We start from the raw sequence: 55,818 nt of genomic DNA, 5'->3' as shown, positions 1-55,818 counted from the left end.
ATTACGATTTCGCTTTTACAGCGACTCACTTTTGAAGAGCGCAAAAGTAAGCAAAACGCTTCTGCCCCTCCACTCGGTGCCTCGCCTAGGCTCGGCATGCCCTCACTCCGGCATTGATCCGTGGGCCGCCGCCACCGGCCATCCATGGCCGGGTGGCGGCTAACCCGGCATCCCTGCCGGGTTACCCACGGCTCAATGCCTGCGTTCGGCCATCGTGTCTAAGGGGGCAGAAAAATCAAAAGCCACAGCCAAAGCATGACAGCGGCCTATCGGTCTACCTGTCTTCTTACCGTTCGAATACTCATAGGAGCGGGAGACTCCGAAAGTAACGGATTTTGATCATTGTGTACGGAAGTGGACTCCTTTTATTGCTGACGATTGATTCGCTTCCGACTAAAATTCCAGCGCCCCACAAGTGCAACTCAGACAAACTCAGAGGGAAGAAATAATCGGTCTGGAGGCTTTAAGGAGAGAACCGTAGGGGATACAGCTAAGCCGTGGGGAACAGACTCTGAATGGATCACTTGTCGAAGACGTTGCGTGTTTTATGTAGAAGTAATCATCACTGCAACATTACAGGGCCATACGTTGAGAGACTTGAGAAGCGCTACAGATTCGACTACACATTTAGGCTGGTATTTGAAGGGGTCGGTATGCCTCACTGTGGACTTGCGGATCTCAAAGGCTCACATTGGTGATTGATGTAGGTGGTCCTCAGATGAGGAGAAACCTACCGCCGCTGGACTGGCTAGATTCACGACCTTATGCTAGCACGACAACTGAGATTTTCGTGGAAAGTAAGTTACTGGACTGCTTCAATATATGAAATAAGGATATGTATGGCTATTGACGGTTACGACAAACGATCTTTTGGTAAGAAATTGAATGAAGTAGTTTCACCATCAAGACCAATTCTCTCAATACAGCATCTCGTCGGGCGAGAAAGAGAGTTGGATAGGATCGAAAAAGCGTTGATGGCCCATGGCCGCAACGTATTTATATTTGGTGAGCGTGGAGTAGGAAAATCCTCTCTTGCAGCGACTGCCGCCAATCAATGGCAAAGCTCAGATTCCGGATATATAGATGTTTCTTGCGCTCCCGACTCGACTGTAAAGTCAATAGTTTCAAGTATAGCGGCGCAAGCCATTAAAAGAGCGTGGACCACCAATGTAAAACTTAGCGAAGAAGTTTCTGTAAAATACAAATGGCTATCTTACTCATTGAAAAGTGAAAGTTCTCCAGTGGACTTCTCCACAAAAATAACCTGCCTGAGCGACGCCGTTGAAGTCTTGAAAGAGGTTTCACAACTTCACTCCGACGCACCAGTTGTTGTGGTGGATGAGGTAGATCGTATAACAAGTGATGCAGAGATAGACATGCTTGCAGACCTATTAAAGCAAATGGGAGACAAGCAGATATCTTTGAAATTTATTTTCACCGGCGTAGGGAGCACTCTAAATGAGATATTAGGATTTCATCGGTCAGCCATTCGTCAGTTGGAGACGATAGAGCTCCCAAAACTGAGCTGGGATGCTCGCTGGGATATAGCTATTGCGGCGCTGGGTGAATTTGGTGTTGAAATCAATCGTGATATTTGTGTTCGAATAGCCGCAGTAAGTGACGGGTATCCTTATTACGTCCATCTCATGGTGGAAAAGTTACTGTGGATTTTGTTTGAAAAGGATGATGTTGTAGTTTCTGTAGCATGGGAGGATTATTTTGCAGCCTTAGATGAAGCTATTCTAAGCATCTCAGCTGAGCTGGCTAGACCTTACGAGCTTGCAATAAATCAAAGAACACAAGACTACGAGGAGGTCTTATGGTCAACCTCTGCAGATGAGTGGCAAGGGGCTTATCTTTCTTCGATGCACACTAGATATCAAAATATCATGGAGCAGATTGATGGCAAGGAACCATTAAAATACGAAACTTATACTTCGCGCATAAGAAACCTACTCAAACCAGAGTACGGCAGCATTCTTGTTAAAGGAACGAAGCAAGGTTATTATCACTTCAAAGAGAAGATGCTTAGAGGATATATAAGAATGCAGGCGGAGGCCAATCGAGTAGAAATTATAAGTGAAGAGTCTCGCGCCACCATCAAAAACTATATTCGAGTCCCTGCAAAAAATGTTGGTTACTTTAAATCTGAAGCCCCAAAGGGTTTACGATAACACCCATAAACGAACGTGGGCGACGGCACGAAAGTTGCCCACACTTATGTCAATAATGCCTTCATCTCAACTTAATAAAACATCCGTCTTTGTGAATTTTTTGACAATCAGTTATGGACGTAACGCATGCGTGCCAGCCGAACATTCCCTTACAGCAATATAACTGCAGCCTAAGTTATTAAAAACCTTGGACCACATCCGCACCGAGTACATTTCTGCATTCCCTTGAATGTGCGCCCCACTCTTAGATTAATACTTATTAGCATGTTTATGCTGACTCTTCCCGAGGGATTCTCAAGCCTTTCCGAAGAATTTTACAGCCCCTAAAATAGCTACGCGTAATTTATGATCAGCTTCAAGAAGCTGCTAGATAACCTCAGTCAAAATCAGTAACTCCCAGACATTTTAGCTCTAAAGTTCAAAGTAGCCTTGGCGTTACGCCACTGAAGCCAACATCTAACACACTAAATCAAACTCTTGCGCAATATCTGAGGACACAGTCCAACTTCAGCACTTCCGCCTGAGATTAATCTTTAAAGCCCCCAAAGGACCTTTGACAAGAGAATTTGAAGAGAGATTGGGTTAGCCCTAAACTCAAGTTCCTTGAGTACTTCTCCTGATCCGAGCAAGTTTGTGTTCAACCCATTTCTGGAAGCCCGGGCTCGCTCAATGGCACGTTTAAAAGGATTGAAGGAGCCAGCAAGCAGCGGAGTGCGCGATGCATAACTAGCGGGCATCTTCGTCGGCAACCCAGCTGCGGGATGCCTTGGCTTTTGATCTGCTTTTGATCTTGATCTTCCTGCCCCCTCCAGAAGGCCGAACGCAGGCGTTGCGCAGGGGCAGCTCGGCAAGGATGCCGAGCTAGCCGCCATCAGGCCATGGATGGCCTGTGGCGGCGTGCCCCCGGAGCGGCGCCGGAGTGAGGGAACCCCGAGCCCCAGCGAGGGGCCGGATGCGGGGGCAGGAGCCCTTTGGTTACTTTGGGGCTTTTCCAAAGTGACTCGCCGTAAGGGCGAAACCCTAAGTGGCCGTGACCGCAACAATGGATATGTACCTCATCAAAACCAGCCACCAACAGTCGACACAACCACTCAAACATCACCTTCAATGCCCGGTTGCACCGCTCTGGCATCCCCCCTATAGTTCGCCCTCGCGGCAAAATCCGCGAGCGACCTTGGCCGGTCGGATATAGGAACGCATCAGCGTCCAAAACATCATTGCAGGCGCTTTTTTTGTGCCTGTGATTTTGTCTCATGGCGGCTGTGCGTGGGACACCTTCGGGTGTGCCGGTTTCCTATAGCCGGTCGGCCAACCCGCGTACAGCTGCCACCCTAATTCGCTTGGCCGCGGAAGGTGGCAGCTCAATTTATAGGAGCTGCACCGATGACTGACCATCACCTCCCCCGCTTCACCCCCATCGACACCCACGACACCGAACACCCGGTGTTCTACCTCGACACCCAAGCGCCCTTGAGCGACCTGGCCAGCAGCGCCGCCCACCGTTTCACCGTGGTCCGCGACCTGATGGACAGCCTGTCCACCCTGGGGCTGAAAGACATCAGCGATTGCGACCTGACCCGCATCACCCGTGGCGTGCACCTGCTCACCCGAGAAGGCTGCGCGGTGCTGGAAGTGATTCAGTGGCGGGTTGCGTAGGAGCCGGCTTGCCGGCGAAGGCGGTCTTACGGGCCTCTTCGCTGGCAAGCCAGCTCCTACAAAAGCCTGCGTACCTGCAAACGATCAGATATGGCAACTGCTCAGGCCGTTCTTCTCCAGGTAACGCTGGTGCGCTTCATCCGCCAGGTCGAAGCGACCCAGGGGCACGATGACCGTGGCCACGGGTTTGTTGAGGCGTCCGGAGTCCTGCAGGGCGGTCTTGGCCGCCCTCGCCTGTTCGGCTTGCGCGGCGTTGGTGTGGAAGATCGCCGAGCGATATTTCACCCCGCCATGCTCGCCCTGGCGATCCACCGAGGTGGGATCGTGCAAGCCCCAGAAGTGTTCGATCAGGGTCGAATACGCCAGCACCTGAGGGTCGAAATCCACCTGCACCACTTCAATCTGCAAGGCTTCATCCGCCGCTTCCACGGCGTAGCCGACGCGGCTGTCCACGACCCCAGGCAGCGCCCGGAACGCGGCTTCCGCACCCCAGAAACACCCGGCGCCGAAGGTCGCCTGTTCGAGGCTGTTCACCGGCGCCCCACTCATTGCGCCACTCCCACTTTCTCGCCGCTGGCACCCAGCCAGCCATCAACGATCTGCGGGTGCGCCGCGACCCATTCCTTGGCCGCCTGCGCCGCCGGTTGCTGTTCCTTTTCGATCTTGAGAATCAGGTCGTTCAGGGCCTGAGGTTCGATGCTGAAGTTCTCCAGGAACGCGGCAATTCGCGGTGCGCGTTTTTGCAGGGCGCTGGACGCCAGGACATAGACCCGGGCATCCGGGTAGGCGCAGGTGATCTTGCTCTTGCTCAGCCAGTCGGCATCCACCGTGGGGCTGATGAATTTCCAGCAGCCGTCGGCCTTGTACAGCGGGTCGCCCTTCTTGTTGTCCTGGGCGTAGCCGTCGAACGCCGGTTCATCCAGGCGGCGCAGGTCGAAGGCGGAGAAGATCCAGTCCGGGGTGTAGGCGTAGAACACCACGCCGCGCTGGGCCTTGTAGGCGGCGGCGAGCTTGGCGTAGGTCACCGAGGCTTCGGTGGACACCGATTCGAATTTGTCGGCAAAGCCGAAATCCTTGGCCTTGATCTCGCCGATGTAGGTCGATTCCCAGCCCGCCGGGCCCACCAGCAGTTGCGCCTTGCCGCCGCCCAGGGGTTCGAAGAGTTTCGCCACTTCGGGCTTTTGCAGGTCGTAGACCGACTTCACGCCGTATTTGTCTTGCAGGTAGCCGGGGATGTAGAAGCCCTGAACCCCCAGGTACGGCTGCTTGTTGGGCACCAGGGAGCGGGTGCCGCCGGTGACGTATTTGGCCCAGGCGGCGGACTGGTTGGGCAGCCAGATATCGGTGAGCACGTCCACCGAGCCGTCGCCCTTGGCGGCGGCGGCGAACAGCACCGGCACGTCACCGGCGAGGTAGGAAACCTCGCCGTCGAGGCGGCTCTTGATCACTTCGCCAAGGATGTTCTGGATGGCGATGGCGCCGGTCCAGTTCTGCTCGCCAATGACGATCTTGTCCTTGGCCAGCACCGGCAGGGACAAACCCAACAACAGCGCGGCGGCGCCAAGGGTACGGGTAAACGACTTGTTCAAGGGACACCTCATGATTGATGCAATGTGCGATCCCGCTGGCGCAGGGTCGCTTGAATGATGCGGTCGGGAATCAGCGCGCAGAACACGATCGCGGCGCCGGCCAACATGCCCTCGCCGCCCTTGATGTTGCGCAGCGCGGTCATCACGTCATAGCCCAGGCCGCCGGCGCCGATCAGCGCCGCCACCACCACCATCGACAGGCTCATCACCAGGGTCTGGTTGATCCCCAGCAGCAAGGAGCCCGCAGCCAGGGGCAGTTCGACCTTGGTCAGGACCTGCCACGGCGTGGCGCCGTGGGCCAGGGCCGCCTCGACGGCGGTCTTGGGCACTTCCTGAATCCCCAGGGCAGTGAGGCGGATCATCGGCGCCAGGGCGAAGATCACCGTGGCGATAACCGCCGGGGTCTTGCCCACCGAGAAGAACGCCACCGCCGGGATCAGGTACACGAAGGTCGGCAAGGTCTGCATCACGTCCAGGAGCGGAGTGATCAGGCGCCGGGCCAGGGCGCGCTTGGCCAGGAGGATGCCGGCGGGTACGCCGATCAACAGCGAGATCAGCACCGAGGAGCCCACCAGGGCCAGGGTGGCGATGGTCCGTTCCCAGAAACCGAACAGGCCGATGTAGAGCAAGGCCGCGGCACTGGTCAGGGCCAGGGCGGCGCCGGCGCTGCGCCAGGCCAGCAGCACCAGGGCCAGGGCCGGCACCGGCCAGGGCAACCAGCCCAGCAGGCTTTCGATGCTTTCGATCACCGTGCGCACGGCGACTATCACGCCGACGAAGGTGCTTTCGAACGTCACCTGGGACCAGGCAATCAGTTGATCGATGGCCGCGGCGGTGCCCAGCAGCACTTGCCGGTCGGCGGGAAATTGCAGCCAGGGGCCACTGGCGTCGACGGCCAACACCCGCCACAGCACCAGGGCCTGGGACAGCAGCAACACCAGCCACGGCAGACGCCAGTCCGAACGCCCCAGGCGGCTGGGGCGGCGGGCCAGGGCCAGGCTCAACAGGCGGCTGAGCAGCAAGCCGATGAGCGCCAGGGCGGCCCAGGCGAAACTGGCCGTGGCTAGCCCCTGCCCCAAGGCTGCGGCCGCCCCCAGTTCCAGGGCGAAGCCCAGCCAGTACAGGCCCCCGCGACCGCTGGCGGCCAGGGCGGCGGGCCCCAGCAGCAGGGCCTGGGCAAAGGACAGTCCGGGGCTGACCGGCGCCGGGGTCGTCGCGCTCTTGCGCGGGGCAATCGTCGCCACCGGCGTGGCGCTGCGGGCGCCGTGCTCCTGGAAGAAGTCCGCCACTTCGGCATCCGCCGGCTGCTTCAGCAATTCCTCGGGCGTGCCGACCTGAATCAGCTGGCCGTGGCGCAGCACGGCGATGCGGTCCGACAGGCGCAGGGCTTCCGCCGGGTCGTGAGTCACCAGCAAGGTGGTGATGCCGCGCTCGCGCACCACCTGCAGAAAGTGGCTTTGCAGGTCGCGGCGAATGGTCGGGTCCAGGGCGCTGAAGGGTTCGTCCATCAGCAGGATGTCCGGCTCGCTGACCAGGGCCCGGGCCAGGCCGACCCGCTGCTGCATGCCGCCGGACAGCTCATGGGGATAGTGCTCGCCCCAGCCTTCCAGGCCCATGGCCTGCAGTTGCACGTCGGCTGCGGCATGGCGCAGGGCCTCAGGCTCGCCGCGCAGTTCCAGGGGCAAGGCGACGTTGTCGCGCACGCTGCGATGGGGCAGCAGGCCGAAGTGCTGGAAGACCATGCCGATGCGCCGCGAACGCAGGGTGCGCAGTTCCCTGGCCGAAAGCTGGCTGATGGCCGAACCGTCGATCAGCACCTCGCCGCTGCTGGGCTCGATCAACCGGTTGATATGGCGCAGCAAGGTGGACTTGCCGCTGCCGGAGGTGCCCATCAGGCACAGCACTTCGCCACGGCGCACCTTGAGGCTGACCTGCTCAACCGCAGGCGGAGCGGACTGGCCACGGCGGCGGGCGTAGTGCTTGGTCAGGTGGCGCAATTCCAGCACCACGTCGGCGTTAACCGCGGGCGGGCTGATTGAGGCAGGGACGGCAAAGGCCTCTTGGGGGTGAACGGCAGACACGGGAACTCCTGACGCCGGGCGCGGAATGGCGTAGCCGGCGGTGAACAAGAAAAAGGGGGGACCTGTTCGCCGGCAAGCCGGCTCCTACAAGCGAAAGCGACCTAACGACCCACTACAAGGATTTGGGGCTCCACAACTGTACCGCCCGGGCATCCACCGGCTTGGGCAACAGCTTTTCCTGGTAGAAGGCATCGGCGATTTTCTGCTGCTCGCCCAGGGCGTCGGGCTTGACCGCTTCCACCTTGTAGGTGCGGCGGCTGTTGGCCAGTTCCACCGTCGGCACATCCAGGTTGCCCCACAGCGGGCCCAGCAGTTTTGCCGCCTCGGCCGGGTGCGCCTTGACCCAGGTGCCGGTCTTCTGCAGCTCGGCGAACACTTGCTGCAGCACCTCGGGATGGGCCTTGGCGTAGTCATTGGAAGCCAGGTAGTAACGGCGATAGCTGGCCAGCCCCTGGCCGTCGTGCAGCACCCGCGCGCCCTGCTGGCGCTGGGCGCTGGCGACAAAGGGTTCCCAGGTGACCCAGGCATCGACCTTGGCGGTTTCCAGCGCCGCGCGGCCATCGGCCGGGGTCAGGTACACCGGCTGGATATCGGCGAAGCTCAAGCCCGCTTCGCGCAAGGCGGCGATCAGCAGGTAGTGGCTGCCGGCGGCCTTGGTCACGGCGATGCGCTTGCCCTTGAGGTCGGCCAGGGACTTGAGCGGCGAATCCTTGGGAATGACGATGGACTGGGCCGCCGGGGAGGGAGTCTCGCTGGCGAAATAGGTCAGCTGGGCCCCGGCGGCCTGGGCGAAGACCGGCACCGTGTCGGCGACATCGGCGCTGATGTCGACATTGCCCACATTCAGCGATTCCGCCAACGGCAGGCCACTGGTGAACTCGTGCCAGGTGATGTTGACGCCCTGCCCCGCCAGCTGTTTTTCCAGGGTGCCCTGGGCCTTGAGCAAGGCCAGCAGGGTCGAGGATTTCTGGTAGCCGATGCGCAGGTCGGTATCGGCCTGGGCATTGAGGGCCATGCCCAGCGCCAGGCCAGCCAGGGCGGTGATCGACAAGCTACGACGCAAAGCAAAGGGCAGGCGCATGGGGGCGAACCTTCTGGGAGACAGGAAAGTCGCTAAAAGCTAATCGATCTAACAAATCTAAAATAAATACTTTTTAGGAATTAGCTTAGGTTCGGCTGGCAGCTCTATCTCGGCCCTGCCCCCTACGCCCGTGCCGGGCGTGCGCAGCCTGCGGCAGCGGCTACAAAAACCCAGCTCACCACAGACCCTGTAGCCGCTGCCGAGCCAGCGAGGCTGCGAACGGTCGGGCCGCGTTCGGTACGCAGGGCCTTGCTTTTGGCTACCGACCGCACGGTGTCGAACCGCCGAACTTTGTAGCCCGCAGGCAGAAGAAACTGTCCTTTTTCAGGGTCATCGGCGCCACTGCGCAGGGCAGCAAGGCCTGGTTGACCTCGATCGACAGCTGTTCGCCCTGCAACTCGCGCGGGCCCAGGTCGATGATGCACAGGCCTTCGCCGCTACGCCGCGAGAAGCCAACTGCCTGAATGGGCCGGTTGTCCAGCTTCAGCAGCAGAGGGTTTTGCGCAGGCGAAGCACATGCCATCAGGCTGGGGTGACTGGCCCTGATCCATACATGGCCGTCATCGTCCGACGCGGAAAACAACGGGATGAAGAACAGCGATAAAAGTTGATGGGAGGCGTGGGTCTCCACGTTCACATAGAGTGGGCTGCCCCCGCAGGCCAGCTGGAACGCCGTGCCTTTGTCGAAACCGACAACGCTTGCGTCTTGCCAGCCGCCCGGACTGTCGGCCTTCCAGTCGTGGCCCCATTTGTAATCGATACAACCGCCGAGGCTCAGAGCCAAGGCCAGACAGAGCACCATCCTGTGCATATTCGGCATCCCATGGGAAAAGTTCGCCAGTGTACGCCAGGCAAAGCCCACCACGATGCCCCTTGCAGGAACTGGCTTGCCAGCGAAGGCGCCGAAACGGGCGATACATGTCTTGCGGGCCCCTTCGCCGGCAAGCCGGCTCCTACGGGAATGGCGGTGTGGGAGGACTTGTGGAAACACCACAAGCCCCCTGTAGGAGCTGGCTTGCCAGCGAAGGCGCCGGCACGGGCGATACATGTCTTGCGGGCCCCTTCGCCGGCAAGCCGGCTCCTACGGGGATGGTGGTGTGGGCGGATTCGTGGAAACACCACAAGCCCCCTGTAGGAGCTGGCTTGCCAGCGAAGGCGTCGGCACCGGCGATGCACATCTTGCGGGCCTCTTCGCCGGCAAGCCGGCTCCTACGCTTGGCGCTGGGCGATGGCCTGGGAGGCGGCGAGCATGGCGCGCAGCAGCACCGCGCAGCCGGCGGCGAGGTCGTCGGGGTCGGCGTTCTCGATTTCGTTGTGGCTGATGCCACCTTCGCAAGGCACGAAGATCATCCCCGCCGGGCCCAGCTCGGCGACGAAGATCGCGTCATGCCCGGCACCGCTGACGATGTCCATGTGGGACAACCCCAAACCCTGCGCGGCGCCGCGCACCGCATCGACGCACACCGGGTCGAAGTACAGCGGCGGAAAGTCCGCGGTGGGGGTCAGTTCGAAGCTCAGGCCGTGTTCTTGGCAGGTGTTGTCGATCACCTGGCGCACCTCGGCAATCATCGAGTCCAGGCGCGCCGGCTCCAGGTGGCGGAAGTCCAGGGTCATGCGCACCTCGCCCGGAATCACATTGCGCGAACCCGGGTAGGCTTGCAGGCAGCCGACGGTGCCGCAGGCGTGAGGCTGGTGGCCGAGGGCGGCGCGGTTGACCGCCGCCACCACGGCGGCGGCGCCCACCAGGGCGTCCTTGCGCAGGTGCATGGGGGTCGGGCCGGCATGGGCTTCGACGCCCCGCAGCTTGAGGTCGAACCACTTCTGCCCCAGGGCGCCGAGCACCACGCCTATGGTCTTGCGCTCATCTTCCAGGATCGGGCCTTGCTCGATGTGCGCCTCGAAATAGGCGCCCACCGGATGCCCGCTGACCGGGCGCGTGCCGGCGTAGCCGATGGCGTTCAGGGCCTCGCCGACGCTGATGCCATCGACGTCGGTCTTGGCCAGGGTGTCTTGCAGGGTGAATTTTTCGGCGAACACCCCGGAGCCCATCATGCACGGCGGAAAGCGCGAGCCTTCTTCGTTGGTCCACAACACCACTTCCAGGGGCGCCTCGGTTTCCAGCTTGAGGTCGTTGAGGGTGCGCAGCACTTCCACCCCGGCCAGCACACCAAAGCAGCCATCGAACTTGCCGCCGGTGGGCTGGGTGTCGATATGGCTGCCGGTCATCACCGGCGGCAGGTGCGGATTGCGCCCGGGGCGGCGGGCGAAGATGTTGCCGATGCCATCCACCGTGACCGCGCAACCGGCCTCCTCGCACCACTTCACGAACAGATCCCGGGCCTGGCGGTCGAGGTCGGTCAGGGCCAAACGGCAGACGCCGCCCTTGACCGTGGCGCCGAGCCTGGCCAGTTCCATGAGCGACTGCCACAGGCGGTCGCGGTTGATGTGCTGATGGCTGGATTGCAGAACCTCGACGGCAGCGTTCATGGTGATTTCCTCAGGCGTTTCTTCTGGTTTTGTCGGGGGATGCGTGGCGCAACGCCCGGGATAACGGCCTAGCAACAATCGGTAGGAGCCGGCCGGGCGGCGTTGCGCTTGCCGGCGAAGGGGCCCGCAAGATGTGCGTCGCCCGTGCCGACGCCTTCGCTGGCAAGCCAGCTCCTACGGGACGGGGGTGGTGCCCGCGAGCACGCTGGCTGGGTGTTCATGTTGGGGTCTTGGCGGTCGCCACCTGGGGGCTGCGCAAGCTGCACAGGCCGTAGTAGATCAACCCGCCCAGGGCCGAGCCGGTGAACCAGCCGTAGCTGTAGAACCAGTTGAAGGCGCTGCTGCCCAGGGACATCAGGGTCAGGGCCACCGGTACGCCGAAGGCGATGAAACCGTGCCAGTTCCACGCCGGGTAGACGTCGTCGCGGTACAGACCGGCCAGGTCCAGGCGCTGTTTCTTGATGATGAAATAGTCCACCACCATGATCCCGGCAATCGGCCCCAGCAGGCTGGAGTAACCCAGCAACCAGTTGGAATACACGGTCTCCAGGCTGACGTCGGAAATCAGCAGGCCGAGTTTTTTCAGCAACTCGTGGCCCATCAGCGCCAGCCCCACCAGGCCGGTGAGGATCACCGCGGTGGTGCGACCGATCAGCTTGGGCGCGAGGTTCTGGAAGTCGTTGGTGGGCGAGACGATGTTGGCCGCGGTGTTGGTGGACAAGGTGGCGATGATGATCAACGCCATGGCCAGGGCCACCCAGCCCGGGCTCTGGATGTGGCCGATCAGGCTCACCGGGTCGGACACCGTGACCCCCACCAGTTTCACCGAGGCGGCGGTCATCACCACCCCCAGGGCGGCGAACAGGAACATGGTCAGCGGCAGGCCGAAGATCTGCCCGAGGATCTGGTCCTTCTGGCTTTTCGCGTAGCGGCTGAAGTCGGGAATGTTCAGCGACAAGGTGGCCCAGAAACCCACCATTGCCGTGAGCCCGGCCATGAAGTAGCCGGTGACGCTGGCGCCTTCGGGGCGCTTGGGCGGGATCGCCAACAGCTCAGTCAGCGACACGCTGGGCAAGGCCCACACCAGCAGGCCGATGCCCACCGCCACCAGCAGCGGCGCGGACAGGGTTTCCAGCCACTTGATCGACTCGGCGCCGCGCAGCACCACCCACAGGTTGAGGGTCCAGAAGATCATGAAGCCGATCACCTCGCCGGTGCCGCCCAGGGCCTTCCAGCCCTCGAAGATCGAGCCCAGGAACAGGTGGATCGCCAGCCCGCCGAACATCGTCTGGATGCCGAACCAGCCGCAGGCCACCAGGGCGCGGATCAGGCACGGCACGTTGGAGCCGATGATGCCGAACGAGGAGCGCAGCAGCACCGGGAACGGAATGCCGTACTTGGTGCCGGCAAAGGCGTTGAGGGTCAGGGGAATCAGCACCACGATATTGGCCAGCAGGATCGCCAGCAGCGCCTCGCCGACACTGAGGCCGAAGTAGGCGGTGAGCACCCCGCCCAGGGTGTAGGTGGGCACGCAGATCGACATGCCGATCCACAGTGCGGTGATGTGCCATTTGTTCCAGGTGCGTTCCTGGACCTTGGTCGGTGCGATGTCGTGGTTGTAACGGGGGCTGTCGAGTACGTCGCTGCCGGCGTCCAGCTCGTACAAGCCGGCGCGCTCGGTCACCTGGGATCTGATCTGTTGCATGGCCGCTCCACTGTTGTTCTGATTATTTTGCTCATCAGGCCGGCACACCAAGGGACAGCGCGCCGGACGATGGCCGGAGAACTTACGACTTCCACCCTCCTGGCCAGCGATCTGCGGCGGCACTCAATAAAGGTGCCAACTACTGCCGGATACGCGACTGCACAGTGTGCGGAATCCATGTAAACAACTGATGTCATTCAGTTTTATTCAATTAACTTTGAAGTCCTCGGTTAGTTGCCAACTCACTCAGGCCGGGTGTTTGGCAAGTTGTCCATTCGATCAGGACCCAAAGCAGTGCACGGTTATTTTCCTAGTTATTTCCCGGCCTTCCCAGCGCCTCCTCAAGCAGCTGATTTGACATAGGAAATCTCGACTATTTTTTGATCCTGTCAAGTGCGTCAAAATGGTGAGGCGCTGCACCATTTTGCAGATCTGAACTTTTAATTGTTATATTTCAACAAGTTATATTGAATATAAGCTTATAAAAAATATTCTTGATGTTTCTTTGAAGTGCGACTAGCTTCTAATCCTGTCACAGATGACAGGATTGTTTAAGTTATCAGTGCGTTCAATAAAAAAGTTAGAACCGACAGCAGTCGGTCATGCCTGCGAGGAACTCGGAATGTCTCTGTTGATCCGTGGCGCCACCGTTATTACCCATGATGAAAGTTATAAGGCCGATGTGCTCTGCGCAGACGGTCTAATTCGCGCCATCGGCAACAATCTGGATATTCCCGTCGGTTGCGAAGTGCTCGATGGCAGCGGCCAATACTTGATGCCCGGCGGCATCGACCCCCACACCCACATGCAACTGCCCTTCATGGGCACCGTGGCCAGCGAAGACTTCTTCAGCGGCACGGCGGCGGGCCTGGCGGGGGGCACCACCTCGATCATCGACTTCGTGATTCCCAACCCGCAGCAGTCGTTGCTGGAAGCCTTCCAGCAGTGGCGCGGCTGGGCGGAAAAATCCGCCAGCGACTACGGCTTCCACGTGGCCATTACCTGGTGGAGCGAGCAGGTGCGCGAGGAAATGGCCGAGCTGGTGCAGCACCACGGCATCAACAGTTTCAAGCACTTCATGGCCTACAAGAACGCCATCATGGCCGCCGACGACACCCTGGTGGCGAGCTTCGAGCGCTGCCTGGAACTGGGCGCGGTGCCCACGGTGCACGCAGAAAACGGCGAGCTGGTGTACCACCTGCAGCGCAAGTTGCTGGCCCAGGGCATCACCGGGCCGGAAGCCCACCCGTTGTCGCGGCCTTCGCAAGTCGAAGGCGAAGCCGCCAGCCGGGCCATTCGCATCGCCGAGACCCTGGGCACGCCGCTGTACCTGGTGCACGTCTCGACCCAGGAAGCCCTGGACGAAATCAGCTATGCCCGGGGCAAGGGCCAGCCGGTCTACGGTGAAGTGCTGGCCGGGCACCTGCTGCTGGACGACAGCGTGTACCGCGATCCGGATTGGCAAACCGCCGCCGGCTACGTGATGAGCCCGCCCTTCCGCCCCCGTGGCCATCAGGAGGCCCTGTGGCGCGGCCTGCAATCGGGCAACCTGCACACCACCGCCACCGACCACTGCTGCTTCTGCGCCGAACAGAAAGCCGCCGGCCGCGACGACTTCAGCAAGATCCCCAACGGCACCGCCGGCATCGAGGACCGCATGGCCGTGCTCTGGGATGAAGGGGTGAACAGCGGGCGCCTGTCGATGCAGGAATTCGTCGCCCTGACCTCCACCAACACCGCGAAGATCTTCAACCTCTACCCGCGCAAGGGCGCGATCCGCGTCGGCGCCGACGCCGACCTGGTGCTCTGGGACCCGCAAGGCACGCGGACCATCTCCGCCAAGACCCACCACCAGCAGGTGGACTTCAACATCTTCGAAGGCAAGACCGTGCGCGGCGTGCCCAGCCACACCATCAGCCAGGGCAAGCTGGTGTGGGCCGACGGCGACCTGCGGGCCGAACGCGGCGCCGGGCGCTACATCGAGCGCCCGGCCTACCCGGCGGTGTTCGACCTCTTGAGCAAGCGCGCCGAGCGGCACAAGCCGACGGCGGTTAAACGCTGAGACCGGGGGGGGCGTTGCCCCCCTATCGCGAGCAAGCTCGCTCCTACAGAAACCCATGCCCCCTGTAGGAGCTGGCTTGCCAGCGAAGGCGCCCGCAGATCCCTTGTAAGAGTCAAAGGCCTATTCGCCGGCAAGCCGGCTCCTACGGATATGGGTGATCCCAGCTATAGAGAATGCCCGTCAGAGGCAACCAAGAAACGAACCGTGAGGCCAAAACCGTGATCAAGACCTTGAACCACTTGCCCCACCCGACCCTGGACAACGCCACCCTGGCCGGCCACTTCAGCGACCTGGCGCCACCGCTCAACGCCCGCCAGGCCCATCTGGAAGCGTCGCGCTGCCTGTACTGCTACGACGCGCCCTGCGTCAACGCCTGCCCCAGCGAGATCGACATTCCTTCGTTCATCCGCAATATCCACACCGACAACGTCCAGGGTGCGGCGCAGAAGATTCTCTCGGCCAACATCCTCGGCGGCAGCTGCGCCCGGGTCTGCCCCACGGAAATCCTCTGCCAGCAGGCCTGCGTGCGCAACAACGCCCAGGAGTGCGCGCCGGTGCTGATCGGCCTGTTGCAGCGCTATGCCCTGGACAACGCGCACTTCACCCAGCACCCGTTCCAGCGCGCCGCGCCCACCGGCAAGCGCATTGCCGTGGTCGGCGCCGGCCCGGCGGGTTTGTCCTGCGCCCACCGCTGCGCCCTGCACGGCCATGAGGTGGTGATTTTCGAAGCCCGGGACAAGGCTGGCGGCCTCAACGAATACGGGATCGCCAAGTACAAGCTGGTGGATGACTTCGCTCAGCGGGAGCTGGAGTTTCTACTGGGCGTTGGCGGCATCGAGATCCGCCACGGGCACAAACTCGGCGCCAACCTGAGCCTGACCGAGCTGCACCAGCAGTTCGACGCGGTGTTCCTCGGCCTCGGGCTGGCCGCCAGCAAGCAACTGGGGCTGGAGCATGAAGACGCCCCCGGGCTGCTGGCCGCCACCGACTACATTCGCGAATTGCGCCAGGCCGACGATCTCAGCCAACTGCCCCTGGCCGAGCGCTGCATCGTGCTCGGCGCCGGCAACACCGCCATCGACATGGCGGTGCAGATGGCGCGCCTGGGTGCCAGTGACGTCAACCTGGTGTACCGCCGGGGAGTCGAGGACATGGGCGCCACCGAGCATGAACAGGACATCGCCAAGGCCAATCAGGTGCGCCTGCTGACCTGGGCCGCGCCGCAACAGGTGCTGCTGGATGACCAGGGCCGGGTGCGCGGCATGCGCTTCGCCCGTACCCGCATGGTGGAAGGCCGCCTGCAAACCACCGGCGACACCTTCGAACTGGCCGCCGATGCGATCTTCAAGGCCATCGGCCAGAGCTTCGACGCTACAGCCCTGAGCGACCCGCTGGCCCGGGAGCTGCAACGCAGCGGCGAACGTATCCAGGTGGACGAACACCTGCGCACCAGCATTCCCGGAGTCTACGCCGGCGGCGACTGCGTCAGCCTCGGCCAGGACCTCACCGTGCAGGCGGTACAACACGGCAAGCTGGCCGCAGAAGCCATGCATGCCCGACTGATGCTCAACCAGGAGGCTGCATAAATGGCCGATCTGTCGATTGTCTTCGCTGGTATCAAGGCGCCCAACCCGTTCTGGCTGGCCTCCGCGCCGCCCACCGATAAGGCCTACAACGTGGTCCGCGCGTTCGAGGCCGGCTGGGGCGGCGTGGTCTGGAAAACCCTGGGTGAAGACCCGGCGGCGGTCAACGTGTCGTCGCGCTACTCCGCGCACTTCGGGCCCAACCGCGAGGTCATGGGGATCAACAACATCGAGCTGATCACCGACCGCTCCCTGGAGATCAACCTCAAGGAAATCACCCAGGTGAAGAAGGACTGGCCGGACCGCGCCTTGATCGTGTCGCTGATGGTGCCCTGTGTCGAAGAGTCGTGGAAAGCCATCCTGCCCCTGGTGGAAGCCACCGGTTGCGACGGCATCGAACTGAACTTCGGTTGCCCCCATGGCATGCCGGAACGGGGCATGGGCGCGGCGGTGGGCCAGGTGCCGGAGTATGTCGAGCAGGTGACCCGCTGGTGCAAGACCTACTGCTCGCTGCCGGTGATCGTCAAGCTGACGCCGAACATCACCGACATTCGCATGGCCGCCCGCGCCGCCCATCGTGGCGGGGCCGACGCGGTGTCGCTGATCAACACCATCAACTCCATCACCAGCGTCGACCTGGAGCGCATGGTGGCCCACCCCATGGTGGGCCACCAGAGCACCCACGGCGGCTACTGCGGTTCGGCGGTCAAACCGATTGCCCTGAACATGGTGGCCGAGATTGCCCGCGACCCGCAGACCCGCGGCCTGCCGATCTGCGGCATTGGCGGCATCGGCAGCTGGCGCGATGCGGCGGAGTTCGTCGCCCTGGGCTGCGGCGCGGTGCAGGTGTGCACGGCGGCAATGCTGCATGGCTTTCGCATCGTCGAGGAAATGAAGGATGGGCTGTCGCGGTGGATGGACAGCCAGGGCTATCGCAGCCTGCAGGACTTCTCCGGGCGCGCGGTGGGCAACACCACCGACTGGAAGTACCTGGACATCAACTATCAGGTGATCGCCAGGATCGACCAGCAGGCCTGCATTGGCTGCGGCCGCTGCCATATCGCCTGCGAAGACACCTCGCACCAGGCGATTGCCAGCCTCCGGCAAGCCGACGGCACCCATGTATATGAAGTGATCGACGACGAATGCGTGGGTTGCAACCTGTGCCAGATCACCTGCCCGGTGCAGGACTGCATCGAGATGGTGCCCCAGGACACGGGCAAACCGTTCCTCGACTGGCTGCACGACCCGCGCAACCCCTACCGCGAAGCTGTTTGAGAGAGAGGCCTGCTCTTGCCGGCGAAGGTGGTCTTGCGGGCCTCTTCGTTGGCAAGCCAGCTCCTACGGCTGGCAGGAATATCGCGGGAGGTTCTGTAGGAGCCGGCTTGCCGGCGAAGGCGGTCTTGCGGGCCCCTTCGCTGGCAAGCCAGCTCCTACGGGAAGCGGCGATGCAGGTTCAGGGTTCCAGGCCGATGCCGCGCAGGATGACGCTGGTGACGGTCTGGACTGCGCGTTCAAATTGCAAATCCGATAAAGGTTGATGGTCGTTGAGGATCATCACTTGATGATCGAAGTCGGCATAGTGCTGGGTCGAGGCCCAGATCATGTACAGCAGGCTCGACGGCTCCACCGGCAGGATCCGCCCGTCCTCCACCCACTGGCGGATCTTCGCTTCCTTCATCTTCGCCCAGTCGTACAGGCTGGCATCCAGGGTCTCGCCCAGGGTCGGGGCGCCGTGCATGATTTCGTTGGCCCAGACCTTGGAGCCATAGGGCCGGCTGCGTGAATGCTGCATCTTGGCGCGGATGTAGCTGCTGAGCACCACCCGCGGGTCATCGAACATCTCGAAGCACAATGCGTCCTGTTTCCACACATCCAGCAGGTCCAGGAGCACAGCGCTGTACAGCTCGTTCTTGGTGCTGAAGTAGTAATGCAGGTTGGAGCGCGGCAGTTGCACTTCTTCGGCGATGTCGGCCATGGCGGTGCCGGCATAGCCCTTTTCAGCGAAGATTTTCTCGGCACCCAGGAGGATCTTTCCCACGTTGCTGCGACGAATCTCGATCTTGTGATTGCCCATGAGGGCTCCTACGAAAACAGTCTGGGGCAAGACTAGCATTCGCCCGCCCGCTGCGGGGAGCTGTCAAGCCTGCGACATCGCCGGCCTGCGTCGGTCTTTCACCACCCGGCCATATTGGGTAGGATCGGCCTCCCGCTCATTTGCAGCAGCCACTGCGGTGCTCCGTCCAGGCGTTAATTCGCGACACGGGCATACAGGTCTCTGCCCGAATGCCGGCCCTGCACCATCGCCGGCCATCTGTCCTGTTACCGATGGAACATGCTCATGAAGATTCGCCCTCGCGTCGCCGCGGACGACGCCCTGCTGACCGCGCTCTGGGAGCGTTCGGTCCGCGCCACCCATGACTTTATCGCTGAAGACGATATCCAGCGCCTGTACCCGCTGGTACGCGACAGCTACCTGCCGGCCCTTGAGGCCTGGGTCTGGGAGAACCCCGACGCCAGCCCCGGCGGTTTTATCGCCACCAGCGACGACACGGTACAAATGCTGTTCATCGAACCGGCCCAACGGGGCCAGGGCATCGGTCGAAAGCTCCTGGATCACGTACGCCGTCCCGGCCTCAAGGTCGACGTCAACGAACAGAACCCCCAGGCCCATGGTTTCTACCGTCGCTACGGCTTCGTCGACTGCGGTCGTTCGGAAACCGACGGTGAAGGCCGGCCGTTTCCGATCATTCACATGCAGTTGCAAGACCAATGAGCCCCATTCTCTTTAAAGGTAAACCTGCCATGTCCCTGAAAAACCTCTTCACCACCACCGCCCTGCTGACCTCCCTGCTGGCCGCCAGTTCAGTGTTCGCCCACGCCCACCTGAAAAGCTCGACCCCGGCGGCCCAAGGCAGTGTCAGCGCGCCCAGCGAGCTGCGTCTTGTATTCACCGAAGGCGTGGAAGCGGCCTTCACCCAGGTCAAGCTGAGCAAGGACGGCGCCCCGGTGGAGGTCAAAAGCGTCGCCACCGAAGGCGCGGACAAGAAGACCCTGGTGGTCACCCCGGCCGCCACGCCGCTGCGCGCCGGCGAGTACAAGGTGGAATGGCACGCCGTGTCGGTGGATACCCACAAGAGCGAAGGCAGCTACAGCTTCAAGGTGAGCCAGTAATCCATGGCGTCATGGCTGGTGCTGTGCCGCTTCGTGCACTTTGCGGTGGTGTTGACCCTGGTGGGCGCCTGGGTGTTTCGCCCGCTGTTGCTGGGCCGAGATTCCGCGCAGAGCGGCCATGGCGCCGTGTATCGACAGCTCGATCGACTCAGCCGCTGGTTGACGCTGATCGGCCTGGGCAGCGGCCTGTGCTGGCTGCTGCTGATCACCGCCAGCATGGCCGGCTCCTGGTCGGCAGCGCTGGACCCGGCGACCGTGCAGTTGGTGCTGGGCAAGACCTTCTTCGGCCAGGTCTGGACCTGGCACCTGCTGCTCAACCTGCTGTTGCTGGGGCTGCTGCTGACCCCGCTGGGCCGGCGCCTGCCACTGCAACTGGGCCTGGGCGCCCTGCTCCTGGCAACCCTGGCTCCGGTGGGCCACGGTGCCATGCTCGATGGGTTGGCGGGGCAGATGCTGATCCTCAATCAGATCGTGCATTTAAGCTGCGTCGCCATCTGGTTGGGGGGCTTGCTGGTGTTGTTGCTGGTGTTGCGGCAACCCGCTGGGCTGTCTGTCGAGCCCTTGTTAAAGCGCTTCAGCGGCGTGGGTTATGGGCTGGTAACCGGCTTGCTGCTAACCGGCCTGATCAACGTGCGGGTGCTCACCGGGCAATGGTGGCCGACTCCATTGTTCAATGGTTTTGCCCTGATACTGCTGATCAAGGTGCTGCTGGTGGCGGGGATGCTGGGGCTGGCGCTGTTCAACCGCCTGCGAATCCGCGGTTGCGACCAGCGCCTGTCGAGCCTGAGCAACAGCGTGCAGGTGGAATGGCTGCTGGGTGTGGCCGCAGTGGCGGCGGTCTCGTTGCTGGGCACCTTGCCGCCGATGCAGGCGGTCTAAACCTCAGCCTGTAGGAGCTGGCTTGCCAGCGAAAGCGTCGGCAGCATCGCTGCAAATCTTACGGACCGCTTCGCCGGCAAGCCGGCTCCTACGTGAGGTGCTGTGTCGGCTATTGGCTGGTATCAATGCTGACCACCACCGACAATCCCGGGCGCAGGCGTTCAAGCTCTGGCTGGTCCGGGTCGACGGTGATCCGCACCGGCACCCGCTGGGCAATCTTGACGAAGTTGCCGGTGGCATTGTCGGCCTGCAGCAAGGCGAACTCGGAACCGGTGGCCGGGGAGATCCGTTGCACCTTGCCGCTGAATTTGCGGTGGTTCAGGGCGTCCACGGTAAAGTTCACCGGCTGCCCGACCCGGACGTTGTCCATCTGGGTTTCCTTCATGTTGGCAATCACCCACAGCTGGTTCGGCACCAGGGCCATGAGCTGGGCGCCGGAGTTGACGTAGGCCCCCAGGCGCACGCCGATCTGCCCCAGCTGGCCGTCCCGCGGGGCGAGGATGCGGGTGTTGGACAGGTCGATCCGCGCCAGTTCCACCGCGGCTTCGGCGCTGGCCACCGCCGCTTCCAGGGAGCCGCGGTTGACGATCACGGTCTGCAGGTCCTGGCGGGATATTTCCAGTTGCGCCTGGGCCTGGGCCACGGCGGCCACGGTCTGGGCATTGGCCGCGCGGGTCACGTCCAGTTCACGCCGGGACACCGAGCCGTCGGCAATCAGTGCTTCGTTGCGTTGCAGGTCGGCTGCGCTCTTGCGCGCCTGGGCCTGGCTGTCGGCCAGGGCCGCCTGGCGCAGCTTGATGGTGGCTTCGGCGCTGTTGCGCTGTTGCAGGGCATTGGCCAGGGCCGCCTTCTGCACCGCCAGTTGCGCCAGGGACTGGTCCAGGCGCTGCTGGTAGATACGGTCGTCAAGGCGCACCAGCAGGTCGCCGGCCTTGACCTGCTGGAAGTCCTGCACCGGCACTTCGAACACGTAGCCACTGAGCTGCGGGCCGATGATGGTCACCTGCCCCCGCACCAGGGCGTTCTCGGTGCTTTCGATGGCGCTGGAGAAGGGTGGCAGTTGCCACGCGTAGAGCACGATCAGCACACCAACGATGGCGATGGCGGCAAAGCCCAGGGACGAGATGATGCGCACCGCCAGCGGCCGTGGCTCGGTGGCCGGCATGGTCGGCGGGCCGCTGGGCTCGGGAGTCGAGGCAATGGCGTTGGTGGTGGGGTTGACGGTTTCGCTCATGAAGAAGAGGCACCACTTTGTTGAACGGGAGCCGGGGCGGCAGGCGCGACCGCTTGGGTCGTGCTCATCAGCCACAGGCTGCGAATGAATATCCAGATCATGGTCAGTACCGCAATCACCGCGATCAGCATGAATACATCGTTATAGGCCAGTACGTTGGCTTCGCGCGTGGCCGCGGTGGCCAGGCTGCGTATGCCTTGCAGGGTGCGCAGGTCCGGGTCGGCGATGACCTTGCCGTAGGCCGCCCCGCCGCTCTGTACCCGGGCCAGGACCTGGGGATCGAGCAGGGTCAACTGCTCGACGATATGGCTGGAATGGTACTTCTCGCGCACGATCTGGAAGGTCCCGAGCAAGGCCGAGCCGATCAGCCCGCCGAGGTTCTGGCAGATGCCGAACAGCACCGAGAAGCTCACCAGGTTGCGCGGGTTGGTCAGCACGTTGCGGGTGCCCAGGACCATGGTCGGGCCAAGAAAGAACGTACCGCCGAAGGCCAGCAGGAACTGGCTGAAGTACATGTTGGCCGGGCGCGTGAGGTTGCTCGAAAAGCTGTCCATTACCGACCCCACGGCCATCAGCGCCAGGGAAATGACCAGTGGCATCAGCAGGTGCGCCGGGTTGATGGTCAGGGCGCTGGTGGCCAGCCCGGCAATGCTGCCCAGCAGCATCACCCCGTAGAGCATGCGCATCTGCTGGCTGCTCATGTTCAGCGCCTGGAGAAAGCCTACGGCGCCGGTGGACTGTTCCGACAGCACCATGCGAATCAGTATCACTGCCAGGGCCAGGCGGATTATCGCCCCGCTGCCCAGCCAGCGGGTCATCAGCATCGGGTTGCTGCGGTTATGTTCGATGCACAGCCCCGCCATGATCAGCAGGATCGAGGCGGCGCTGGCGTAGCCGATCCACGGCGCCTCCAGCCACCAGTCGATGCGCCCCAGGGACAGCACCGCGCACAGCAGGGCCACGCCAGTGGCCAATAGGGCAAAGGTCAGGAAATCGAGTTTCTCGAAGGTACGGAAGCGGTCCCCCGGCGGCAGCTTGAGCATGAACACGCAGCCCAGGGAGGTCAGCGCCAGGCCCAGTTCGAACAGGTACAGGCCGCGCCATTCGGCGATCTGCAGCAGGTCCTCGGAAAACAGCCGGGCCAGGGGCAAGGCCAGTTGCGAGGCGCCCAGCCCCAGCACCAGGGCCTTGAGCCGCCACTTCGCCGGGAAGGCCTGGACCATGTAGTACAGGCCCAGGGAGCTCAGCGCCGCGCCGACCATGCCGTGGGCCGCGCGCACGGCGATGGCCGAGCTCAGGTCGTTGACGAACAGGTGGCCGAAGGTCACCAGGGCGTAGAGCACCAGGAACACTTCGGTGAAGGCGCGCAGGCCGAACTGCTGGCGAAACTTCACCAGCAACAGGTTCATCGACACGTTGGTCATCACGTAGGCGGCCGGCAGCCAGGCCATTTCCGCGGTGGTCGCCCCCAGCGCCCCCTGCAGGTACGGCAGGTTGGCGATCACCAACGAGTTGCCCAGGCCACCGGTGATGGCCACCAGCAAACCCACCAGCGCATAGGCCAGGCGCTTGTGGGTGGGGTGCAACGGTGTCGAGGGGGAGCCGGGCAAGCTGGGCTTTTCGTGGGGCTGCCAGTTGCGCGGGGCGTAGTGATCCATGCCATGACCTTGTGCTGTGCCGGCCGCTGTTGCGGCGGTCGGCGATATTCCCGGTGGTCCGGCAGTGTGCCGGAAAATCCCGCCGCCCAGGCAATGCCCGGGCTTGCAGGATGAATTTTATTTTAAGGCGCTGGCGTCGGTGGCTTTTTTTCGGAATCCTGCATGCGCTGCCCCCCGCCCTTCCCTGCCCTCGCCTGTTGGAGCCCGAATGCCCCTGAACTTTGTGAAGATGCACGCCAATGGTGACGACTTCGTGCTGATCGATGCCCGTGGCCGCACCAACCCGATCACCCGCGAGCTGGCCAGGGCCCTGGGGGACCGCCGGCGTGGCATCGGTTTCAATCAGTTGGTGGTGCTCGGCGATTGCAGCGACAGCGCGGCGCAACTGACCTTCTTCAACGCCGATGGTTCCAGCCTGGACACCTGCGGCAGTGCCACCCGGGGCGCCGCCGACCTGCTGATGCAGGAAAGCGGCGTCACCTCGGTGCAGGTGAAAACCGCCCGCGGCCTGCAGCAATGCCTGCTCCTTGAGGATAGGTCGGTGTCGGTGGAAATGGGCCTGCCTTCGTTCGACTGGCAGGCCATCCCCCTGGCCCGAGAGCTGGACAGCCTGCACCTGCCACTGCCTGGAACACCGGCGGCGTGCAGCATGGGCAACCCCCATTGCAGTTTTTTCGTCGACGATCTGGCACCGCTGGACATTGCCACGCTGGGCCCACAGATCGAGAGCGACCCGCTGTTTCCACACAAGACCAATGTGCACTTCATCCAGGTGATCGACCGCCAGACCATCCGCCTGCGCATCTGGGAGCGCAATGGCGCCATCCCCCTGGGTTCCGGCTCCTGCTCCTGCGCAGCGGCAGTCAACGGCATCCGCCGCGGCCTGCTGGACAGCCCGGTGCAGGTGCTGTGCGACGGCGGGCCGGTGACGGTGAGCTGGGACGGCCAGGGCAAGGTGCGCCTGGCCGGCAGCGTGACCCGGGTGTTCAGCGGGTCACTGTGAAGGGATTTACTTTTCCTACATCCAGCCCAGCCATTTCCACCAGGTCATGGCGAACACCAGCATCAGCAGGTAGCCGATCAGCGTCACCAGCAGCCCGACCTTGGCGAACTGCCGGGCATTGAAGGTCTCGGTGCCCAGGCAGACCATGTTCTGCGGTGCGTTGATCGGCAGGATGAAGCCGTAGCTGACCACAAAGCCCAGGAGCATGGTCATGCCCAGGCGGCTGAACTCACCCGGCAGGGTCTGCAGCACGGCGATCAGGATCGGCAGCAAGGCCGAAGTCAGCGCCGTGGCGCTGGCGAACCCCAGGTGGATGAGGATCAGGAACGCCGCGAGAATCGCGAACACCGCCAAAGGCCCCACCTGGTCCAGGCCGGTATGGGCCACTACCTGGCTCCCCAGCCATTGCCCGGCCTGGGTGCTGAGCAGCGCCGACCCCAGGCTGATGCCGACCCCGAAGACGATCACCGTGCCCCAGGGAATGCGCGACTGCACATCCTTCCAGCTCATGATGCCGATCCGCGGCAGCAGCAGTATCACCAGCCCGGCGTAGGTGGTGGTCGTGGTGTCGAAGGGGTGCAGCTTGCCTTCGGTGGACCAGGCCAACAACAGCAGCACCGACACCGCCAGCAGGCGCTTCTGCGGCCCGGTCATGGGGCCGATGTCCGCCAGGGACTGGGCCACCGCTTCCTTACCGCCGGGAATGCTGTCGGTTTCCGGCGGCAGCAGTTTCAGCACCAGCCACAGCAGCACCAGGGACATGATCACCGCCCAGGGCGCGCCGGCGATGAGCCAGTCGAGCCAGGCCACGCGCTGGCCGAGCATCTTGTCCATGAAGCCCACGGTCAGCAGGTTCTGCGCCGCGGCGGTCTGGATCCCGACGTTCCAGATGCTGGTGCCCTGGGCCACGACGATCATCAGCCCGGCGGCGATGTTCGAGCGCTTGTCGACGCCGAACGCGGCAATCACCCCCATCATGATCGGCACCACGCAGGCACTGCGGGCGGTGGCGCTGGGCACCAGCAGGCTGAGGAGGATGGTCACGGCAATGGCGCCGATAAGGATGCGCCGGGTGCTGGTGCCGACCCGGGTCAGGGTCACCAGGGCGATCCGCCGGTCGAGGCCGGTGTGGGTCATGGCGGCGGCGATGAACAAGGCACCGGCCACCAGAGCCAGGGCCGAGTTGGAGAACCCGGTGAGGGCCAGGCCGATGGCCGCCGAGCTGCCATAGAGCTGGCTCGGGTCCTGCAGGGTGGGCGCGGTGCCGATGAGGAAGGCCATCAAGGCCGTGATCATGATCGCGCTGGCCTCGTAGGACACCGCCTCGCTGATCCACACCACCACGGCAAAGGCCAGGATCGCCAGCATCCGGTGCCCCGCCACCGGCAGGTCGGCGGGCAGTGGCAACAGCAGCACGGCAACCATCGCCAGCACGGCGATCAGCAATCCAATCGGTAATACGGCCTTGGCCGCGGGCGCCGTTGTCAGAGGCGTATTCATGGGCCTTTTCCTTTTCCATTGGAGAGGCGCCAAGGGTGCCGCAAAACCGCGAAAAGCGCCTTGATGAAGGTCAAGCGCGGTGGGGCGCGCGGCCTGGAGCTGTCCCTTTGCAGGACAAAAAACCATTCGCAGAAATATTTTTTTACATCTCTACAGATTTTTCATCTATTTGGAGTCAGAGTGCTATCAAGGCGACAAGGAGTCGAAACGTACTTGGCTATATCACTCCAACCTGCAAGGTGCCTTTATGGTGACAAGAAACATGAAACTGACTTCCAGGGCGCTACTGAGTTTCGGCGCTATCTGTGTACTGCTGATTGGTCTGGGAGGGCTGGCACTGTGGAAAATGGGACAGATTCACGACGCGGCACTGGATCTGCAAACCAACTGGCTGCCCAGCGTCAGGCAAGCCACGAAAATCGAATCCGGCACCTTGCGCGTGCGCCTGGAAGCACTGCACTACGCCACTGAGAACGATGCCCAGAAAGCCGCTTCCCTGGACAAGCTGGGCACCCTGAAGGCCAGCCTGGCCCAGGCCATCAAGGATTACGAACCGCTGGTTTCCAGCGCCGAGGAAAAAACCACCTTTGATCAGGTCAAGCGCGGCGCCCAGGACTACCTGGACAAGCTGGCGGTGCTGATCGAGAGCAGCAAGACCAACACTGCGCAACAGACCAGCGACTACATCAACCAGGTCACCGTGCCCCTGGCCAATACACTGCAGTCCGCCATCGAGGCACTGATCGCCATCAACGAAAACGGCGCCGAGCACTCCGCCAACCAGGCAGGCCAACAGTTCGACACCGGCCTGACCCTGACCTCGGTGATCATCGTCCTGGCGATTGTCCTGACGATCCTCATCGCCACCCTGTTCACCCGCAGCATCATCCGCCCGGTGCTGTCGCTGCTGGCCACCACCCAGAAGATCGCCGAGGGCGACTTGCGGGCCCAGGTGGACGTCAGCGGCCAGGACGAGCTGACCGACCTGCAGAAATCCACCCAGGCCATGCTCGACAGCCTGAAATCCACCATCCGCCACATCGCCGATTCGTCCACCCAACTGGCTTCCGCGGCCGAGGAAATGAGCGCCATCACCCGCGAGTCCAACGCCGGCATCCAGCAACAGAGCATGGAGACCGACCAGGCCGCCACCGCGGTCAATGAAATGACCGCTGCGGTGGAGGAAGTGGCACGCAACGCGGTGTCCGCCTCGCAATCCACCCAGGCCTCCGAGCGCTCGGCCGGGCTGGGCAAGGAGCGGGTCGAGCAGACCATCCACTCCATCGAGAAACTCACCGGCACCGTGGAACACACCCGGCTGGAAATGGCCGGCCTGGCCCAGCAGGCCCAGGACATCACCAAGGTCCTGGATGTAATCCGCGCCATTGCCGAGCAGACCAACCTGCTGGCCCTGAACGCCGCGATCGAGGCCGCCCGGGCCGGGGAACAGGGCCGCGGCTTCGCCGTGGTGGCCGATGAAGTGCGGGCCCTGGCCCACCGTACCCAGCTCTCGACCCAGGAGATCGAGCAGATGATCCAGGGCATCCAGAGCGGTTCGAGCAAGGCTATGCTGTCTATGCAGCAAAGCAGCGAGGACGCCAGCCAGACCCTGGCCATCGCCCACGAGGCCGGCGCCGCCATCGGTCATATCACCCAGGCCATCAGCGAAATCAACGAACGCAACCTGATGATCGCCACCGCCTCGGAGGAACAGGCCCAGGTGGCACGCTCGGTGGACCAGAACCTGATGAGCATCCGCGACCTGTCGCTGCAAAGCTCGTCCGCCGCCAGCCAGACTTCCATCGCCAGCAGTGAACTGTCGTCACTGGCGGTCAGTCTGAACAAACTGGTGGCACGCTTCTCCCTCTGACCGGGCGCGACCGGTCAAGCGGTTCAGGATAAGTAACGGCAAGGAGCGTTATCGATCAGCCAGCCCGGGCCGCCTCTTGGCGCCCGGGCCGGTCTGAATCAGGTGGGGGGCTCGACCGTGCTCAAACTCATTTCCGTGCAGCAGTTGCAGATGGGCATGTATATCCACCAGTTCTGCGGTTCGTGGCTGGACCATTCGTTCTGGAAAGCCGGCTTCGTGCTCAATAGCCACGCCGACCTGCAGCGCCTGCGCCAGTCCAATGTCAGCAGCCTGTGGATCGACTCGGACAAGGGCCTGGACCTGCCGGCGAACCCGCAGCCCAGCGCGCCGGCCGCCCAGCCGCCGCTCAAGGGCGAAGCCCCGCTGCGGGTCGAGCGGGCCGAGGAAATCCAGCGTGCGCTGAAGATCTGCGCCCACTCCAAGAAGGCGGTGATGCAGATGTTCCAGGAGGTGCGCATGGGCCAGGCCATCGAGCTGGTCCAGGTGGACGAGCTGGTGCACAACATCTCCAGCTCGCTGCTGCGCCACCCCGACGTGCTGATCAGCCTGGCCCGGCTCAAGACCGCCGACGACTACACCTACATGCACTCGGTGGCGGTCTGCGCGCTGATGGTGGCGGTGGCCCGGCAACTGGAGCTGCCGGTGGAGCAGGTGCACCAGGCCGGAGTCGCCGGGCTGCTGCACGACATCGGCAAGCTGACCATCCCCGACAGCATCCTCAACAAACCGGAAAAACTCTCCGCCGACGAGTTCGAGCGGATCAAGCTGCACCCTGCCGCCGGTGGTGCCATCCTGCGCCAGAACCCGCAGTTGGACGCGCTGGTGCTGGATGTGTGCCTGCACCATCACGAAAAGATCGACGGCAGCGGCTACCCGCACCACCTGGCGGGGGAGCAGATCAGTCTGTTCGCACAGATGGGTGCGGTCTGCGACGTGTATGACGCCGTGACCTCGACCCGCCCCTACAACCGGGGCTGGGACCCGGCCGAAGCCTTGCAGCGCATGTCCGGCTGGACCGGGCATTTCGGCCCGCGGGTGTTGCAGGCCCTGGTCAAGTGCGTGGGCATCTACCCGGTGGGTTCCCTGGTGCGCCTGAACAGCGGCAAGCTGGCGGTGGTCCTGGAGCAGAACAGCGAGTCGCTGCTGCTGCCCAAGGTCAAGGTGTTCTTTTCCACACGCTCGAAGATGCCCCTGCCGCAACGGGTCCTGGACCTTTCACGGCTGCAGGGCGAGGAACACATCGTCGCCCGGGAAGCGCAAGAGGCCTGGGACTTCAAGCAACTGCAACAGCTGTGGAGCGAAGTCCCGGCCTGAACCTCAGGTGCCCAGTGTCAGGCCGTTGGCCGGCAAAGGCAGCGCGGTCTTGTAGCGCACCTGCTTGAGGGCAAAGCTGGAACGGATATTGGCCACCCCGGGGACCTTGGTCAGGAAGTCCATCATGAAGCGTTCCAGGGACTGGATGCTGGGCACCAGCACCCGGATCAGATAGTCCGGATCACCGGCCATCAGGTAGCACTCCATCACCTCCGGGCGGTCGGCGATGGCCTCCTCGAAGTGCTGCAGGGCCTCTTCCACCTGCTTCTCCAGGCTGACGTGGATGAACACATTGACGTGCAGCCCCAACAGGTCGGCATCCAGCAGGGTCACCTGCTCGCGGATCAGCCCCAGCTCCTCCATGGCCTTGACCCGGTTGAAACACGGGGTGGGAGAAAGATTCACCGAGCGGGCGAGGTCAGCGTTGGTGATGCGGGCATTCTCCTGAAGACTGTTGAGAATGCCGATATCGGTACGGTCCAGTTTGCGCATGAGACAAAACAACCTGTTTTTTATGTTTATGCAGATTTTTTATCTGCAAATACCGTCCAGCGCAATGAAACAGAGATAAATATTCTTCTACGCCCGGCCTATGATGTTTGTAGGACAAGATTTCTCTTACCCAGGGAATGACTGTCAGCTAGCGCGCCCAATTACAAGAAATCCACAAGATCGAGCGTAGAAAGCCATGACCCCAGCGTATGCACCGCTACGCCTGCACGTTCCCGAGCCCTCGGGGCGTCCCGGCTGCAAGACCGACTTCACCTACCTGCGTCTGAACGATGCCGGCCTGGCCCGCAAACCTCCTATCGATATCGAACCTGCCGACTGCGCCGACCTGGCCCGTGGCCTGATCCGCGTGCTCGACGATCAGGGCAACGCCCTGGGCGACTGGGCCGCGGACGTGCCTGTGGAGATCCTCCGCCAGGGCATGCGCGCCATGCTCAAGACGCGGATCTTCGACAACCGCATGGTGGTCGCCCAACGGCAGAAGAAGATGTCCTTCTATATGCAGAGCCTGGGCGAGGAAGCCATCGGCAGTGCCCAGGCCCTGGCGTTGAACATCGACGACATGTGCTTCCCCACCTACCGCCAGCAAAGCATCCTGATGGCCCGGGAAGTGCCGCTGGTGGAGATGATCTGCCAACTGCTGTCCAACGAGCGCGATCCGCTCAAGGGGCGCCAGCTGCCGATCATGTACTCGGTGAAGGAATCCGGGTTCTTTACTATCTCCGGCAACCTGGCGACCCAGTTCGTGCAGGGCGTGGGCTGGGGCATGGCCTCGGCGATCAAGGGCGATACCAAGATCGCCTCGGCCTGGATCGGCGACGGCGCCACCGCCGAGTCGGACTTCCACACCGCCCTGACCTTCGCCCACGTGTATCGCGCACCGGTGATCCTCAACGTGGTCAACAACCAGTGGGCGATCTCCACCTTCCAGGCCATCGCCGGCGGTGAAGCCACCACCTTCGCCGGACGCGGCGTGGGCTGCGGCATCGCTTCCCTGCGGGTCGACGGCAACGATTTCATCGCCGTCTACACCGCCTCGCGCTGGGCCGCCGAACGTGCCCGCCGCAACCTTGGCCCGACCCTGATCGAGTGGGTCACCTACCGCGCCGGCCCGCACTCCACCTCCGACGACCCGTCCAAGTACCGCCCGGCCGACGACTGGAGCCACTTCCCCCTGGGCGATCCGATTGCCCGCCTCAAGCAGCACCTGATCAAGATCGGCCAGTGGTCCGAAGAGGAACACGCCGCGGTCAGTGCCGAGCTGGAAGCCCAGGTCATCGCCGCCCAGAAGGAAGCCGAGCAGTACGGCACCCTCGCCGGCGGCCAGATCCCCAGCGCCGCGACCATGTTCGAGGATGTCTACAAGGACATGCCCGAGCACCTGAAACGCCAACGCCAGGAACTGGGGATCTGAAATGAACGATCACAACAACAATATCCAGCTGGACACCGCCATGACCACCACCACCATGACCATGATCCAGGCCCTGCGCTCGGCCATGGATGTGATGCTCGAGCGTGACGACAACGTCGTGGTGTTCGGCCAGGACGTGGGCTACTTCGGCGGCGTGTTCCGCTGCACCGAAGGCCTGCAGGCCAAGTACGGCACCTCGCGGGTGTTCGACGCGCCGATCTCGGAAAGCGGCATCGTCGGCGCGGCCATCGGCATGGGCGCCTACGGCCTGCGCCCGGTGGCGGAAATCCAGTTCGCCGACTACGTCTACCCGGCCTCGGACCAGATCATTTCCGAGGCCGCGCGCCTGCGCTATCGCTCCGCCGGCCAGTTCACCGCGCCCATGACCCTGCGCATGCCTTGCGGCGGCGGGATCTACGGCGGGCAGACCCATAGCCAGAGCATCGAGGCGATGTTTACCCAGGTCTGCGGCCTGCGCACCGTGATGCCGTCCAACCCCTACGACGCCAAGGGCCTGTTGATCGCCTCCATCGAGAACGATGACCCGGTGATCTTCCTCGAACCCAAGCGCCTGTATAACGGCCCCTTCGACGGCCACCACGATCGCCCGGTAACCCCCTGGTCGAAACACCCGGCGGCCCAGGTGCCGGACGGCTACTACAAGGTGCCGCTGGACGTGGCGGCCATCGCCCGCCCGGGCAAGGACGTGACCATCCTCACCTACGGCACCACCGTCTACGTGTCGCAAGTGGCGGCCGAGGAAACCGGCATCGACGCCGAGGTCATCGACCTGCGCAGCCTGTGGCCCCTGGACCTGGACACCATCGTCAAGTCGGTGAAAAAGACCGGCCGTTGCGTGGTGGTGCATGAAGCTACCCGTACCTGCGGTTTCGGCGCCGAACTGGTGTCGCTGGTGCAGGAACACTGCTTCCACCACCTGGAAGCCCCGATCGAGCGCGTCACCGGTTGGGATACGCCGTATCCCCACGCGCAGGAGTGGGCATATTTCCCAGGGCCGTCCCGAGTGGGCGCGGCGCTGCAACGGGTCATGGAGGTCTGAATGGGCACGCACGTAATCAAGATGCCGGACATCGGCGAAGGCATCGCGGAAGTTGAACTGGCGCAGTGGCACGTCAAGGTCGGCGATCAGGTAGTGGAAGATCAGGTTCTGGCAGACGTGATGACCGACAAGGCGATGGTCGACATCCCCTCCCCGGTGCACGGCAAGGTCATCTCCCTGGGCGGCGAGCCCGGTGAAGTGATGGCGGTGGGCAGCATCCTCATCAGCATCGAGGTCGAAGGCGCGGGCAACCTCAAGGAATCCGCCCAGGCAGCCGCACCGGCGGCAAAAGAGCCGGCAGCTATTAATAAGCCCGTGGCCGCCGCGCCAGTGGCCCAAGCCCCCAAAGCGGAAAAACCCGTCGCCAGTCCAGCAGCAGCCTGCCGCCCAGCGCCCCAGGCACCGGTGGCCCGGGAAGCCGACGAGCGTCCGCTGGCCTCGCCGGCGGTGCGCAAGCATGCCCTGGACCTGGGCATCCAGCTGCGCCTGGTGCAAGGCAGCGGCCCGGCCGGGCGCATCCTGCACGAAGACCTGGACGCCTACCTGGCCCAGGACAGCCAGCCGCTCAAGGGTTACTCGGCGCCAGGGGCCGGCTATGCCGAGCGCCATGATGAAGAGCAGATCCAGGTCATTGGCATGCGCCGCAAGATCGCCCAGCGCATGCAGGAGTCCAAGCATCGCGCCGCGCACTTCAGCTATGTCGAGGAAGTGGACGTCACCGCCCTGGAAGAGCTGCGCATCCACCTCAATGAAAAGCACGGCGCCACCCGCGGCAAGCTGACCCTGCTGCCGTTCCTGGTGCGGGCCATGGTAGTGGCCCTGCGCGACTTCCCGCAGATCAACGCCCGCTATGACGACGAAGCCCAGGTCATCACCCGCCACGGCGCGGTGCATGTCGGGGTCGCCACCCAGAGCGACGTCGGCCTGATGGTACCGGTGGTGCGCCACGCCGAAGCCCGCAGCCTGTGGGGCAACGCCGAGGAAATCGCGCGCCTGGCCCAGGCCGCTCGCAGCGGCAAGGCCGCCCGGGATGAACTCTCCGGTTCCACCATCACCCTCACCAGCCTCGGCGCGCTGGGCGGGATCGTCAGCACGCCGGTGCTGAACCTGCCGGAAGTGGCGATTGTCGGGGTCAACCGCATCGTCGAGCGGCCCATGGTGATCAAGGGCCAGATCGTGATCCGCAAGATGATGAACCTCTCCAGCTCCTTCGATCATCGGGTGGTCGACGGCATGGACGCTGCGCAATTCATCCAGGCCATTCGCGGCCTGCTCGAACAACCCGCCACGCTGTTTGTGGAGTAAGACATGCAACAGACTCTCAATACCCAACTGTTGATCATCGGCGGCGGCCCTGGCGGTTATGTGGCGGCCATCCGCGCCGGCCAGCTGGGCATCTCCACCATTCTGGTGGAGGGCCAGTCCCTGGGCGGCACCTGCCTGAACATCGGTTGCATCCCGTCCAAGGCGCTGATCCATGTCGCCGAGCAGTTTCACCAGACCCGCCACCACAGCCAGGGCTCGGCCCTGGGCATCGAAGTGGCGGCGCCAACCCTGAACATCGGCAAGAGCGTGGAATGGAAGGACGGCATCGTCGACCGCCTGACCACCGGGGTCGCCGCGCTGCTGAAGAAAAACAAGGTCCAGGTGATCCAGGGCTGGGCCAGGGTCATCGACGGCAAGACCGTGGAGATCGAAGGCGCCGATACCCGCATCCAGTGCGAGCACCTGCTGCTGGCCACCGGTTCGAAAAGCGTCAACCTGCCGATGCTGCCCACCGGCGGGCCGATCATTTCCTCCACCGAGGCCCTGGCGCCCAAGACCCTGCCCAAGCGCCTGACCGTGGTCGGCGGCGGCTACATCGGCCTGGAACTGGGCATCGCCTACCGCAAGCTCGGGGTCGAGGTCAGCGTGGTGGAGGCCCAGGAACGCATCCTGCCCGCCTACGACGGCGAACTGACCCAGCCGGTGCTGGACTCGGTGAAGCAGTTGGGGATCAAGCTCTACCTCAAGCACAGCGTGCTGGGCTTCGATGCCGCCAGCAGCAGCCTGCAGGTACGCGAACCCAATGGCGACACCCTGAACCTGGCCACCGACCAGGTACTGGTGGCGGTGGGCCGCAAGCCCAACACCCAGGGCTGGAACCTGGAAAGCCTGAACCTGGACATGAACGGCGCGGCCATCAAGATCGACCACCGGTGCCAGACCAGCATGCGCAACGTCTGGGCCATCGGCGACCTGAGCGGTGAGCCGATGCTCGCGCACCGGGCCATGGCCCAGGGCGAGATGGTCGCCGAGCTGATCGCCGGCAAGCACCGGGAATTCAACCCGGCAGCGATCCCCGCGGTGTGCTTCACCGACCCGGAACTGGTGGTGGTGGGCAAGACCCCGGACGAGGCCCGCGCTGCCGGCCTGGATTGCATCGTCAGCAGCTTCCCGTTCGCGGCCAATGGCCGGGCCATGACCCTGGAATCGAAAAGCGGTTTCGTGCGGGTGGTGGCCCGAAGTGACAATTACCTGATTGTCGGCTGGCAGGCAGTGGGAGTCGGAGTCTCCGAGTTGTCCACGGCGTTCGGCCAATCCCTGGAAATGGGCGCGCGCCTGGAAGACATCGGCGGCACCATCCACGCCCACCCGACCCTGGGTGAAGCGGTCCAGGAAGCAGCGCTGCGGGCACTGGGCCACGCCCTGCATCTGTAACCATTCAAGGGGCACACAGGACAGTGCCCAGGTAGGAGCGAGCTTGCTCGCGAAAGGGCTGACGGGGATAGCCAAGCGTTCGCGCCGGGGCCTTCGCGAGCAAGCTCGCTCCTACAGGGGTATGGGGCTGTTAGGGGGGAAGCTTCATAAGCAGGCTAAGTTTTTTTGCGCCCCCTCCCATCGTCCGGGATGCGGCACGCCCCCGGAATGCAGTATTGTTGTGCCCATCCAAAAAAACGTCAGAAGCCTTGAGCCGTTCCGACGGTTGTTAAGCGATAGAGGGTGTCATGGGTAACGAAAGCATCAATTGGGACAAGCTGGGTTTTGACTACATCAAGACAGACAAGCGCTATCTGTCGCACTGGCGTAACGGCGAGTGGGACGCAGGCACCCTGACTGAAGACAATGTGCTGCACATCAGCGAGGGCTCCACCGCCCTGCACTATGGCCAGCAATGTTTCGAAGGCCTCAAGGCCTACCGCTGCAAGGACGGTTCGATCAACCTGTTCCGTCCGGACCAGAACGCCGCACGCATGCAGCGCAGCTGCGCCCGCCTGCTGATGCCGCAGGTCTCCACCGAACAGTTCATCGAAGCCTGCAAGGCCGTGGTCAAGGCTAACGAACGCTTCATCCCGCCCTACGGCACCGGCGGCGCGTTGTACCTGCGCCCGTTCGTGATCGGCGTCGGCGACAACATCGGCGTGCGCACCGCGCCGGAGTTCATCTTCTCGATCTTCGCCATCCCGGTCGGCGCCTACTTCAAGGGCGGCCTGACCCCGCACAACTTCCTGATCTCCAGCTACGACCGCGCGGCGCCTCAGGGCACCGGCGCGGCCAAGGTCGGTGGCAACTACGCCGCCAGCCTGATGCCCGGCGCCCAGGCCAAGAAGGCCAGCTTCGCCGACTGCATCTACCTCGACCCGCTGACCCACAGCAAGATCGAGGAAGTGGGTTCGGCCAACTTCTTCGGCATCACCCATGACGACAAATTCGTCACCCCCAACTCGCCATCGGTTCTGCCGGGCATCACCCGCCTGTCGCTGATCGAGCTGGCCAAGACCCGCCTGGGCCTGGAAGTGGTCGAAGGCGACGTGTTCATCGACAAGCTGGCGGACTTCAAGGAAGCCGGTGCCTGCGGTACTGCCGCGGTGATCACGCCGATCGGCGGCATCGAGTACCAGAACAAGCTGCACGTGTTCTACAGCGAAAAAGAAGTCGGCCCGATCACCCAGAAGCTCTATAAAGAGCTGACCGGTGTGCAGACCGGCGACGTCGAAGCGCCAGCGGGCTGGATCGTCAAGGTCTGATTCCCCCCCCTGCTTCAGCCGAGCCCGCCCCTGCTTGCCAGGGGCGGGCTTTTTCATGCCTGGAGCCTGCAGAATGCCAGCCGAAGGCGGGGCTCCCCCTCAGAGGCTGATACCGAACAACATCAGCACCTGTTGCGTTCCATCCACCACCAGCAGCGCGGCCTGGGATGCCATCAAGGTGTAGAAAAAGCTCGCGATCAACACGCAGAGCTCGAACCAGACGAACATCGGCCAGTTGCTGGCGCGCAGCGGCCGCTCCTGCATGAGTTGCCTCACGCCGTTGCGTGGCAGGTGATAGACGATCTCGAACACCTTGGTCTCGCGAAAATTCTTGAACACTGCATACATCACGGCAAAGCCGGTGACAGCCGCCATCCACCAGAAACCGACCAGTTCCACCCCGCTCTGCCCCTGGGACTGGAGGCTGGCGCTCTGTTGAAAAAAATGCATGCCCACCGCTGAAACCAAAGGCATCACGACCCCGAAGTAGACCACCAGCCCCAGGCTGGCCATGGCCACACCGCTGGCAAAGACACTGATGCGGATCACCCAGGCGAGAAACCCGGGGGAAAACTTCGAATAGGCCCTCTGGGTCTCGATCACCAGCAAGGGGATCAGCATGGTCAGCACTCCAACCGCGATGTCCACGACCTTGAACCCGGTCTTGGGCAGCAGCAGCGCCGCCAGGAAGGTCACGCCGCGGCTGCCCACCCGCCACATCATCTTCGCGTCGTCAGTCACTCCCTTCGACCAGAATTCCTCGGTAATGCCCTTGCCGTCATCCACGCCGTCATCCATTGGCTGCCTGCCTCATTGTTCAAAGCCGCCCATTGTCAGGGAAGGCCCTGGGGCCTGCCCAGCGCTATCGCCGCGCGGCTGGCCGATCCGCTTGCCTGGCCGTGCTGCCACCTGGCTGGCCTGCCCGTCGCGCTGCTTGCCGTGGCGAGCCTGGTTGATCAGTGCCGGAATCAGCGGCCCCTCCGGCAGGTGCTTCCAGAAGCGCGCCGGCAAATGCCCCTGCATCACCCGGGGGTTGAGCCGCGCCGGATTGAAGATATGGCTGTAGTAGGCCAGCCACAGCTCGCCCCCGGGGTCTTCACCGGCCTGGGCCAGTTGCCGCCAGGCGCTGGGGCAGCGCCTGTGGTGGTGCAGTTGCGTACCGTCGAAATACACCCCGTTCCGGGGCGTGGCGATCATCCAGCGGTGGCGCCCCATGCGCCCGATGAAATGCCGGCTGGCCTGGGCCAGGATGTCGTGGGCCGGCTCGTGCCAGGCCACGTATTCAGGCTGCTCGGCCAGCTGTGAGCGGCCCGCGGGCAAGCTGACGAAGCGCACGAAGGCATGCAGGTGATGGGCCTCGCGGTCGACTTGCTTGATTCGCCGCTGCAACTCGCTGCCCAGTTGATCGCCGCTGAGCATGGCCGTGCGGTCGCCATGGCTGACCCGCCACAGCACCTCGTACAACAGGCTCCAGCGCTGCTCGCCGCGATAGCAGGCGGCCCGTTCCAGCAGCTCCAGCAGGGCCAGGGGAATCCGCGCACGAAACGGACCGGGCTGCTCAGGGCAAGCCTCATCGCTGGCGAACAGATCGGCCTCCTGCGTCCCGGACCAACTGACCCGGCTCGGGTCGATGGAATGGCTGAGCAGCCAGCGCGCCTGCTGGCGCCAGGTGTCGAACAGGTCGTCACAGTCCAGGCTGATCATCCCCAAAGCCCCATCTGCTGCGGTTGCGGGCGTTCCCGCAGTTGCTGGTAGAGCAGCGCGCTGCTGGTCTCCGCCTGCTGCGGGTGATAGTCGCTGGTGATAAAGAACGGCCTGGCCTTGCTCAGCACACAGCGCATGCGCGCCAGGTCCTCGTAGCGGATACGCCGCTCGCGGCGCAGTTCCACCAGGCGCTGGGTAGTGCGCAGGCCGATCCCCGGAATGCGCGAGATCAGCGCCGGTTCGGCACGGTTCAGGTCCAGGGGAAACACGCTGCGGTTGTCCAGGGCCCAGGCCAGCTTGGGGTCCATGTCCAGGGCCAGGTGCCCCGGCCCCTGGAACAGTTCGTTGGCGCTGAAGCCATAGCCGCGCATCAGGAAGTCGGCCTGGTACAGGCGGTGCTCGCGCATCAGCGGTGGCGCGGCCAGGGGTACGCTTTTCGGGCTGTTGGGAATCGGGCTGAAGGCCGAGTAATAGACCCGACGCAGGCGGAAGTTGCCGTACAGCGCCTCGGCGCTGTGGAGGATGGTGCTGTCGTCGGTGTCATCGGCGCCGACGATCATCTGGGTGCTCTGCCCGGCCGGGGCGAAGCGCGGCGCCCGGGGCTCGTTGAGCACCGTCTGCTCGCCGGTATAGATGGTGCCCATGGCCTGCTTGATCGAACCCAGGTGCTTTTCCGGGGCCAGGGCCTTGAGGCCCTGGTCGGTGGGCAGCTCGACGTTGACGCTGAGGCGGTCGGCGTAGCGCCCGGCCTGCTCGATCAGCAACGGGTCGGCGTCGGGGATGGTCTTGAGGTGGATGTAGCCACGGAACTCGTGCTCTTCGCGCAGCAGCCTGGCCACCTGCACCAGTTGCTCCATGGTGTAGTCCGCCGAGCGGATGATCCCCGAGCTGAGGAACAGCCCGCTGACGCAATTGCGCCGGTAGAAATCCAGGGTCAGGCGCACGACTTCCTCGGGGCTGAAGCGTGCCCGGGGTACGTCGCTGGAACGGCGATTGACGCAGTACTGGCAGTCGTAGAGGCAGAAATTGGTCAGCAGCACCTTGAGCAGCGAGACGCAGCGCCCGTCCGGCGTATAGCTGTGGCAGATGCCCATGCCATTGCTCGAACCCAGCCCGCTCTTGCCTTCGGAACTGCGCTTGGGCGCGCCGCTGCTGGCGCAGGAAGCGTCGTACTTGGCGGCGTCGGCGAGGATGCTCAGCTTGTCGATCAGTTGCATGGTCGGGCCCGGATACTGTTTTTATATACAGTACAGAGTAAAACCCCGGGACCACAAGAGAGCTGCCGGGGGCAAATTGAAAAAAAACGTCTCGCCACCCCGTCGGCGGCCTGGAGCTATTGGCGAAAATCCTTAAGATACCCCCCCGCGCCCACGCCCCCTGGAAAGGACTCTGCCCCATGCATCGCCTCTACCGTTTCTGCCTGTTCGGCATGGCCTTGCTGTCGAGCATTGCCGCCAGCGCCGCGCCCACCGACCAGGAACTGATCGCTGCCCTGTACGCCAAAGTCCAGGCCCGGCAGGACTGGCAGGCCCAGGCCAGGCAATGCCCCGGCGACAACATGCCGGCCAGGGCCGCGATACGGGCCACGCAGGCCAACCGCTGCGAAATCCCGGAGCAGCTGGGGGCCTGCCTGCAGCGCTGCGAGACCGGCGACGGCAACGATTGCTACTGGCTGGCAACCACCCTGCAACAGGCCAAAGGGCCGGCCGAAGGCTATGAACCGCTGTACCAGCGCGCTTGCAGCCTGGGCCTGGTCTCCGGCTGCACCAACCGCGCCGCCGGCATGCTCACGGCCGACGCCGACAGCCAGGGCACCCGGCACTGTGCAGTGCAGACCTTCAACAAGGCCTGTGAGCTGGATGACCCCTGGGCCTGCACCATGTACGGCTTCCACCTGAGCCGGGGCATAGGCGTAGCGCCCGACGCCGATCTGGCGCTGAAGGTGCTGGATAAATCCTGCAAGCACGGCCCCGCCGACCCTGCCTGCAGCGGTGCCCGCCAGTTGCAGGAAGACATTCGCAACGCCCTTGAGGCGGCGAAACGCTGAATCGTCCCGGGAACGGTTTCGCTGGCAGGAGCCGACTTGCCAGCGCCCGGGCTTTCAAGAACTGCGCGGCGCCACCGGGCTTTCGCGATTGCGCTTGAAACGCTGGCGCAGCCACTCGTAGCCGCTGACCATGACAATCCCCGCCAGCACCAGCAACGCGCCGAAAATGAAGTTCGGCTCCAGCGGCTCATGCAGCAGCCAGACCCCGAAACCGATGCCGAACAGCGGGGTCATGAACGACAGCACGCCCAACCGCGAGGCCGGGTAGCGGCGCAGCAGGGTGAACCAGATCAGGAAGCTGGCGAACGACACCACCAACACCTGGAAGCCCAGGCTGGCGACCACCAACGGAGTGAAATGGATGCTGGTCTGATCGGTCAGCAGCGCCGCCAGCCCGAGCCAGACAAAGGCCCCCAGCAGTTGATACTGCAGGGTACGGGTGGTGGGGCTGGAGGCTAGCCGCGAACAGCGCACCACCACGGTGGTCGCGCCCCAGGCGACCCCGCCCAGCACCCCGAGAAAATCCCCCAGCAGCACATGGCTGCCACCGCCGTGCCCGGCCGCGGCGGGGCCGCTAAAGGCCACGACTATGCCGCCAAAGGCCACACCGATACCCAGCCACTGCGCGGGTTTCAACCGCTCGGCCGGCATCAGCCAGTGCAGCCCCAGGGCGGCGAAGATCGGCGCGGTATAGAGAAAGATCGCCATGTGCGAGGCCGTGGTGTAGCGCAGCCCTTCACCCACCAGCAGAAACTCCAGGGCGAACAGCCCGCCCACCAGCAGGCCCGGGCGCCAATGGCCGTCGCCCAGCCCCAGGCGCTCGCCGCGCCAGCACATCAGCAGCCCCACCAGCAGCGCCGCGCCGCCGGAGCGCAGGGCAATCTGCAGCACCGGGGCGATGTCCGATGCAGTGGCCTTGAGTGCCACCTGCTGCAGGCCCCAGATCGCGCACAGGCCGACCATCAGGCTGCAGGCGGTGGCATCCAGGGGTTGGCGAGTGGCCATGGCAGATCCTTCATCGAGAAAAAGTGATGAAGGATTGTCCGCCTGACAGTTTTCCTAGATATAGTTTTAATCCGCCAGCCCATAGCACTTATCCGCCAACCGGTGCCCGCCGTGAACAAAGCCGCGCAACAGTTGCACCTGCCACCTTTCAGCGAAGCCCTGCCGGCGCCGATCTTCTTTCGCGCGGCCAACCTGCCGGCCCACGCCACCTACCCGCGCCACCGCCATCCGTGGGGCGAGTTCGTCTATGCCTACAGCGGGGTGATGGAAATCGAGCTGGGCGACCACCATTACCTGGCGCCGCCGCAGTACGGCATCTGGCTGCCGCCGAATGTCGAGCACATGGGCTTCAACCGCCACGAAGCCTGCCACTGCTCGCTGTACCTGGCGCCCGAGCTGTGCACCGCCCTGCCCGCCCGGCACTGCGCCCTGAGCCTCAGCCCGCTGGTCCTGGCGCTCCTGGACGACTTGCGCCAGGCGCCACCGGGCCTGCCCCAGAGCGACGAGCAACAGCGCCTGTTGCAGGTGCTGGTGGACAAGCTGGGGCATGCCTCCTGCGCCGGCAGCTACCTGCCCTCTTCCGACGACCCGCTGCTGGGCCCGGTGCTGCGCACCCTCAAGGCCAACCCAGGCGACCCGCGCTCGCTGCCGCAACTGGCCCATGCCGCCAACACCAGCGAACGCACGCTGATGCGGCGCAGCCAGCGCGAGCTGGGCATGTCACTGGTGGAATGGCGCCAGCGCCTGAAGGTGGTGCAGGCCCTGGCCCTGCTGGAACAGGGACGGACCGTGGAAAGCATCGGCCTGGACCTGGGCTACAGCAGCGCCTCGGCCTTTATCAGCATGTTCCGGCGGATGATGGGCACCACCCCGGATGAATACCGCCGCCAAGCCATGGGCCGCGACTGAGCCCGGCGCGCCTATTGATGCTGGACCTGCATCATGGAACTGACCTGCACCTGAGCGTGCATCTGCTCCGCCCCGCCACCGCGACGCATGCCGCGTACCGGGCAGGCGTCCAGATAATCCAGGCCCACCGCCAGTTTCAGGTGGCGCTCGGGGCGGTCCAGGCGGTTGGTCACATCGAAGCTGTACCAGCCGTCATCCAGCCAGGCTTCGGCCCAGGCATGGCTGGCCAGGTGGCTCTGGTCCTCGGTGCACAGGTAGCCGGACACGTAGCGCGCCGGTATGCCCAGGCTGCGGGCGCAGGCCAGGAACGCATGGGTGTGGTCCTGGCAGACGCCGGCACCGCCGGCAAAGGCTTGCGCGCCGGTGCTGCCGACCCCGGTGGAGCCAGGGCTGTAGGGCATGTGCTCGGCCAGGGCCTGCATCAGCTCGATCAGCGCGGCGCGATCGCGGCGCTCGCCACAATGCTGTCGGGCAAAGTCGCTCAGGGCCGGGTCGGCCTTGCTCAGGTGGCTGCTGCGCAGGAACGGCAGCGGCGACTGGCTGTCGCCCTCCACTTCGCGCAGCGGGTCGATCTGCACTTCGCCGAAAGCGCTGAGGACGATCGCGCCGTGGGGCTCGTCCAGGGTCATGACGTGGAGGATGTTGCCGTAGGGATCGCGCTGGGCACGCACCCGCCGCGGCAGCTCCAGGTGCCATTGGAGGATCTGCTGGCGCAGGCTGTTCTGGGGCGTCAGGCGCAGAAACTGGATGCTGGTGCAGACTTCATCGGTGTAGCTGTAGGTCGTGTCGTGACGAATGGACAGTTTCATACCACCTCCAGATAGGACTCGTGCACGGTTTGCCCCAGGTGGCGGATCTGAGCGATGCAGTCGGTCAGCCACTGGTGCAGCCCGGAGTCGAGAATCTCGTTGATCCCGGTGTAGCGCAGCCGCGCATTCAGCTCGGCGGCCAGGCGCTGTGCCGGGCGGCCGTTGTCCCCCGGCAGGGCGGCGAGGATCTGGTCCAGCTCCTCGACGCAGGCGTGCAGCGAGCGCGGCACATCGGCGCGCAGCAGCAGCATTTCGGACACCTGCTCGGCCCCCGGGGCGTTGCGGTAGATCTCGTTGAACGCCTCGAAGGAGGACAAGGCGCGAAGCAAGGCGCTCCACTGGTAGTAGCCACGGGCCGAGTCGTCGCTGACCTCTTCGGACTCCTCGCCGAACATTTCATAGCGCGCATCCAGCAGGCGCAGGGTGTTGTCGGCGCGTTCGATAAAGGTCCCCAGGCGGATGAAGCGATAGGCATCGTTGCGCATGATGGTGCCGGCGGTAGCGCCGCGGAACAGGTGCGAACGCTCCTTGACCCACTCGCAGAACTGGCTGATGCCGTAGCGCCCCAGGCCGTTGCGGGCGATGTTGCGCATCTCCAGCCAGGTGGCGTTGATGTTTTCCCACATGTCGGCGGTGATCCGCCCGCGCACCGCGTGGGCGTTGCTGCGTGCCGCGCGCAGGCAGCAGTAGATGCTGCCCGGGTTGCTCTCGTCGAGGGCGAAGAAATGCAGCATGCGCTCGCTGTTGAGTTCGCCGTGGCGCTGGTGGTAATCGTCCAGGGTGCCGGCGGCCAGCAGCGACATGGCCAGTTCGGCCTGGCCGTCGCCGCGCCCGGCCTGGGGCATCAGCGACAGCGAGTAACTGACTTCGAGCATGCGTGCCAGGTTCTCGGCACGCTCCAGGTAGCGGGACATCCAGTACAGATCGGCTGCGGTTCTTGAAAGCATGGTTCAGTCCTCCACCACCCAGGTGTCTTTGGTGCCGCCGCCCTGGGACGAGTTGACCACCAGCGAGCCCTCGCGCAACGCGACCCGGGTCAGGCCGCCGGGTACCAGGCGGGTTTCCCGGCCCGAAAGCACGAACGGCCGCAGGTCGATATGCCGCGGCGCGATGCCGCTTTCGACAAAGGTCGGGCAGGTGGACAGCGACAGGGTCGGCTGGGCGATATAGGCCTCGGGCCGGGCCTTGATCCGCACGCGGAATTCCTCGATCTGCGCCGCCGTGGCCGCCGGCCCCACCAGCATGCCGTAGCCGCCGGAACCCTGGGTTTCCTTGACCACCAACTGCGCCAGGTTGGCCAGCACGTGGGACAGTTCGGCGGGCTTGCGGCACTGCCAGGTGGGCACGTTCTTGAGGATCGGCTCCTCGCTCAGGTAGAAGCGGATCATCTCGTCCACATAGGGGTAGATCGACTTGTCGTCGGCCACCCCGGTGCCCACGGCATTGGCCAGCACCACGTTGCCGCAGCGGTAGGCGGCGATCAGCCCGGGCACCCCGAGCATGGAATCGGGGTTGAACGACAGCGGGTCCAGGTAGGCGTCATCCAGGCGTCGGTAGATCACGTCCACCGCCTGGGCACCGGCGGTGGTGCGCATGTACACCCGGTCGTCACGCACGAACAGGTCGGCGCCTTCCACCAGTTCCACGCCCATCTCCCGGGCCAGGAACGCATGTTCGAAATAGGCACTGTTGAAGCGCCCCGGGGTCAGCACCACCACGGTCGGGTTATCCAGGGGGCTGGAGCTTTTCAGGGTGTCCAGCAGCAGGTTCGGGTAATGGTCGATGGGCGCGATGCGCTGGGCGGCGAACAGCTCGGGGAACAGGCGCATCATCATCTTGCGGTCTTCGAGCATGTAGCTGACACCGCTGGGGGTGCGCAGGTTATCTTCGAGCACGTAGTAGCTGCCGTCGCCGTCGCGCACCAGGTCGACCCCGGCGATATGGGCATAGATGCCGCGGTGCAGGTCCAGGCCCTGCATCGCCACCTGGTAGCCCTCGTTGGCCAGCACCTGTTCGGCGGGGATGATGCCTTCCTTGAGAATCCGCTGGCCGTGATAGAGGTCGGCGAGGAACAGGTTCAGCGCCTGCACCCGCTGGATGCAGCCGCGCTCCACGGTGCGCCATTCGCTGGCCTTGATGCTGCGGGGAATGATGTCGAAGGGAATCAGGCGCTCGGTGCCCTGCTCGTCACCGTACAGGGTGAAGGTGATACCGGCGCGGTGGAACAGCAGGTCGGCTTCGCGCCGGCGCTGGTCCAAAAGTTCCAGAGGAGTGTCCGCCAGCCAGCGGGCAAACCCCTGGTAGTGAGGCCGGCAGACGCCATCGGCAGCATACATTTCATCAAAGAAAGCGCGGGACATAGCCAACTCCTTGCCGTGACGTGAACGGCTTTTTATTTGAACCCTGTGTGTGCGTGACCCGGCTTCGAGCGTGAGGGGCACAGCCCCCCTGAAAGAGTGATAGCAATCGCTATGCCGCAAATGCACGGTGCGCCGCCCCGGAGGTGGCCCGTGGCAAAAATGACCGCTTAGCGACAAATAGATTCAAAAAAGAGACACAAAGAAAGCTGGAGAACACCCAGCAGCAAAGCCCCAGCAGCGTAGCCGGCGCCGCTCGTGGCTCTGCGCGAACAGAATCGGTGCACAAAGCCCCCGCGCTGAATGTTTTGCCCCGTTATCGGGAGTTTTCCGGCCAATGCCGCCCCACAGCGCGGCCTCGAGGCGCCATCGCGGGGCCCTGAGCACTGACCATCAGCGCACCATCAAGGTTCAAAGACTTGGCGCCGCTGCTCCCGGCCAACCTCAGGCGCCCTGCAGGCACGCCAGAATCAGGGCCAGCGCCTGCTGCGGTGAGAGCTGCGCGGTATCCAGGCGTAGAGGCGAGCTCGCCCAGGGCTGATAGTCATGCTCGAGCACCGATTGCCAACTGGGCGGGCGCAGGCCCGGCACGTCCAACTGGCGGGTCTCGACCCGGCGCCGATGCTCCGCAAGATCGGAGCACACCACCTCGATCTCCAGCAGCCTCACCCCCTGCCTGCTGGCCAGGTCCTGCCAGGCCTGGCGGCTTTCCTGCACCGGATTGACGCAGTCGGCCAGTACCCGGTTGCCCAGGGCCAGGTTGGCCTCGGCCAGTTGCAGGGCAATCTGGTAGCCGGCCTTGCCCACCTGCGCCAGGCCAGCGTCACGCAGGCCCTGTTCGATGCTGTCGATGCGCAGGTAGGTGGCCGCCAGGTGTGGCGCCAGGGTACGGGCGATGGTGGTCTTGCCGGTGCCCGGCAAGCCGCTGAAAACGATGAGCATGCAAGGCCCTGCCAACGTTGAAGGACGCACAGCTTTACCACTATTGCCACACGCGTCCAGCCCCGGGCTTGAGGACGGGCCTGCCATTAGCCCTGAGCCGGCCCCCGCACTTCGATCAGCCTCTGACGCTCTAGCGGTGCCACCACCTATCCAGCACCAGCTTCATCTGGGCCAGAGTCAGGGACGCCCAACCACTGCCCGACATGCCCCGTTCGCCAACAAGTGGCCCAGGCCCTGGAACAGAAGCTTGCAGACGTCAGCCGCCGAGGCGTTGCAATTCAATGACGGCCGAGGACGACAGCGGCCGGGCCGGCTGGATCAGGGCCATGCCAAAGCGCTTGCTGATGTAGCGACCGCCGGTGCCGGTCAGGCTCAGGGCACGGCTGTCCAGGTCCTGGATCAGCCATTTGCGCTCCAGCAAGGCCTGCAACAGCGCCGCCCCCAGGGCGCCCCCCAGGTGCGGACGGCGCATGCTCCAGTCCAGGCACGGGCAGGCGAAGCGTCGACGCAAGGCCTTGAGCCCGGCCACCTCGATCCCCAGGCTGCGGAAAAATTCTTCGCCGCTGTCGCTGACCCGGTAGGCCTCGCCCTCCCCGGCCGCCAGCAGCCAGCCGGCCTCGAACATCCGGTCGTGCAGCTTCACCCCCAGGGTGCCCGCCAGGTGGTCGTAGCAGGTGCGGGCGAACTGCAGGCGGTCCGGGGTGCGCGGGGTGAAGCGGGGCGCGCGGCCCTGGCCAATCACCATCAGCGCCTCAAGGGCCTGGGCCACCAGCGGGTCGCCGAGGCAGTAGTAACGGTGCCGGCCCTGGACCTGCACCCGCAATAGCCCCGCCTCCTTGAGCTTGGCCAGATGGGCGCTGGCGGTGGAGGTGCTGACCTCGGCAATCGCCGCCAGCTCGGTGCTGGTGCGTGCGTGACCGTCCATCAGCGCACAGAGCATGCGGGTGCGCGCCGGCTCGGCGATGGCCGCCGCCACTTGGGATACCCCGACGTCGTTCTGCACTACATTCATATTTCGCTCCCTGACGAATCGTGTCTTCGAAAGGGTCAGGATAGTAGCAGCCTGGATATCTGCCGAACAAAGAGATAAATCATGGACGCGATCAGCGCTGCTACTCACTCAGACCCGTACTTCTACTACACCCGCCTCCGCGCCCGGGGCGGCCTGACCTACGATTGCGCCCTCAGGCTATGGGTCGCCAGCAGCGCCGCGGCGGTGGCAGCGGTGCTCGACCACCCGGCCTGCCAGGTGCGTCCCAGTACCGAGCCGGTACCCCAGGCCATTGCCGGAAGGCCGGCCGGGCAGTTGTTCGGCCGCCTGATGCGGATGAACGATGGCCCGCGCCAGCGTTGCCCGCGTGCGGCCATCGAACCGGCCTTGCAGGGCCTCTGTACCGCCGGGCTGGAGACCCATCTGGCCCGGTGGCAACCGGCCCTTGTGGCTCCGGCCTGCGCTGGCGACCTGCAACGCTGGCAGTTCGTACTGCCGGTGGCGCTGCTGGCCAGCCTGCTTGGCGTCCCCGCCGGACAGTGCGAAACACTCGCCCGGCGCACCGGGGAATTCGTCGCCTGCTTCTCGCCCCTGAGCGATCAACCCCGATTGCAGGCCGCCGACCGGGCAGCACTGGAGCTGGACGCGCAAATGCAGGCCCTGGTGCAGGCCCCGCAACACAGCCCGCTGCTGCGGCAGATTCTCGACCGCAGTGGTGAGCTTGCTCCAGCGGACCTGCGGGCCAATCTGGCGGGCTTGCTGGCGCAGACCCATGACGCCTGCGCCGGCCTGGTCGGCAACAGCCTGGTCGCCCTGCTGGCTGCACCGGCCATGCGGCAGCGCCTGCGCCAGGAACCGGGCCTGCTGGGCGACTGGCTGCTGGAGCGCCAGCGCCTGGACCCGCCGGTGCAGAACACCCGGCGCTTCGTCACCGCGCCCTGCACCGTGCACGGCGTGGAACTGCAAGCCGGCGAAACCATTCTGGTGCTGCTGGCCGCGGCCAACCAGGACCCGGCGCTAGCCGCCATTACCGGCAGCAACCCGGCGCATCAGGGCTTCAGCTTCGGCGCCGGAACCCACCGCTGCCCGGGCCGGGAGCTGGCCTTGGGCATAGTCCAATGCCTGTTGCACGCCCTGCTGCAGGGCCCCGGCCTGGATGCACTGGCCCTGGACTGGCAGTACCAGGCCTCGGTCAACGGCCGTATTCCGCTGTTCAGCGACCGCGGGGAGGCCGAACAATGATCGCGGTGATCTTCGAAGTGCTGCCAGCTTCGGGCCAACGCGACGCCTACCTGGAGCTGGCGGCCGGGCTGAAAAACCAGCTGGAGGAGATCGACGGTTTCATCTCCATCGAACGCTTCCAGAACCTGGCCCAGCCGGAAAAACTGCTGTCCCTGTCGTTCTGGCGTGACGAGCAGGCCGTGGCCCAGTGGCGCAACCTGGAATGCCACCGCCAGGCGCAGGCCCGGGGCCGCGGTGAGGTATTTGCCGACTACCGGCTGCGGGTGGCGACGGTGCTGCGCGACTATGGACTGCAAGAGCGTTGCCAGGCCCCTGCGGACAGCCGCCGGTTGCATGGCCGCTGAAACCGTCGGCCTTGGCCCGGCGCCCGGCTTGAGGTAAAACGTGCGCCCGCGGTGGCGGCACGCGCCACCACCTAGCCCGGAACAAGGAGCCTGCATGCTGTTTGTGGTGATGCTGGGGGGCAAGCACCCCAGAGCGAAAATCGAAGTCCATGATGTGCAATTCGTGGTCGCCGACAGCCTCGAAGCGGCCTACCCGCAACTGCGCGAAGACTGGTTCGGAAGCCCGGCGGGGTTGCACATCGACTCATGGATGCGGGTGGACGGTATCGAAGACTACAGGCTCGAACTCAGCGCCCTGGCCCCGGCGGCGGATGCGCCGCGCCTGTACTTCATCAACCTGGGCGGCTATGAAGCAGCGACCTTCGGCGAAGCCCACCGTTACCTGCTGGTGGTGGCCCGGGACAAGGCGCAGGCCAAGGCCAAAGGCAAGCAGCAGATGCTTGCCCACTGGCACAAATCCCACACCGATGCCCTGCTGGACGTCGACGACTGCCTGCCCATCGACCTGGCGGACGGCCGCTACGTGCACCTGGTGAAGGGCCCTCACCAGGGCATCGTGCAGCACAACGACTACATCATCCTGTAGCCGCCGGCTGGCAGGCCAGTGAAGCGCGCACAGGCCGGCTATGCTGGCGGTTTTCTTCAGGGAGCAGAGCCATGCCGCTATGTTTGCGCAACGCACCGCAAGACGACACCCAGCGCCTGACCGTCAACGAACACAATGCCCGGGCGATCCGTTTCTACCAGCGCAACGGCTTTGTGAGGGGCGGCGAAACCCTGTTCCCCTGCGGCGCCGACCTGCACCGCGACTGGGTCATGCTGCGCCGTTGAAGCGGCCCCGCCATCAGCCCGCGCCAGGCGTCAGGTCACCCAGTTCAAGGTCATCGATGGATACCACTTGCTCCAGCAGAAAGGCGCGCAGGCCGTCGATCTGTTCCCGGCGCGGGCTGTCCCGCAGCCACACCAGGTAATAGCCGTCCCCCGAGGCCAGCGCACGGGGAAACGGCAGGCTGACCAGGCCCTGGCGGATGTCCTCGGCCACCAGGTACAGGTCGGCGATGGACAGCCCGTGGCCACGCATGGCCGCGCAGATCGCCTGGTCCAGGGTGTCGAAGACGTTGCCCCGGTCCAGCCGTACCTGCCCCAGCAGGCCCTGGGCCTGCAGCCAGCGCCGCCAGTCGCGGCGGTCCGCCGAAGGGTGGATCAGTGGCGCCTCCCTGAGCCGTTCCAGGGTCCAGGGCGGCGCATCCACAGCCTCCGGAGGGCCGATGGGAATCAGCCACTCATCGAACAGCTTGCAGGCCTCGACCCCGGCGCCGAACTGCCCGTTGCCCAGCAGAATCGCGCAGTCATAGGGCTCGGCATGAAAATCCACATGATCGAAATCCATCCACACGCTGGCCAGTTGCACCGCCAGCGACGGCTGCTGGTGCTTGAGCTGGTCCAGGGCCCGCAGCAGCCAACGCATGGTCAGTGTCGAAGGGGCCTTGAGGCGTAATTGGCCACTGCCGCTGCGCAGCGGCAGACAGGCGTCCTCGATGATCCGGAACCCGGCCTTGAGCTCCCGGGCCAGGCGCTGCCCGACGTCAGTGAGTACCAACCTGGGGCCGTGGCGCTCGAACAGGCGGCAGCCGAACTGGCTTTCCAGGGTGCGGATATGCCGGCTGATTGCGCTTTGGGTCAGGGACAGCTCCTCTGCGGCCCGGGTGAAGGAGCTGGAACGGGCCGCCACTTCAAAGGCGCGCAAGGCATAGAGCGGCGGCAGGGACTCGACCATCGGCAAGCACTCAGCATGATTAAAAATCATAGTAGGTCACAGCTTTTTGCGTTTTTCAACGCAGGCTCAAGCCTTCAGGCTAGGGCCTTTGCCAATGACCGAGGAGTTGCCGGGTGGATGTGAACATGTCGTTATTGCTGGCCTATACCCTGAGCGTGCTGATGCTGGTGGCGACCCCGGGGCCGGTGGTGGCGCTGATCGTCAGCACCAGCATGAACGCCGGCCCGCGCCAGGCGCTGCTGACCGCCCTGGGCACCAACGCGGCGTCGTTGCTGCTGGCCCTGCTGGCGGTGCTGATGCTCTCCGGCGGGCTGGCCCTGGACCCACGGCTGATCCACTGGATCAGCGTGCTGGGCTGCTGCTTCATTGCCTGGCTGGCCGTGCAGGGGTTGCGCGAGGCGGCCGCCCAACCCGCTGCGCAAGCACCGGCCAAGCCCCTGGCCGGGCGCGGCAGGGGCCTGGCCACCGGCTTTGTGGTGGGCATCGGCAACCCCAAGGACATCATCTTCTTTGTCTCGTTCTTCCCCCAGTTCATCCAGGTCGGCCGTACCTTCGAACACAGCGCACTGCTGCTGACCCTGGTCTGGGTACTGATCGACCTGGCGGTGCTGGGGGCCTATATCCTGGTGGCACGCCAGGGCTTCTCGCTGAAGTACAAGCGCCTGGTGACGGGGGTGTCGAGCCTGGTGCTGCTGGCAGTGGCCGTGGTGGGGCTGGCCTATTCGCTGCTGGAACTGTACCGCCCGGGCGCCACCTGAGGCGCCCGGCTTCAGACGCTGCGCAATTCCAGGGTCAGGTGCGACAGCCCCGGCAGCGCGGCCAGGCGCGCACGCACGGTCTCGGCACTGAGCGAGGCCCGGGCCACCACACTGACAATCGCCGCCCGGGCCCCGGGGCCCACCTGCCACACGTGCAGGTCGACGATACTGGCATCCCCCGGCCCTTCCACCGATGCGCGGATCTGCCCGGCCACCTGCTCATCGCTGGCATCGAGCAACACCGCGGCGCTGGACTTGATCAAGGCATAGGACCAGCGGGCAATCACCAGCGCGCCGACAATGCCCATCGCCGGGTCGAGCCAGACCCAACCCAGGTAGCGCCCGGCCAGCAGCGCGGCAATGGCCAGCACCGACGTCAGGGCATCGGCCAAAACATGCACATAGGCCGAACGCAGGTTGTTGTCGCCCCCGGCCCGGTGCGACTGGTGATGCTCGTGATGCTCGTGATGCTCGTGATGCTCGTGATGCTCGTGATCATGAGAGTGGCCGTGGGAATGGCCATGATGGTCGTGCCCCCCGCCCAGCAGCCAGGCGCTGAGAATGTTCACCAGCAACCCCGCCACGGCGATCAGCGTGGCTTCGCCAAAGGCCACGCGAGTGGGCTGGAACAGCCGCACCAGGGATTCGCCGGCAATGCCCAGCGCCACCAGGCCGAGAATGATGGCCGAGGCAAAGCCCGCCAGGTCGCCGACCTTGCCGGTGCCGAAACTGAAACGCCGGTTGCCGGCATTGCGCCGGGCAAAACCGTAGGCCGCCGCCGCGATGCCCAGGGCCCCGGCGTGGGTGGCCATGTGCAGCCCATCAGCCAGCAGGGCCATGGAACCGGTGAGGTAACCGGCGACGATCTCCCCCGCCATCATCACCACCGTCAACAGCACCACCCACAGCGTGCGGCGGGCGTTGTCGTCGTGATCAGCACCGAGAAACTGATGATCGTGGGCCAGGTGTGCAGCCTGCTGAGACAGGTTCATGAGCGGCTCCTACTTGGAATAACGGCGGATGGCTTCAAGCAGTTCATCCACGCCCCGGGCCCGCTCGGCATCGCTGAGCTCGGGGTTGGCCACGTGCTCCAGGGCATGGGCTTCGATGATCTCGCCCATCAGGCCGCTGATGGCGCCCCGAGTGGCGGCCACCAGGTGCAGGGTCTTGCCGCAGTCGGCCCCGCTTTCCAGGGCTCGCTCCACAGCCTGGACCTGGCCGAGAATGCGCCGGACCCGCTTGAGCAGCTCATCTTTCTGCGCGTGAGTGTGCGACATACCTATACCCCCTATACCTATATAGAGCGCATCTTGCTCCCCTGCCCTCGACAACGCAAGCCGGCCCGACGATGCCGAACGGTTCAAGCGCAGCCAGTATTTTGCGCGGATCGACACCTGGGACTGGGAGGTCGATACCCAGCGCCTGTACTGGTCGGAGGCGATCTACGGCATGTTCGGCTTCCAGGCGATGTACGAGGCCCGGCGCAGCGGCAACAACCACTACCGTCTCGGGCAATAAGCCGCTGCCTAGGCCTCGGCGCCTTCGCCCAGCAGGCGTTGGCGCAGGAATCCCAGGGCGCCCTGGAACAGCGGGTGCCATTGCTCCGACGGCAGGCTGGCCAGGGGCTGCCAGAAAAACTCGAACCGATGGCCGCCGTCATCCGCGGTGAAATGGCTCCAGCTTTCCGGCAACGGCGCTGGCACCCGGCATTCATGGAAGGCCCACACCTGGCCGCAGAAACCCGAATGCCAGAGCCCCAGGAAACCGCTTTCCCCGGCCTGGAGACCGGCCTCTTCCGCCAGCTCGCGAACGGCTGCAGTAGCCGTGGACTCCCCCGCCTCCACCGTGCCCTTGACCAGTTGCAGGCCGGCCAGCGGATGGCGGAAAGCCAGGATCTCCAGCTCGGTGGAATGGCGCAGCACCACCGGGCAGGCTTTATTGGCACGCATAGGCCCCTCGCTCCTCAAGCCTTCAATCGTCCCGGGTCAGCACTTCCAGCAACTCGATCTCGAAGATCAGGTTGGAATTGGGCGGGATGGCGCCCATGGAACGCTCGCCATAACCCAGGTGCGCCGGCACCAGCAGCTTGCGCTTGCCGCCCACCTGCATGCCCATCAGGCCCTGGTCCCAGCCCTTGATCACCCGGCCGGTGCCGATCACGCACTGGAACGGCTTGCCACGATCATAGGAGGAGTCGAAGCTGCTGCCGTCCTCCAGAAAGCCCCGGTACTGGGTGGTGATCAAGGCGCCCTTGACCACAGTCTTGCCGTCGCCCGGCTGGATATCGATGACCTGCAATTCGTCGCTCATGGTTCACTCCCGTTCAAGCATTGCCCCGTCACGGGACTGCGGCGCGCTTTTTCGCAGAATTGCCCCGGCTTGGCAATCACTGTGGCGCCACCTCGATCAGGGTATCGGTATCGAGAAAGATCGCCCCCAGCGCCATCGCGACCTCCTCGACGCTGGCGAGCCCCGGCTTCCAACTGATCTCAAGGCTGGGCAAGCCCCGGCACCAGGCCTGGGAATCGCCAAAATGCAGGGTCAGGCGGCCCGGGGCCAGCAGCACCTGGCGGATGCCGCCATAGCCGGACACTGCCTGGCCGCCCAGTTCGACATGGTAAGTGTCCATGCCCAACTGCCGGTCCTGCTCGTCAAAGCATTCGGCGCGCTGCAACAGCAGGTAGTGCCCGGGCGGCTGCCCGTCGTCGGCAAAGCCCAGGATCTGCACCTCGTCTTCAGTGCAGGCACTGTAGCCAGTGGCATGAAATTTCAAACTCATCGCTCCTTGCTCCTTATTCGCGGTCACTGGCGCAACAGCCCGCTTTCATAATCCAGCCAATCCTGCTCAAAGCACTCCTGCAGGTACTCCAGCACGCTGTCCAGCGACACCGAGGCAGGCACATTGACAGCAAGGAACGCCTTGCTCATGCCTTCCCAGCTGCAGCCCAGAGCGTTGATCCGCGCCAGCACCTCGGGGGTCCGGGCCCTGCCGGCGTCAAAGAACACCAGGCGCAACGTGCTGTTGCCACTGCTGCGCCCGACCCGCCTGAACCACTTCAGGCCATCGGCCTCCACCTGGACTTCGACGTCGTCCTCGTAACAGGCATCCTGGGAGTAGAACGGAAGGTTGGCGATACGGTACAGGCCATCGGGCTGGCGTTCGGCCCAGACCCCTTCGCTGGCCACCGGCGGATAGTCGTCCACCACCGTCAACCTGAGCATGATCTTGTCCATCACCTGTCCCTGGTTCATTGAATAAAAGGCGGCGGAGCCCTTCGGTCCCCGCGCAAGCCGAGCGCTTTTTCGCAGAATTGCCGCCCCTTGGCAATCATTGACGGGTCGCCGGCGAAGGTGTGTCACCGAACAGGAAGATTCCGTTACCATTGCCGCCCCCACGCCTCACTCGATAAGGACATCCCATGGCCACCGCCGATATCGTCGCCCTGGTGCTGCTCGCCGCTCTGGCGCTGTACCTGGTCAGCCTCTACAACCGCCTGACCACCCGGCGTACCCGTCTGCGCAATGCCTTCGCCCAGATCGAGGTGCAACTCAAGCGCCGCTACGACCTGATCCCCAACCTGCTGGAAACCGTCAAGGGCTACCTGCAGCACGAGCGCCAGACCCTGACCGCCCTGGCCGAGGCCCGCAACAGTGCCCGGGATAGCCTGCAAGCCGCCGCCGCGCAACCCGGCGACAGCGCACGCATCGCCCGCCTGGGCCAGGACCAGGGTGCCCTGGACCAGGTCCTCGACCGCCTGCACCTGAGCCTGGAGGCCTACCCGGAACTCAAGGCCTCGCAGAACATGGCGCAACTCAGCGAAGAGCTCACCAGCACCGAGAACAAGGTCGCCTACGCGCGCCAGGCCTTCAACGATGCAGTGACCGACTACAACCTGTGCAAGCAGCGGGTGCCGGCACTGTTTTTCGCCGGGCTGTTCGGCCACCGGGCCGATGCCGCCCTGCTGCAATTTGCCGACAGCGCGCGCATTCAAGACGCCAGCAAAGTCTCCTTCCAGTAACTGCACCTGCCCCCGGAAACCTGCATGAAGTTCTTTCAACACCAGGCCCGAGCCCGGCGTCACACCCTCAAGCTGGTGCTGTTGATGACCCTGGCGGTAGCCACCCTGGTCAGCCTCAGCAGCCTGGGGCTGGGCCTTGCATGGCGCGAGCTGAGCCAGGAATACAAGCAGCCCAAGGTCTTGAGCTGGACCGCAGTGGCCGTGGTGGCGCTGCTGATGCTGCTGGTGGTGCTGCTGGGCAGTTGGTACAAGAGCTGGCGCCTGCGGGCCGGCGGCAAGGTGATCGCCGAGCATCTGGGCGGGCGCCTGATCAACGACTCTCCACGAGGCAGCGAGGAACAGCGCCTGCTCAATATCGTCGAGGAAATGGCCCTGGCCTCGGGCGCCACCATGCCTGCGGTGTATGTGCTGCCGGAAGACGGGATCAACGCCTTCGCCGCCGGACTGACCCCGCAGCAGGCGGTGCTCGGCATCACCCGCGGAGCCCTGGTCCACCTCGACCGCGACGAGTTGCAGGGCATGGTGGCCCATGAGTTCAGCCACATTCACAACGGCGACATGCGCCTCAACACCCGCTTGCTGGCCGTGATCCACGGCCTGCTGGTGTTCAGCCTGGCGGGCATCGCGGTGCTGCGCCATGCTGAAAAGCAGCACCTGGGCAGCGACCGCCACCGCTTCTTCTGGCAGATCATCTTCGCCGTGCTGGGCCTGGCCCTGCTGGTCTTCGGTTCCCTGGGCAGCCTGCTGGGCAACCTGATCAAGGCCGCCATCTGCCGTCAGCGCGAGTTTCTCGCCGATGCCTCGGCGGTGCAGTTCACCCGCAACCCCCAGGGCATTGCCGGCGCCCTGAAGAAGATCGGCGGCAGCAGCGCC

The 55,818-nt window shown here is 64.2% G+C and carries 53 protein-coding genes and 1 pseudogene (1 of these 54 cut by a window edge); 26 read left to right on the top strand and 28 right to left on the bottom strand.

Annotation, left to right across the window (positions count from 1 at the left end; translation table 11 throughout):
* Window positions 1-839: 839 nt before the first annotated feature.
* Window positions 840-2,174 (top strand): AAA family ATPase, encoded by a 1,335-nt coding sequence (locus tag A9971_RS32560; RefSeq protein WP_183000497.1) that lies wholly within the window; start codon window positions 840-842, stop codon window positions 2,172-2,174.
* Between the two features lie 1,383 nt (window positions 2,175-3,557).
* A complete protein-coding gene (locus A9971_RS32555) occupies window positions 3,558-3,830 on the top strand; it encodes a hypothetical protein (RefSeq protein WP_060843318.1) in 273 nt (90 codons plus the stop codon).
* 84 nt (window positions 3,831-3,914) lie between these two features.
* Here A9971_RS32555 and msrA read toward each other — a convergent pair whose 3' ends face one another.
* From msrA to A9971_RS32520, 7 genes are all read right to left on the bottom strand, one after another.
* Window positions 3,915-4,379 carry a peptide-methionine (S)-S-oxide reductase MsrA gene (msrA, locus tag A9971_RS32550; RefSeq protein ID WP_186355466.1) on the bottom strand — a complete coding sequence of 155 codons (465 nt, stop codon included), beginning with the start codon at window positions 4,377-4,379 and terminating at the stop codon, window positions 3,915-3,917.
* Window positions 4,376-5,431, bottom strand: coding sequence for a glycine betaine ABC transporter substrate-binding protein (locus A9971_RS32545; protein ID WP_065363813.1), 1,056 nt, complete (start codon window positions 5,429-5,431; stop codon window positions 4,376-4,378). The genes msrA and A9971_RS32545 overlap by 4 nt, the downstream gene beginning before the upstream one ends.
* Window positions 5,428-7,500: an ATP-binding cassette domain-containing protein gene (locus A9971_RS32540; protein WP_183000496.1), complete on the bottom strand. Its 2,073-nt coding sequence runs from the start codon at window positions 7,498-7,500 to the stop codon at window positions 5,428-5,430. Before A9971_RS32540 ends, A9971_RS32545 begins: the two co-directional genes overlap by 4 nt.
* Before the next feature lie 112 nt (window positions 7,501-7,612).
* A complete protein-coding gene (locus A9971_RS32535) occupies window positions 7,613-8,581 on the bottom strand; it encodes an aliphatic sulfonate ABC transporter substrate-binding protein (RefSeq protein WP_019093858.1) in 969 nt (322 codons plus the stop codon).
* A gap of 259 nt (window positions 8,582-8,840) precedes the next feature.
* Window positions 8,841-9,443 (bottom strand): hypothetical protein, encoded by a 603-nt coding sequence (locus A9971_RS32530; RefSeq protein ID WP_011060847.1) that lies wholly within the window; start codon window positions 9,441-9,443, stop codon window positions 8,841-8,843.
* Window positions 9,444-9,790: 347 nt separating this feature from the next.
* Window positions 9,791-11,068: a Zn-dependent hydrolase gene (locus A9971_RS32525; RefSeq protein ID WP_183000495.1), complete on the bottom strand. Its 1,278-nt coding sequence runs from the start codon at window positions 11,066-11,068 to the stop codon at window positions 9,791-9,793.
* Between the two features lie 217 nt (window positions 11,069-11,285).
* Window positions 11,286-12,773, bottom strand: a complete 1,488-nt coding sequence (locus tag A9971_RS32520) for an NCS1 family nucleobase:cation symporter-1 (RefSeq protein ID WP_183000494.1) — start codon at window positions 12,771-12,773, stop codon at window positions 11,286-11,288.
* A 622-nt stretch (window positions 12,774-13,395) separates the two neighbouring features.
* Between A9971_RS32520 and hydA the strand changes: the two genes are divergently transcribed.
* The 3 genes from hydA to preA all read left to right on the top strand — a co-directional run bounded on the left by hydA (window position 13,396) and on the right by preA (window position 17,696).
* Window positions 13,396-14,835 carry a dihydropyrimidinase gene (gene hydA / locus A9971_RS32515; protein WP_072442236.1) on the top strand — a complete coding sequence of 480 codons (1,440 nt, stop codon included), beginning with the start codon at window positions 13,396-13,398 and terminating at the stop codon, window positions 14,833-14,835.
* Window positions 14,836-15,053: 218 nt separating this feature from the next.
* On the top strand, window positions 15,054-16,421 hold the full coding sequence (locus A9971_RS32510; protein WP_183000493.1) for an NAD(P)-dependent oxidoreductase: 1,368 nt from the start codon (window positions 15,054-15,056) through the stop codon (window positions 16,419-16,421).
* Entirely contained in the window at window positions 16,422-17,696 is a 1,275-nt protein-coding gene (gene preA / locus A9971_RS32505) for an NAD-dependent dihydropyrimidine dehydrogenase subunit PreA (RefSeq protein ID WP_183000492.1), read from the top strand.
* 178 nt (window positions 17,697-17,874) lie between these two features.
* Here the strand turns inward: preA and A9971_RS32500 are convergent, their stop codons facing one another.
* Window positions 17,875-18,495, bottom strand: coding sequence for a TetR/AcrR family transcriptional regulator (locus A9971_RS32500; protein ID WP_183000491.1), 621 nt, complete (start codon window positions 18,493-18,495; stop codon window positions 17,875-17,877).
* A gap of 264 nt (window positions 18,496-18,759) precedes the next feature.
* Here A9971_RS32500 and A9971_RS32495 point away from each other — a divergent pair, with 264 nt between their 5' ends.
* The 3 genes from A9971_RS32495 to copD are packed head-to-tail and all read left to right on the top strand — an operon-like array spanning window position 18,760 to window position 20,471.
* Window positions 18,760-19,194: a GNAT family N-acetyltransferase gene (locus tag A9971_RS32495; RefSeq protein ID WP_011060840.1), complete on the top strand. Its 435-nt coding sequence runs from the start codon at window positions 18,760-18,762 to the stop codon at window positions 19,192-19,194.
* Between the two features lie 29 nt (window positions 19,195-19,223).
* Window positions 19,224-19,592 carry a copper homeostasis periplasmic binding protein CopC gene (copC, locus tag A9971_RS32490; protein WP_011060839.1) on the top strand — a complete coding sequence of 123 codons (369 nt, stop codon included), beginning with the start codon at window positions 19,224-19,226 and terminating at the stop codon, window positions 19,590-19,592.
* A 3-nt stretch (window positions 19,593-19,595) separates the two neighbouring features.
* On the top strand, window positions 19,596-20,471 hold the full coding sequence (copD, locus tag A9971_RS32485; protein WP_015635275.1) for a copper homeostasis membrane protein CopD: 876 nt from the start codon (window positions 19,596-19,598) through the stop codon (window positions 20,469-20,471).
* 109 nt (window positions 20,472-20,580) lie between these two features.
* Here the strand turns inward: copD and A9971_RS32480 are convergent, their stop codons facing one another.
* Both A9971_RS32480 and A9971_RS32475 read right to left on the bottom strand, forming a co-directional pair.
* On the bottom strand, window positions 20,581-21,705 hold the full coding sequence (locus A9971_RS32480; RefSeq protein WP_183000490.1) for an HlyD family secretion protein: 1,125 nt from the start codon (window positions 21,703-21,705) through the stop codon (window positions 20,581-20,583).
* A complete protein-coding gene (locus A9971_RS32475) occupies window positions 21,702-23,363 on the bottom strand; it encodes an MFS transporter (protein WP_011060836.1) in 1,662 nt (553 codons plus the stop codon). Before A9971_RS32475 ends, A9971_RS32480 begins: the two co-directional genes overlap by 4 nt.
* A gap of 208 nt (window positions 23,364-23,571) precedes the next feature.
* Between A9971_RS32475 and dapF the strand changes: the two genes are divergently transcribed.
* On the top strand, window positions 23,572-24,366 hold the full coding sequence (gene dapF / locus A9971_RS32470) for a diaminopimelate epimerase (RefSeq protein WP_183000489.1): 795 nt from the start codon (window positions 23,572-23,574) through the stop codon (window positions 24,364-24,366).
* 15 nt (window positions 24,367-24,381) lie between these two features.
* On the opposite strand, the gene A9971_RS32465 is transcribed toward dapF, so the two are convergent.
* On the bottom strand, window positions 24,382-25,866 hold the full coding sequence (locus tag A9971_RS32465) for a DASS family sodium-coupled anion symporter (RefSeq protein ID WP_183000488.1): 1,485 nt from the start codon (window positions 25,864-25,866) through the stop codon (window positions 24,382-24,384).
* Window positions 25,867-26,113: 247 nt separating this feature from the next.
* On the opposite strand from A9971_RS32465, the gene A9971_RS32460 reads away from it, so the two are divergent.
* Together A9971_RS32460 and A9971_RS32455 are read left to right on the top strand one after the other, a co-directional pair.
* Entirely contained in the window at window positions 26,114-27,736 is a 1,623-nt protein-coding gene (locus A9971_RS32460) for a methyl-accepting chemotaxis protein (protein ID WP_015635271.1), read from the top strand.
* Between the two features lie 117 nt (window positions 27,737-27,853).
* Window positions 27,854-29,050: an HD-GYP domain-containing protein gene (locus tag A9971_RS32455; RefSeq protein ID WP_015635270.1), complete on the top strand. Its 1,197-nt coding sequence runs from the start codon at window positions 27,854-27,856 to the stop codon at window positions 29,048-29,050.
* A 3-nt stretch (window positions 29,051-29,053) separates the two neighbouring features.
* Here the strand turns inward: A9971_RS32455 and bkdR are convergent, their stop codons facing one another.
* Window positions 29,054-29,542, bottom strand: a complete 489-nt coding sequence (bkdR, locus tag A9971_RS32450; protein WP_011060831.1) for a Bkd operon transcriptional regulator BkdR — start codon at window positions 29,540-29,542, stop codon at window positions 29,054-29,056.
* A gap of 196 nt (window positions 29,543-29,738) precedes the next feature.
* Between bkdR and A9971_RS32445 the strand changes: the two genes are divergently transcribed.
* From A9971_RS32445 to A9971_RS32425, 5 genes are all read left to right on the top strand, one after another.
* Window positions 29,739-30,974, top strand: a complete 1,236-nt coding sequence (locus A9971_RS32445) for a 3-methyl-2-oxobutanoate dehydrogenase (2-methylpropanoyl-transferring) subunit alpha (RefSeq protein WP_065363800.1) — start codon at window positions 29,739-29,741, stop codon at window positions 30,972-30,974.
* 1 nt (window position 30,975) lies between these two features.
* Window positions 30,976-32,034 (top strand): alpha-ketoacid dehydrogenase subunit beta, encoded by a 1,059-nt coding sequence (locus A9971_RS32440; RefSeq protein ID WP_011060829.1) that lies wholly within the window; start codon window positions 30,976-30,978, stop codon window positions 32,032-32,034.
* Window positions 32,035-33,339: a dihydrolipoamide acetyltransferase family protein gene (locus A9971_RS32435; protein ID WP_053150929.1), complete on the top strand. Its 1,305-nt coding sequence runs from the start codon at window positions 32,035-32,037 to the stop codon at window positions 33,337-33,339.
* A 3-nt stretch (window positions 33,340-33,342) separates the two neighbouring features.
* On the top strand, window positions 33,343-34,734 hold the full coding sequence (gene lpdA, locus A9971_RS32430) for a dihydrolipoyl dehydrogenase (protein WP_183000487.1): 1,392 nt from the start codon (window positions 33,343-33,345) through the stop codon (window positions 34,732-34,734).
* A 287-nt stretch (window positions 34,735-35,021) separates the two neighbouring features.
* The gene (locus A9971_RS32425; protein ID WP_011060826.1) at window positions 35,022-36,041 is read left to right on the top strand and encodes a branched-chain amino acid aminotransferase; all 1,020 of its coding nucleotides are present in this window, start codon (window positions 35,022-35,024) and stop codon (window positions 36,039-36,041) included.
* Window positions 36,042-36,140: 99 nt separating this feature from the next.
* On the opposite strand, the gene A9971_RS32420 is transcribed toward A9971_RS32425, so the two are convergent.
* The 3 genes from A9971_RS32420 to A9971_RS32410 are packed head-to-tail and all read right to left on the bottom strand — an operon-like array spanning window position 36,141 to window position 38,962.
* Window positions 36,141-36,839, bottom strand: a complete 699-nt coding sequence (locus A9971_RS32420) for a hypothetical protein (protein WP_065363798.1) — start codon at window positions 36,837-36,839, stop codon at window positions 36,141-36,143.
* 12 nt (window positions 36,840-36,851) lie between these two features.
* Window positions 36,852-37,745, bottom strand: a complete 894-nt coding sequence (locus tag A9971_RS32415; RefSeq protein ID WP_183000486.1) for a TIGR03915 family putative DNA repair protein — start codon at window positions 37,743-37,745, stop codon at window positions 36,852-36,854.
* Window positions 37,742-38,962 carry a putative DNA modification/repair radical SAM protein gene (locus A9971_RS32410; RefSeq protein WP_183000485.1) on the bottom strand — a complete coding sequence of 407 codons (1,221 nt, stop codon included), beginning with the start codon at window positions 38,960-38,962 and terminating at the stop codon, window positions 37,742-37,744. The genes A9971_RS32415 and A9971_RS32410 overlap by 4 nt, the downstream gene beginning before the upstream one ends.
* A gap of 179 nt (window positions 38,963-39,141) precedes the next feature.
* Between A9971_RS32410 and A9971_RS32405 the strand changes: the two genes are divergently transcribed.
* Entirely contained in the window at window positions 39,142-39,792 is a 651-nt protein-coding gene (locus A9971_RS32405) for a sel1 repeat family protein (protein WP_123430953.1), read from the top strand.
* Between the two features lie 54 nt (window positions 39,793-39,846).
* Here A9971_RS32405 and A9971_RS32400 read toward each other — a convergent pair whose 3' ends face one another.
* Entirely contained in the window at window positions 39,847-40,797 is a 951-nt protein-coding gene (locus A9971_RS32400; protein ID WP_011060819.1) for a DMT family transporter, read from the bottom strand.
* 111 nt (window positions 40,798-40,908) lie between these two features.
* On the opposite strand from A9971_RS32400, the gene A9971_RS32395 reads away from it, so the two are divergent.
* Window positions 40,909-41,706 (top strand): helix-turn-helix domain-containing protein, encoded by a 798-nt coding sequence (locus A9971_RS32395; RefSeq protein WP_019094321.1) that lies wholly within the window; start codon window positions 40,909-40,911, stop codon window positions 41,704-41,706.
* Between the two features lie 11 nt (window positions 41,707-41,717).
* Here A9971_RS32395 and A9971_RS32390 read toward each other — a convergent pair whose 3' ends face one another.
* The 5 genes from A9971_RS32390 to A9971_RS32370 form a co-directional block, all read right to left on the bottom strand.
* Entirely contained in the window at window positions 41,718-42,515 is a 798-nt protein-coding gene (locus A9971_RS32390) for a transglutaminase family protein (RefSeq protein ID WP_183000484.1), read from the bottom strand.
* Window positions 42,512-43,462 carry an alpha-E domain-containing protein gene (locus tag A9971_RS32385; RefSeq protein ID WP_011060816.1) on the bottom strand — a complete coding sequence of 317 codons (951 nt, stop codon included), beginning with the start codon at window positions 43,460-43,462 and terminating at the stop codon, window positions 42,512-42,514. Before A9971_RS32385 ends, A9971_RS32390 begins: the two co-directional genes overlap by 4 nt.
* A gap of 3 nt (window positions 43,463-43,465) precedes the next feature.
* A complete protein-coding gene (locus tag A9971_RS32380; protein WP_011060815.1) occupies window positions 43,466-44,875 on the bottom strand; it encodes a circularly permuted type 2 ATP-grasp protein in 1,410 nt (469 codons plus the stop codon).
* A gap of 441 nt (window positions 44,876-45,316) precedes the next feature.
* Complete coding sequence (locus A9971_RS32375; protein WP_015635256.1) at window positions 45,317-45,814, bottom strand: AAA family ATPase; 498 nt, start codon at window positions 45,812-45,814, stop codon at window positions 45,317-45,319.
* 256 nt (window positions 45,815-46,070) lie between these two features.
* Entirely contained in the window at window positions 46,071-46,826 is a 756-nt protein-coding gene (locus A9971_RS32370; protein ID WP_183000483.1) for a helix-turn-helix transcriptional regulator, read from the bottom strand.
* A gap of 81 nt (window positions 46,827-46,907) precedes the next feature.
* Here A9971_RS32370 and A9971_RS32365 point away from each other — a divergent pair, with 81 nt between their 5' ends.
* From A9971_RS32365 to A9971_RS32350, 4 genes are all read left to right on the top strand, one after another.
* Complete coding sequence (locus tag A9971_RS32365; protein WP_183000482.1) at window positions 46,908-48,047, top strand: cytochrome P450; 1,140 nt, start codon at window positions 46,908-46,910, stop codon at window positions 48,045-48,047.
* Window positions 48,044-48,391, top strand: coding sequence for an antibiotic biosynthesis monooxygenase (locus tag A9971_RS32360; RefSeq protein ID WP_183000481.1), 348 nt, complete (start codon window positions 48,044-48,046; stop codon window positions 48,389-48,391). Before A9971_RS32365 ends, A9971_RS32360 begins: the two co-directional genes overlap by 4 nt.
* Before the next feature lie 94 nt (window positions 48,392-48,485).
* Entirely contained in the window at window positions 48,486-48,977 is a 492-nt protein-coding gene (locus A9971_RS32355; protein ID WP_041117614.1) for a DUF1543 domain-containing protein, read from the top strand.
* A 71-nt stretch (window positions 48,978-49,048) separates the two neighbouring features.
* Entirely contained in the window at window positions 49,049-49,222 is a 174-nt protein-coding gene (locus A9971_RS32350; RefSeq protein ID WP_015635250.1) for an N-acetyltransferase, read from the top strand.
* A 13-nt stretch (window positions 49,223-49,235) separates the two neighbouring features.
* Here the strand turns inward: A9971_RS32350 and A9971_RS32345 are convergent, their stop codons facing one another.
* Window positions 49,236-50,168 (bottom strand): LysR substrate-binding domain-containing protein, encoded by a 933-nt coding sequence (locus A9971_RS32345; RefSeq protein WP_183000480.1) that lies wholly within the window; start codon window positions 50,166-50,168, stop codon window positions 49,236-49,238.
* A gap of 119 nt (window positions 50,169-50,287) precedes the next feature.
* On the opposite strand from A9971_RS32345, the gene A9971_RS32340 reads away from it, so the two are divergent.
* On the top strand, window positions 50,288-50,926 hold the full coding sequence (locus A9971_RS32340) for a LysE family translocator (RefSeq protein ID WP_041752745.1): 639 nt from the start codon (window positions 50,288-50,290) through the stop codon (window positions 50,924-50,926).
* Between the two features lie 11 nt (window positions 50,927-50,937).
* On the opposite strand, the gene dmeF is transcribed toward A9971_RS32340, so the two are convergent.
* The gene (gene dmeF / locus A9971_RS32335) at window positions 50,938-51,918 is read right to left on the bottom strand and encodes a CDF family Co(II)/Ni(II) efflux transporter DmeF (RefSeq protein ID WP_072442261.1); all 981 of its coding nucleotides are present in this window, start codon (window positions 51,916-51,918) and stop codon (window positions 50,938-50,940) included.
* A gap of 9 nt (window positions 51,919-51,927) precedes the next feature.
* Window positions 51,928-52,203 (bottom strand): metal/formaldehyde-sensitive transcriptional repressor, encoded by a 276-nt coding sequence (locus A9971_RS32330; protein WP_011060804.1) that lies wholly within the window; start codon window positions 52,201-52,203, stop codon window positions 51,928-51,930.
* A gap of 67 nt (window positions 52,204-52,270) precedes the next feature.
* Between A9971_RS32330 and A9971_RS33015 the strand changes: the two are divergent.
* A pseudogene (locus tag A9971_RS33015) lies at window positions 52,271-52,390 on the top strand (diguanylate cyclase); the annotation flags it as partial.
* A gap of 62 nt (window positions 52,391-52,452) precedes the next feature.
* On the opposite strand, the gene A9971_RS32325 reads toward A9971_RS33015, so the two are convergent.
* From A9971_RS32325 to A9971_RS32310, 4 genes are all read right to left on the bottom strand, one after another.
* Window positions 52,453-52,875: an NUDIX domain-containing protein gene (locus A9971_RS32325; RefSeq protein WP_015635245.1), complete on the bottom strand. Its 423-nt coding sequence runs from the start codon at window positions 52,873-52,875 to the stop codon at window positions 52,453-52,455.
* A 22-nt stretch (window positions 52,876-52,897) separates the two neighbouring features.
* The gene (locus tag A9971_RS32320) at window positions 52,898-53,236 is read right to left on the bottom strand and encodes an FKBP-type peptidyl-prolyl cis-trans isomerase (RefSeq protein ID WP_015635244.1); all 339 of its coding nucleotides are present in this window, start codon (window positions 53,234-53,236) and stop codon (window positions 52,898-52,900) included.
* Window positions 53,237-53,312: 76 nt separating this feature from the next.
* Entirely contained in the window at window positions 53,313-53,705 is a 393-nt protein-coding gene (locus tag A9971_RS32315) for an Imm10 family immunity protein (RefSeq protein ID WP_019094390.1), read from the bottom strand.
* Window positions 53,706-53,728: 23 nt separating this feature from the next.
* Window positions 53,729-54,160 (bottom strand): DUF4265 domain-containing protein, encoded by a 432-nt coding sequence (locus tag A9971_RS32310; RefSeq protein ID WP_019094391.1) that lies wholly within the window; start codon window positions 54,158-54,160, stop codon window positions 53,729-53,731.
* A gap of 185 nt (window positions 54,161-54,345) precedes the next feature.
* Here A9971_RS32310 and A9971_RS32305 point away from each other — a divergent pair, with 185 nt between their 5' ends.
* The gene (locus tag A9971_RS32305) at window positions 54,346-54,945 is read left to right on the top strand and encodes a LemA family protein (RefSeq protein WP_072452305.1); all 600 of its coding nucleotides are present in this window, start codon (window positions 54,346-54,348) and stop codon (window positions 54,943-54,945) included.
* Window positions 54,946-54,969: 24 nt separating this feature from the next.
* Window positions 54,970-55,818, top strand: partial view of a M48 family metallopeptidase gene (locus tag A9971_RS32300; RefSeq protein WP_183000479.1) — the 5' portion only. Its footprint extends 162 nt past the window's final position; only the first 849 of its 1,011 coding nucleotides appear in the window; the start codon lies at window positions 54,970-54,972; the stop codon falls past the right edge of the window.

Source organism: Pseudomonas sp. UME65, assembly GCF_014170225.1.
Classification (GTDB): Bacteria; Pseudomonadota; Gammaproteobacteria; order Pseudomonadales; family Pseudomonadaceae; genus Aquipseudomonas; species Aquipseudomonas protegens.
This window is presented reverse-complemented; position numbering and strand designations above follow the sequence as displayed.

Excerpts from the sequence above, each read along its gene's own strand:
- A9971_RS32315 (WP_019094390.1), bottom strand. The coding sequence starts at position 53,705 with ATGAGTTTGAAATTTCATGCCACTGGCTACAGTGCCTGCACTGAAGAC.
- preA (WP_183000492.1), top strand. The coding sequence starts at position 16,422 with ATGGCCGATCTGTCGATTGTCTTCGCTGGTATCAAGGCGCCCAACCCG.
- hydA (WP_072442236.1), top strand. The coding sequence starts at position 13,396 with ATGTCTCTGTTGATCCGTGGCGCCACCGTTATTACCCATGATGAAAGT.
- A9971_RS32345 (WP_183000480.1), bottom strand. The coding sequence starts at position 50,168 with ATGGTCGAGTCCCTGCCGCCGCTCTATGCCTTGCGCGCCTTTGAAGTG.
- bkdR (WP_011060831.1), bottom strand. The coding sequence starts at position 29,542 with ATGCGCAAACTGGACCGTACCGATATCGGCATTCTCAACAGTCTTCAG.
- dapF (WP_183000489.1), top strand. The coding sequence starts at position 23,572 with ATGCCCCTGAACTTTGTGAAGATGCACGCCAATGGTGACGACTTCGTG.
- A9971_RS32360 (WP_183000481.1), top strand. The coding sequence starts at position 48,044 with ATGATCGCGGTGATCTTCGAAGTGCTGCCAGCTTCGGGCCAACGCGAC.
- A9971_RS32380 (WP_011060815.1), bottom strand. The coding sequence starts at position 44,875 with ATGTCCCGCGCTTTCTTTGATGAAATGTATGCTGCCGATGGCGTCTGC.
- lpdA (WP_183000487.1), top strand. The coding sequence starts at position 33,343 with ATGCAACAGACTCTCAATACCCAACTGTTGATCATCGGCGGCGGCCCT.
- A9971_RS32405 (WP_123430953.1), top strand. The coding sequence starts at position 39,142 with ATGCATCGCCTCTACCGTTTCTGCCTGTTCGGCATGGCCTTGCTGTCG.
- A9971_RS32560 (WP_183000497.1), top strand. The coding sequence starts at position 840 with ATGGCTATTGACGGTTACGACAAACGATCTTTTGGTAAGAAATTGAAT.
- A9971_RS32445 (WP_065363800.1), top strand. The coding sequence starts at position 29,739 with ATGACCCCAGCGTATGCACCGCTACGCCTGCACGTTCCCGAGCCCTCG.
- A9971_RS32365 (WP_183000482.1), top strand. The coding sequence starts at position 46,908 with ATGGACGCGATCAGCGCTGCTACTCACTCAGACCCGTACTTCTACTAC.
- A9971_RS32460 (WP_015635271.1), top strand. The coding sequence starts at position 26,114 with ATGGTGACAAGAAACATGAAACTGACTTCCAGGGCGCTACTGAGTTTC.
- A9971_RS32385 (WP_011060816.1), bottom strand. The coding sequence starts at position 43,462 with ATGCTTTCAAGAACCGCAGCCGATCTGTACTGGATGTCCCGCTACCTG.
- A9971_RS32390 (WP_183000484.1), bottom strand. The coding sequence starts at position 42,515 with ATGAAACTGTCCATTCGTCACGACACGACCTACAGCTACACCGATGAA.
- A9971_RS32535 (WP_019093858.1), bottom strand. The coding sequence starts at position 8,581 with ATGCGCCTGCCCTTTGCTTTGCGTCGTAGCTTGTCGATCACCGCCCTG.
- A9971_RS32355 (WP_041117614.1), top strand. The coding sequence starts at position 48,486 with ATGCTGTTTGTGGTGATGCTGGGGGGCAAGCACCCCAGAGCGAAAATC.
- A9971_RS32320 (WP_015635244.1), bottom strand. The coding sequence starts at position 53,236 with ATGAGCGACGAATTGCAGGTCATCGATATCCAGCCGGGCGACGGCAAG.
- A9971_RS32555 (WP_060843318.1), top strand. The coding sequence starts at position 3,558 with ATGACTGACCATCACCTCCCCCGCTTCACCCCCATCGACACCCACGAC.
- A9971_RS32415 (WP_183000486.1), bottom strand. The coding sequence starts at position 37,745 with ATGATCAGCCTGGACTGTGACGACCTGTTCGACACCTGGCGCCAGCAG.
- msrA (WP_186355466.1), bottom strand. The coding sequence starts at position 4,379 with ATGAGTGGGGCGCCGGTGAACAGCCTCGAACAGGCGACCTTCGGCGCC.
- A9971_RS32475 (WP_011060836.1), bottom strand. The coding sequence starts at position 23,363 with ATGGATCACTACGCCCCGCGCAACTGGCAGCCCCACGAAAAGCCCAGC.
- A9971_RS32350 (WP_015635250.1), top strand. The coding sequence starts at position 49,049 with ATGCCGCTATGTTTGCGCAACGCACCGCAAGACGACACCCAGCGCCTG.
- A9971_RS32545 (WP_065363813.1), bottom strand. The coding sequence starts at position 5,431 with ATGAGGTGTCCCTTGAACAAGTCGTTTACCCGTACCCTTGGCGCCGCC.
- A9971_RS32525 (WP_183000495.1), bottom strand. The coding sequence starts at position 11,068 with ATGAACGCTGCCGTCGAGGTTCTGCAATCCAGCCATCAGCACATCAAC.
- A9971_RS32420 (WP_065363798.1), bottom strand. The coding sequence starts at position 36,839 with ATGGATGACGGCGTGGATGACGGCAAGGGCATTACCGAGGAATTCTGG.
- A9971_RS32375 (WP_015635256.1), bottom strand. The coding sequence starts at position 45,814 with ATGCTCATCGTTTTCAGCGGCTTGCCGGGCACCGGCAAGACCACCATC.
- A9971_RS32465 (WP_183000488.1), bottom strand. The coding sequence starts at position 25,866 with ATGAATACGCCTCTGACAACGGCGCCCGCGGCCAAGGCCGTATTACCG.
- dmeF (WP_072442261.1), bottom strand. The coding sequence starts at position 51,918 with ATGAACCTGTCTCAGCAGGCTGCACACCTGGCCCACGATCATCAGTTT.
- A9971_RS32330 (WP_011060804.1), bottom strand. The coding sequence starts at position 52,203 with ATGTCGCACACTCACGCGCAGAAAGATGAGCTGCTCAAGCGGGTCCGG.
- A9971_RS32410 (WP_183000485.1), bottom strand. The coding sequence starts at position 38,962 with ATGCAACTGATCGACAAGCTGAGCATCCTCGCCGACGCCGCCAAGTAC.
- A9971_RS32310 (WP_019094391.1), bottom strand. The coding sequence starts at position 54,160 with ATGGACAAGATCATGCTCAGGTTGACGGTGGTGGACGACTATCCGCCG.
- A9971_RS32435 (WP_053150929.1), top strand. The coding sequence starts at position 32,035 with ATGGGCACGCACGTAATCAAGATGCCGGACATCGGCGAAGGCATCGCG.
- A9971_RS32520 (WP_183000494.1), bottom strand. The coding sequence starts at position 12,773 with ATGCAACAGATCAGATCCCAGGTGACCGAGCGCGCCGGCTTGTACGAG.
- copC (WP_011060839.1), top strand. The coding sequence starts at position 19,224 with ATGTCCCTGAAAAACCTCTTCACCACCACCGCCCTGCTGACCTCCCTG.
- A9971_RS32500 (WP_183000491.1), bottom strand. The coding sequence starts at position 18,495 with ATGGGCAATCACAAGATCGAGATTCGTCGCAGCAACGTGGGAAAGATC.
- A9971_RS32400 (WP_011060819.1), bottom strand. The coding sequence starts at position 40,797 with ATGGCCACTCGCCAACCCCTGGATGCCACCGCCTGCAGCCTGATGGTC.
- A9971_RS32425 (WP_011060826.1), top strand. The coding sequence starts at position 35,022 with ATGGGTAACGAAAGCATCAATTGGGACAAGCTGGGTTTTGACTACATC.
- A9971_RS32495 (WP_011060840.1), top strand. The coding sequence starts at position 18,760 with ATGAAGATTCGCCCTCGCGTCGCCGCGGACGACGCCCTGCTGACCGCG.
- A9971_RS32325 (WP_015635245.1), bottom strand. The coding sequence starts at position 52,875 with ATGCGTGCCAATAAAGCCTGCCCGGTGGTGCTGCGCCATTCCACCGAG.
- copD (WP_015635275.1), top strand. The coding sequence starts at position 19,596 with ATGGCGTCATGGCTGGTGCTGTGCCGCTTCGTGCACTTTGCGGTGGTG.
- A9971_RS32440 (WP_011060829.1), top strand. The coding sequence starts at position 30,976 with ATGAACGATCACAACAACAATATCCAGCTGGACACCGCCATGACCACC.
- A9971_RS32305 (WP_072452305.1), top strand. The coding sequence starts at position 54,346 with ATGGCCACCGCCGATATCGTCGCCCTGGTGCTGCTCGCCGCTCTGGCG.
- A9971_RS32370 (WP_183000483.1), bottom strand. The coding sequence starts at position 46,826 with ATGAATGTAGTGCAGAACGACGTCGGGGTATCCCAAGTGGCGGCGGCC.
- A9971_RS32480 (WP_183000490.1), bottom strand. The coding sequence starts at position 21,705 with ATGAGCGAAACCGTCAACCCCACCACCAACGCCATTGCCTCGACTCCC.